This window comes from Spirosoma aerolatum, assembly GCF_002056795.1.
Taxonomy (GTDB): Bacteria; Bacteroidota; Bacteroidia; order Cytophagales; family Spirosomataceae; genus Spirosoma; species Spirosoma aerolatum.
In genome coordinates this window covers 3,292,545-3,350,215 of record NZ_CP020104.1, presented here as the reverse complement: position 1 = coordinate 3,350,215, position 57,671 = coordinate 3,292,545, and the positions used below count along the sequence as shown (strand labels likewise).

The window sequence follows — 57,671 nt, the reverse complement described above, 5'->3', positions numbered from 1 at the left end:
ATCAACGCTTCCTGCCCCTTGGGTATCGTTATACCATCAACGGTCATCGATTCGCCAAATCGGCGGGCAACGGCCATTGTGACGGGATAAACACGCATTATCTCTTTCATAAACTGGAGGGTGTTGGGCAACAAACGAAAATCATCACGGGTGGGATAGCCTCGCTCACTGGTCACGGTACGAAGTTCGTTACGTAGGGTTTCAGCCAGAGCGGGCCGTTTGCCGAGTTCGTACAATGCTCCTGTTAATACATAATCCAGCGCATTGTAGGCTCCATACAGATGATTCACTTCATTGGCTATTTCAGGCGCCGAAAAGCCTGCTTCCCGCATGCGATTCAGCCAGTTTAGCCCTCTACTATCGCCCCTTTGTGGTTGGCTCATTAACGAATCAATCTGTGTGTAAAGCTGCCTTTTTTTACGAATTCGCTGCCACTGAGCCTTCAAAAAGCGGGGCAACCGCACGAGTTGCCGCTTCCCCATGCCAAAATCATCGAGTCGGCTTCGCGTGTCCATGTAATGAAACTTGAAATCGATCAACGTACGACCCAGTTGGCGAGCACCGGCCTGGTCGGGGTCAAGCCCACAGCCTACCTTCAGAAACAACGAGCTGTTGAGATTAACTAGTAACGCATATAAATCCTCAAAGGACAGATTTTCCTGCCAATGGGCTATATGCTGCCCAATCTGCTGATGCATGCACTCGGCATACGAATCGACATTTGCTTTGGTAAACACCGGCATAACGGCCCGCAACCGTTTCTCCCAAGCATCACCATCCATAAACAGAAGACCCGGTGCTATCGGAATCATCCAGGAAGCGTATCTATAGATACTGGATCGACGTTGCGTATGCATCCGATCCATCAGCAGGGCTTCAACCAGCCGGGGGTCGCAGGTGACCAGATTACCCTGATACAGAAAATTTTTCCCGTACGCTTGGGTCAGTATTACCCAAGCCTTATCCCGATGCTGTTCAAGCAGGTGTTGGGCTTCTGCCACTGTTGGGCCAGGGGGAATACCAAACCGATTCGTTTTCATACCTGATTATATACAGTGAGTTGAGCTGGTACCGGACCCGCAAACCGGGGAATCAGGTAAGGCAAAATGGAGGGGTTGTCTGAAAGAACCTGTATATCGAACCGTTGCAACAGTGCATTCAGGGTAATTACAAAATGTAGTTCGGCCAGGTGTCGGCCGATGCATTGCCGGGGACCGATCAGAAACGGCATATACGCCCGAGGTTCACGCAAAGGCCGATTCCAGCGGTTAGGGTCGAAAGTGGCCGATGAGTCCCAGAAATCGGGATGAAAATGCAGGGCCTGAATCATAATCATTACCTCCCGATTCTTAGGCAAAGAATCTTGGTTTATCGAAAGTTGTTCTCCAGTTCGTCGCAGAATCGCAGCCGCTACGGGATAATATCGGAATACCTCTTTCATAAAATTGGTGGTGTCGGGTAGGTGGTCGAAATCAGCACGCGTAGGGTAAAGTCGCTTCCCGAGCACCTGTTTAAGTTCGTTCCGAATCCGTTCAGCCCAGTCAGGCCGTCGGCTTACTTCCACCAATCCGCAGGTAATCACGTAATCAATCGCACTGAAAGCCCCATAAATATGATTTAGCTCATCACTAATCTGCGACAGCGAAAACCCAGCCTTACCCAGCAGATTGAACCAGTCCTGACCCTGACTGCCCGTTTGCTGCCGTTTCTGCATAATCTGACTGACCACTTGATTCAGGGTTTGAATCAGTCTCTTCAGCTGGTATCGTTCGCGAAGAAAAGTCGGTATAATGCGTAGCTGATCGAGCGAAAAGCCAAATTCATCCAACCGAGCCTGAGAAGTCATAGTCTGTTGTTTGTAGGTCATCAGCATATTGCCGAAACGCTGCGTCAACGAATCGGCAAGGTCGAGTCCATAGCCGACCCGAAGCACGACCTGCAACCCCAATTGTGTAATCAATACGAACAAATCGGGTATCGGCATCCCTGGTTTCCAGTCCGCCAAACAGTTAACGACGGTTTCATGCATACGACTGGCATAGGAATCGACGGCCGATTTCGTAAACACGGGCATCACCGCCTGAACATGTTTATGCCATTCCTCACCTTCCATGAATAACACGCCTGGTGCTCCCGGAACCAGCCGCGACATCAATTTATAACCTTCCGAGCGATACTGGGTATGTGTCCGTTGCATCAGCATGGTCTGAATCACGGCAGGATCGCAGGTAGCCAGTCCGCCCTGATAGCTGAAATTGTTTCCATATTTCAGAACTAAGTCCACCCAGCCCTGTTGCGGATTCGAATGAATCAGTCGTTTTGCCTCGCGGGCACCAGGCCCTTTAGCAATACTCGTCATACTTTTTCTCTACGTTACGGCTTACGAATGAACCCACCAACTCCGCTACATCATAAACGGCCCGATGCGCTTCGGCAACCGCTCGCTCCCGATAAACCGGGTTGGTAATAATCTGCTGAATAGCCGGAACAATCTCCCCAACATGCCGGGCAAGAATACCGACCTGATGCGCCACCAGCCAGGCTTCATTCCCACGTTGCACCGGTCTCATCCCTTTACTCTTCAGAGCGATCAGTGGCGTTTGCGTAATTAATGCTTCCGTAATGGTCATGGCTCCCGGCTTTCCAATTGCAAAGTCGGCTAGGTGTAAGTATTGAATAGGCGTATCGGGCAAGTAGCCAAGCACCTGCTTTGGATACGGCGTTTTCAGGTTTTGAATGGCGTTAAAAACAACCTTATTCCGACCGCACAGAAAAATCAAATTAATGCGAAGGTTAGCCTGGGCTACGGCTTCGGCAATGGTCTGAAGATGAATGCAGCCCTGCCCACCAAATGAGATCACCCCGGTAGGCAAATCCGGGTCCAGGCCCAATCGAATGCGTTCGACTCGCTGACCCATACTAGGTATTTCATAGCAGAGGGGATCAGCGACCATGCCTGCTACCCGGTAGTTCCGGGCATCTGGTACGCCGGCTTTCCGGGCCTGCTGGTATAACCGATCAGTGCCGTTCAGGTAATACTGATCAACGCGGGGAGTAAACCAGTACCGAGGCTTCACTTCCTCAAAATCAACCGGAATGGTTATGCAAACAGCCGATGGATTGATCAGTCGGACACTTGCATACAGAGCCGGGTTGTACATGGGTGTTACCGATATAACGACATCGGGAGGTATTTCCTGCCAGAATGAACTCAGCTGCCGGATACCCTCCTGCCCCAACAGATCATGAAAAAGCAGCGACAGGTTAATCTGCCCTCCCAGATCAAATACTTTATCCCGCTTCAACTGCCCGTTAAATCGATCAATGCCGTATCGGGCAATTTTTCCAAACCGTTTATGCCGATCAAACAGATCTACAATATTAATTAGACGAACCGACCAGTCAGGATAGCGACTATCCAGGGCCCGCTTCAGCCCTACAGCGGCCGATCGATGCCCCGAAGCTGCATCAAAATAGACAATGGCAACTTGTTTCATAACCAAATCATTCATACCGGATAACGCCCGTTGCCAGGCTTAGTCGGCCATGGCATAGAGTGTATAAATATTCATCAACCGATGCAGCTGCCAGTCTTCCTGATCGACAATGGTTCGAAAACCTCGCTGCTGAAACAGGGCTGTCAGGGTAGTGACCCGATTATCGAGATCATGCACTTCGATGATAAACTGCCTGATTTTGGGCCAGTCGGCATCGTTGATACCTCGCACTACATCCAGTTCACTCCCTTCTACATCAATTTTCATCACATCGATCCGATCAATATTCTGCTCACGAATAATGTCTGAAATGGTTTTGAGTATACAGTCAATCTGTTGTTTACGCAGACGTTGTATTACGCTTAGTGAGAGAATCGGGATACTAAGCAAGCCAAGTACGGGCAAGCGCAGGTACGGGCGAGCCAGCGAACGGGTAAGCCAGTTAGCCAGGGTAGTCGGTAGTTGCCCAACTCGGGCCATATCGCCAATCAGCGCCTGCATCCAGGCATACGCACTGGCCTTCTTCTGCGAACTATCGGCGATTGCCCCCGGATACATACTGGCCGTCATGCTAAGCGACGGCTGAAATGTAAACCGGGCGGTTCCGGCCCGATCCGACAGCCCAATGTTGAATAACCGGGCGTTCACCGTTGAAAAAAGAAGCCGTGCATTCTGTTGCAGTACAGCGTATAAAGCAGGTATTGGCTCGAATGCAAACAGCTTTAAATTCGGGTAAGTCTGCGTCAGAAAAATGGAATACAAACCAATGTTTGCCCCGACATCGAATACACAGTCGCCATCGGCCAGGCGGATACCGTGCTGTTGGTACGACTGCATGGCAAAAATCTCATGATACAGCACATCGGCTTCGGTCTTATTCAGGGCGGCCACGCGTAAGCCGTTGGGTAATTGAACTTGTTTCATTGTCAACAACTTATTGGTTAAGTGCGGATTCGGCAGCAGGCTCAGGCTGTCTTTCGCTAATCAGCCAATCGCCATTTTTCGGATTTCGCTGAAGATCAGGCAGATGTTCCTCACCAATATCGGTAAACTGCTGGCTTATAAACGGTATCAGGTCTAAAAATCCAGGCAATCCGTTTCCCGATTGATGAACCGAAATCTTCAAAAACAACCGAAACTTACGCGCCTGAAAAACAAGGGTATCGAACCAGAAAAGTCCCAGATAATAAAAGCTGCGCTCCGGCTCAAACTGTACAAGATATTGGGTAGCCCTCGTGGGGTTATTGAACACGTCCGAATAAATAGCCTGCCCCTGTCCAATTAGGTAGTGCGTAAACAGGCAAAGCTGAAAATACTCGCTAACAACGAGTTGAGGTTCAGCCATATCCAAGAAAAACGGTTCAAGTTTCGTGAGCAAGGCCAAACTAAGACGGCTGAATAGCTGCTGAAGCTCCAGTAGTTCCTGCCAGTTGTACCGAGTTCGTAATTGCGCTACCGTTTGGGGCATCGTGGCCCAATTTAACCCGCTTTCGTTGGCCAATGGTATAAAATCGTTCCAGAACTCTGCCAGATTGAATTTCAGATCAGTCTGTATGTGTGTCCAGATCGCATCGGCCTGCGCCTGTTGGGCACGAGCCTGTAATGCCTGAATACGCGGAGCCCGACGTTTCCAGTGGATGGCATCCGGGTGAAACAACTCAGGTACCGGATACCGTAGTTTCCATAGCCGATCCTCCCGTTTCGTCGGCGGCTGATGCGTTCCGACAACTATACGGGTCCACCAGCGGCCTGTTCGCCGACGCTCGGCCAGCGTAGTGGGCTGAAACCGATAAAACGTTATTCGTACCGCCTGGGGTGGCGCTCCTACCGGAAAAGGGCACACCCGAAACAGCGGCCGAACCAACGGTTCATCTTCCAGTAGCCGCTGGACCAGTAGCTGCACCCCACTCACGGTCGAGAAATCATAGGGGTTGCCACACCCAAGAGTCGACCAGCCAAAGTTTGCATCGTTTGAGCCAAATGATTCGTAGAAAATCCCATGATCGAGTCTGGGGTGATAGGGTGCCACATACCGGGGTGGGCTCGTTTCGGTAGTGGTCATGTACCGATAGGTATATGGAAGCCAGGTATGCCCATCTTGAGTGCCTTCAATGACCGGCACCCAACGAATCGCAGGACTACTCGTGGGCGGAAAAACGCCGTAGGCAAGAACCAGCCGAAACCGATTCAGCACTCGATAAAAGCGCAGTAACGCCTGAACAACCGGCACCCGAATCCGAATGAATACCGGCCAATGCATCCAGGTATGCGAACACCAACTGTTAAAGGGCAAATTCAGTAATCCGCCCACAGCTAGAATTACCAATAGGCCATGCGCGAGCCAATGACTGGCGACTCTCGCCCATGTAGTATCCCAAACCCACGACTGGGTATCCAGCAGGGCTATACAGAGCACAACCGTCAGTAGATTAAAAAAACCAAAATTGCTTACCAGTTGAATCCCCACCATGAGGCAGGCCGTAAACACAGCTACGACCAAGCGGGTATTACCGGGAATGAAAACACCAAATGGCAATATGATTTCGGTAAAAAACACCAGCAGAACAACCCCCTGAAATACCCATTTAGGCAGTCGGTACATGTACCATCCCAGGTAAGCGGGCAAGGGTATATTGATCAAAAAGCTATGAAAATAGCCGCGATCCCGCAGACTCCCCCGATGAATTTATACTTACCAAATCCAAAGAGCACCCGAAAAAATAACCAGCGATACGACCAGGACACTATTGGCAGAGGCAGACTGGCAACCGCTACAGTTGGTAACGTGGGCATCGTGGGCAGAAAAAGCCCCAGAAAACCCGCTTCGAGCAACAGACAATCCCATGGATAAGTAAAACCCAGCGCCAGATCGAAAGATAGGTAAACCAGCCAGCAAATCAATAGGGCTGGGCCGGCGAAAGGGCCACCATAAACGACCAGCAAAGCCGTTGCTGCCCCTAATAGGATCAACCCCCGCATGAACCGATCACTACAGTTCAGCCATAGTAGGGTCGGGAAATACAGCCAATGTCGCCAACCGGGATAATCCAGCCGGATACGGGCTAATTTCTGCTCGATGGGTGCTATGCCCCTACGGCCCGCCAGTGGCAAAACCTGATGATATAACTGACTGATCGCGATAAAAAATACGGCGCCTAACCCACGACCAAACAAGCCCCAGACCAGCTCAGGGGCAGGCAGCTCAACAAAACGTAGTATTGTTGACACGACGTTGGACGATAACTAAGGGATTAATAATGACGCTCCAGCACGTACCAGCTAAACGCCCGCAGCCTGATTTTCACATCCGAATCCGGGAATAGATCGTCTAGTTTTTGCCAGGCCTCCTCAACCAGATTTTCGGCCTGCTGTTTGCAGGCTTCAATGGCTCCGCAGGCTTCCAGGTTGTCAATCACCTGACTAATTATAGCTGGATCAGTTGGCTTCTGACGAATGGTTTCCCATAAATCGCGACGAGCAGGCCAACCCAGTGTGCCCAATGCTTTGGCTACGGGTAACGTTATTTTACCACAGGCTATGTCTTCCCCCCGATGCTTCAGGTTATTTTCAAAACCGCGCAGATTGAGCACATCGTCTATAATCTGGAACGCCAGCCCCATCGACTCAAAAAACTGCCCCAATACCCTGGCCTGTTCGGGTGTACCATCGCCCATGATGGCTCCCAACTGTGCCAGCGAACTGACCGGAGCAGCCGACTTTAACCGATGCACGGATAAAATACGCTCCTCCAGCACCGCCCCCCGCCCATAGCCGACCACTTCAGGCATGAGTGCTTCAAACCCATCAATATCAATGGCCTGACCGGCATGGGCCGCCCGCATGGTTTCAAAATACAGGGTGTAAAGTTTAAGCTTCTTGGCGTCGGACAGCGTTGAATCGACCAATAGTTCGCCCAGAAAATAACAGGCATTTCCCACGTTGATGGCTGTGGCTTGCCCATAGAGCATATGACACGATGGCCCACCCCGCCGAATCACCGACTCATCCTGCACATCGTCGACGATGAGCGATCCCGTGTGGAGTAACTCTGGCCACGCCAGCCAATTCATGTACTGCTGCGAATTCCCACCGACCAGATCCAGACAGGCCAGCGCTGCATATGATCGCCAGGACTTTCCTCCACGATCAATCATCTCCCGTATCGGTTTCAGCAATACCCGACTATATTGCGCCGGATCGAGCCCGTCGACAAAGTGCGGATTCCCGCTACCCGCCACCAGCTTTTTCAGTTGCTCATCGGTAGGCGACAGTGGCAACAGGGCTTCAATTGACTTTCGCGTTTCTTTTGTAACGGCCTTAAAAAAGTCGGTCAGTTTTTCTTTGAGGCCAAACCCACTACGCTCAACATACCCTAGCCCAACGATCGGTTCACCAGCAAAGGTGCCGCTAATTGAAACGCGTCCTTCCCAGAAGGCTCGTTTAGAAATGATGGTATTAAACTCCTGCGCTGGAAAGGCCGCTTCGGCAAACAGACTTATATTCGCTTCAGGAATGGTCAGTTGCCAGGTTGTCGGGTAATCGGTAAATGTCCGTGAACTGGTCCAGGTTTTCAGCGGCTGAAAGCTAAAGTCGTCGTACTGGCGCGCCTTCCCCTTCGGATCGATCAATACAATCCAGCGACCACAACTAGCTCCATCAGCATTGTTATCAAACAAATCGTAAGCACTGATCTGGTACCCGTTGACCAGTTGAGCCGAAATCCAGTTCCAGGCAATTTTATGTTCAATTTTCGCTTCAGGCGTATCGTTGGTCGGTTTGCCAAACTCGTGATCATACCAGCCACTGGCACTAGCTACCTCAATTGTTTGTCCATCAATCAGGAGTGCCCCTTCTACGCGGCAATGCGGCATAAAATAATAGAACATATCCTCACCAGCCGTTCCACGTACAACGCCATCGTCGCCATGCCGAACAGGAGCGGTTTGTGGATGGAACGATAGCGTTGCCCCTGTTCCTTTGTCAGCATTCAGAAGTGTGAGCAGGTAACTCCCATCTGCCTGTTTTTGAAATTGATTCCCATCATAATCCAGAAACAGACACTCTTCATTCACCTGCGCTTCTTTACTGAGCAGACGGTCGGGCAAGGGGACATTCCCTTTCACCAGCACTTCACGAAGGGCCCGTTGCAATAATGGATCGGTCGTGTCCTCGCCTTTGTCGATGGTATTCAGGCCAATTTTCGGCGCAATAGGATCAACCAGCGAGTCCGTATAATACCGCTGCGTGCTCACATCACTGATTGCCCAGGTTAACGAATGAGCATACTGGTATTGTTGAGTTTGCTCATCACGGCCAATGGCCATGCGGAAGAACGAAGCGAACAGTGAACATTGTCGATGATCAGCCAGGGTTAAATGGCTATTCACATACCACCATTCGATGGTTGATGAGGCATGCGGACGGTCGTGAATCTGTAAATCGATGCCCCCCGGTGCAGGCCAATCAGCAGGATACAGGAGCGAAGCTAATGTAGGAGCGGCAGTAGAGGTTGTTTGATCCGAAAGAGTAGTTTTGGGCGAAGCCATACAGGGTTAAGTAGAGATCGTTGAAGGTAGTTTTAACGCTGGTAAAGAGATTTGCAATTTAATAAAATACAAATGAAAGAATGTTCAATACAAACAACTAACCAAATAATTTATCAATCATTTAACCATAAACAGTACAATCAACAGTAAGCGCTAACCACTAATATAACTTATTTCCAGCTTACCTACTGCTCAGTAAAAAACTTATCACCTTTAGTTCACTTACTGAGTATTTTTACACACTAAATAACCCACAGAACAAGCACAAATCACACAAAAACGCTGGATTCAGCCCAACGGGTAATCCCGAATGTGCCCAATCCAGCGTCGTAAAATACCTACTCTATAATTAATGAACCCGTAACACTTTCTGCTGAACGCGTTCGCCATCCTGCTTGACCTCCAGGATATATACCCCAACGGCAAGTTGAGTCAGATCTAATTTTTCGGAGAACCGATCGCCGGTTTTATGAATTTGAGTCGTCTGCTGAATACGACCTTGCCCGGCATCAAACAATGTCACATCGAGGGGAGAGTTGCTGATCCGCTCTACATCGATACTCACATAACTGGTTGTTGGATTGGGATAAACGCGAATGGACTCGGCCAGGCTTTTTTCTTCTGAATTGATGTTGGTGGCCACCCGCGCATTAGGAGCTGCCGTACCAGCCATCACGAACATGGGGGTTTCGGTTACAGTCAGTTGAAGCTTGCCCTGATTCGTATTGACCGTTTGTAACTCCATGTCATTGCTGCCCACTTTCGGTCGATAAATCTGCGCCTGTGTGGCCGATCCTAAATCGAGCGTGTAGGTCGCCGTACGGCCAATTTCGTCCGGTACAACCAACACGTAAGCCGATTTGCCGTCTTTTTCGTACCGATCAACAAAGGGGTCGCGAGCGAGTGTCTCTTTATAGGCGTATTCGCCAAACAGTTTATTGGTCTGATACAAGAAATCGGCAGCAGGCCGACGGGTCAGGTTATCGCCATTGGCCAGCCCTGAGGTTCCGAACATACCACCCGATCCATTATCGTCGTAAAGCTGATAGAAGAACAATTTCTCAATGCCCTCCCGAGCGTAGAGCAAAGCCGTCCGCAAAATCCAGTCGCCCTGGGTTTCGAGTGCCGACTTATTACCAATCGGAATTGCACGCAGTGGGCTACCCTGATTCACATCATAGCCAGCTTCGGTAATCCAGACGGGCATATCATAGGATTGCAGGTGGGCTGTTTTTCGGAAATCCTGGGCAATCTTGTTGATCGGTGCCACTTCGGGTGCCGCTCCCCGCGTCGATGTACCACTCTGCGACGAAGAAGTATTATCGGCATACATGTGGTAATTGATGATGTCCCAGCACAGGTTAACGGTACCATCTGGATTATAGCCCCGGTACTGCTTACACCAGTCGATCATGCCTTTCACATAATCGGACCCGGCCGAAGCAGACGCCAGCCCACCAATCACTACTTTTACCGACGGATCGGCATTTTTCACACCTACACCCGGCCCCATGGTGTTTTTATGCCCATCGTAGAACGCCGACAGGTTAGCAGCATATTCACGGGCCGTCTGATAAGCTTTACGGCCCTTCCACCATTTATCACGTTCGTTATCACATTCGATATACTTGATCAATCCCAAACCAATTTTGATGGTGTTTGGCGTATCGCCCGTCCAGCGCGGGGTAGTATTGACGCTTAACAAAGCCGGATTGACATTTGGATTGCTGCCGTACCGGGCCATGTATTGAAATCCAGCCTTCGCCTGTTCGATGTAGGAATTGGGGTCCGTAAAATCTTTCCCATAACGCACCGGCACGTTTTCGGCATCACGCTGGTCGCTGGGATACGTATTCACCATCCAGTCGGGCAAGGTTTTCAGGCAGGCCAGTACTTGAATTCCCTCGGCTTTGCAGCGTTCGTAGATCGCATCATAGTTCCAGCCGCCACTCAGGGTTGGGTTGTACGAATAGTCGCCCTCATTGGACTCCAGCTTATTCCAGTCCATATAATGCCGGATGCCCGAAAAGCTTTTCACCACGTTCATCTTCGCTTCGTTGATCTGCCAGGGCGTGTTACCATCCTCAAAATTCCATTCGTAGGCATTTACCCCCAGCATATCCTTCAGTTTCACGGCTTTGGCAGGTACAGGTGTCGGAGTCTGGGTTGATGGCGTGTAGGAGCCATATAACTCCATTTCTGTGGGGAACGCCCCATAGGTGTTGATGACCAGATAGCGGGCATTGCTTATCGGTACATCAAGCTTGAATTTGGCATCGCCGGAGGTAGACCGATTCGGATAAGGGCCTACCCAGGCAGCGTACTGATCGCCCGTGAAGGTAGCAATAGGAATCCGCTGCCACTGATCAGTAATAATCGACACCGTCATAGGATTATCGGTGAAGATGCCCGTGAAGTCATAGAACTTTATGCCCTGGATGGTCATTGATTCACCTTGCAAAAGCGGATAATACGCGTCGTAATTGGTGAGCACTTTACCCCAGCCCGTTTCTACGTTTACATCGGTGATACCATCGAACAAGCCATCAAGCCCGTTGCTCACGTTATTGAGCTGATACCAGCGCTTCGGATCGATGGGTATTTTCTGGCCGAGCGTGACGGTCGGCGCGGTTACGGTAACCGTCTGGGTTACATTAGCAGCCGCCTGGAACGACGTTGAAGCCGCCTGCGAGGCTGTAATAACGGCTGTACCAGCCCCAACGACCGACGCTTTCCAGACACCCGTTGCGTTCGATACCGATACCACGGATGGATTGGATGACGTATAGGTGATGGGCGTTTCGGTATTGGTACTTGTTGCAGTCAGATTAAAATCAGGATCACCAACGGCTTTGTTGGGTAACGCAGAGAAGGTAATGACCGCCGGGTTCGTTACCGTTCCCCCTTGTATCACATTGAACCAGTTGAAATTCCAGGTACCCGGATTCGTATAGATGCGCAGCACCTGACTTCCTGCCGACAATGTTGCTGTCGTACTAATAGTCATCCAGTTTTGCCAGCCACCCGTACGTGGAACATCAACGCTCCCCAGTGTAGTACCGTCTTCCGACCTGATAAAAATGATGCCATTGCCGTAGCTATTGGCCACGCGAAACTGAAAGGTATAGACACCGGCCGTAGGGACATTGACGTTATAATCCATCCAATCGCCATCGTCAATGTATCCCAGATTCTGCCCACCCCCATCGTCGGAGGTTGTTTCGGGACGTACATCGGTAGCAACATCATAACTTTCGGCTTCAATCTTTGCAGGCAGATTTCGACTTCCTGAAGCCTCGAACCAGTTCAGATTCCAGTTCCCTTTCACCACATATAACCGAAGCGTTTGGCTACCGGCCGTCAGACGAACCGTAGCACTAATGGTCTGCCAGCTTTGCAACCCACCCGTACGGGGCACATCGACCGACTTCAATACCGTACCATCGGCCTTGCGGAGTTCAAATTTAGCCCCATCACCCCAGCCATTGGCTACCCGGAACCGGAACGAATACACCCCATCATGATCAACGCTCACGGCGTAATCCATCCAGTCGCCATCATCAATATTGTTAACGTTTAGTGCCCCTGTAGCATCAGCGGTTGTTTCGGTCAGAACGCCCTGCATGGCAGTATAGTCCTCTGCTTCCAGATGCCCAGGTATTGAGTTACCGTTCCGAATAACATTGAACCAGTTGAAATTCCAGGTGCCGGGATTCGTATAAATGCGCAGTACCTGACTTCCCGCCGATAAATTAACGGTTGTACTGATAGTTACCCAATTCTGCCAGCCGTAGGTTCGCGGCACATTTACGCTTCCCAGGGTAGTACCATCTTCTGTTTTGATAAAAATAACGCCATTGCCATAGCTGTTGGCTACCCGAAACTGGAACGTATACTCCCCAGCCGAGGCTACATTGACGTTATAATCCATCCAGTCGCCATCGTCAATGTATCCCAGATTCTGCCCACCGCCTTCATCAGTCGTCGTTTCGGGCCGTACATCACTAGCCACATCAAATGATTCCGCTTCAATTTTACCCGGCAAATTCCGACTGCCGGAGGCTTCGAACCAGTTGAAATTCCAGCTTCCCCGCACAATGTATACCCGTAACGTCTGGCTACCGGCTGTCAGGTGTACCGTAGCGCCAATGGTCTGCCAACTTTGCAACCCACCTGTACGCGGCACATTTACTGACTTTAGCACCGTACCATCGGCCTTGCGGAGTTCAAACTTTGCATCATCGACCCAGCCATTGGCCACCCGAAACCGAAATGAATACACCCCCGTTTGAGGAACACTCACCGGGTAATCCATCCAGTCGCCATCGTCCATATTACCGATGTTCTGTCCACCACCATCATCAGCAGTTGTCTCGGGCTGAATACCCTGCATAGCACTGAAATTCTCCGCTTCAACATGACCTGGCAAAGCGACTTCGCTCACCTGACGATTGAAGAGAAGATAAGTGTACGCATCGAGTGTACGGCTTAAAAGAGACGCAATTCCGCCGGGTCTTGAAAGTACCGCCGTTGTTACCGTCAGAAAGGATAAACAAACGAGAAGTAGAGTTTTTTTCATGTGGGAAGGTTGCTTTTAAATTAACGCATTACGGAGGCTTTTACTAGATTGAACAAGTTGACGATCAGGAAGTAATGCCGTTTAAATGACAAACCGCTAAAATACGACATATTTTTCATATATCAACTTAAACTTAGCGTCTTTGTTAGTTTCACAAAATCAATTATTCACTACTTATTTACCGTATAGCAAATTACATAAACATGTAAGATACACCATTTCTTATTTATATTTTTTTTGTGTTATTTTGACCCTAAGCGATAATATCTTTCAATACCTGCTCATGATAGCATCTTTATATTATTTTATTCTTTTACTGGTTACTGGCTATCTGGTATTCAATGTATTCTACCTTTTCCTGAGTGCAGTGGCTGGACGAATTGGCCGGGCCGATGATTCGCCTATTGAGCAGACGACTCTCCGTCGTATCGCTGTATTAATTCCTGCCTACAAAGAAGATAGTGTAATCATAGGTTCTGTGTTGGCCAATCTGAAGCAATCGTATCCATCCGACTGGTACGACCTGATCGTAATTGCCGATTCGTTCCAACCCCAAACTCTGGAACAGCTCTCTACCTATCCGATCAAAATTATCCCTGTTGAGTTTGAACAATCGACGGTTCAGAAATCAATTCGCTACGCCCTGAATGCATTGCCGGAAGGTTATTACGACATCATCGTCATTTCAGATGCTGATAATCATATGGCTACCGATTTTTTACAGCGCATCAATCAGGCGTTTGAAAAAGGATGGAAAGCAATTCAGGGACATCGCGTGGCAAAAAATACCAATACGAGCGTTGCCATTTTCGATGCCATGAATGAAGAGGTAAATAATAATCTGTTTCGGGCAGGCCAGCGAGCTTTAGGCCTGTCGGCCACATTAATCGGGTCAGGCATGGGATTTGAGCCTACAGCCATGAAACGGGCGATGAATCAGATACAGACGGTTAGTGGGTACGATAAAGAGCTCGAAATGCTACTGCTGATAGATGGCATCAAAATTGGCTATCTGCACAAAGCGTTTATCTTCGATGAGAAAGTTCAGAATATAGCGGTTTTCGAACGCCAGCGCACCCGCTGGACAGCCGCCCAGGTGTATTTTATTAAAGAATACTTTGCCATTGGTATGAACCAGCTAACCCGTGGAAACATACATGCCTTCAACGCCTTACTGAAATCCCTCCTCCTTCCCCGAACTTTGTTATTGGTGGCGGTTTCTCTGCTTTTCTTCGTTAACCTGATTATTTATAATCCCCCCTTATTGGCTTTCTCGGCCGGGTTGATTGGTGTCTTGTCGTTTAGTCTGGCCATATCTATTCCCTTGTATTTATGGCGCAAAATCTCTTTTAACGACTTTATGGTGTTGCCGCAACTCATCCTGAGTATGATGCGTACGTTGCTAAACTTTAAGCAGGCGGGCAAAAAATTCCTGCATACACCCCACACTGAAACCTCTGAATCGCAACAGGAAACGGCTTAATTGGAATCGAAAATAATTTCATATAATTGCCATAAAGCCAGAGGCCTTTCAAATGAAAGGCCTCTGGCTTTATGGCAATTATTGTATGTATTCCGTATTTAGCTCGTCAACCGGGCCAATTCTTCACGAATTAGGGGCGTTGCCTTATCCAAACCAAGCTTAAACTGATTCCAGGCTAGCTTTATTTCTTCTGGATTGCGATCAGTTTTGGCCTGAGCTTCTATACTCCGGAGTTTACCTTCCAAAGCCGTCAAACCAACCATTCCGACCCAGGGCAGCATTTTATGCGCTGTTTTAGCTACCTCTGCCCAGTTTTGCTGATCGATTTCGCGTTCTATTTCCTGAAAATCCGGGAATACTTCATCCAGAAATAGCTCGAAAAGGCTGGCTATCTGCTCATTATCACCATCATATAACTCGTTCAAACGATCATAGTCGATAGTATGCAAACTAGCCGAATTAAAATTTTCCATGGTTAAGAACCTTAACTAAATAAAAAGAAACTTGTCGCCTACCGATCAATTACCGGGAATACGCTGGCTATATTTTGCAATTTTATTAAATAAATCCTTAGGATTAAACGGTTTGGTTACATAATCATCCATTCCGACATGCACCGCCCGGTCTCGATTGCTAAATGTTGCTGAAGCTGTCAAGGCCACAATTGGGATACGGGAGTTCAATTTTCGGATTTCGGCAGCAGCCGTATAGCCATCCATTACAGGCATCTGCAAGTCCATTAGCACCAGATCATAGTTATTGGCTCGACACTTATCCACGCCTACCTGGCCATTCTCGGCGGTATCCACTTCGATACCCCATTTATGCAAAAACTTCAAAGCAACCTTAACATTAACCGGATAATCCTCAACCAGCAGGATATGTAGTCCTTTCAAGGTTTTATCATCCACCGCATCGGGAACAGCTAGTGTGACCGCTGCTGATTGGCTAATCGGTAAGTTCAATATAAAGGAGAACGTGGCTCCTTTACCTTCCTGGCTCTCAACCCGAATTGCGCTTCCATACAATTCCAGCAACTTTTTGGTAATGACCAGGCCCAATCCTGTTCCTCCAAACTTACGGGTAGTGGCTGAGTTAGCCTGGGTAAACATGTTGAAAATGGCTTCCTGCTTATCGGGAGCGATACCGATGCCCGTATCCTGAACCGATACGAAGATTGATGCCATTTCTTCGGTACGGTTCTCCAGCGCCAGTTCGATGGTGATGGTTCCATGATGCGTAAATTTGATTGCATTGGAAACCAAATTAGTTAGAACCTGACCGATTCGGAGTGAATCGCCAATCAGTGCATTCGGAATATCATCATCGATCATTAAGCGAATCCGATTACCCTTCTCCTGTGCTTTTGCCTGCTGAGCCCGTTTGATATTTGAAACCAGTTGCTTGAAATCGAACGTGGTTTCTTCGAGTTCAACTTTTCCGGCTTCGATCTTGCTAAAATCCAAGATATCATTGATCAAAGCCTGCAGATGTTCGATCGAAAACTGAAGCGTTTTCAGGTTCTCGACCATGGTTGGTGGCACTTCTTCCTGAAGCATCAGATACGTCATACCGACAATTCCATTGAGCGGAGTTCGGATTTCGTGGCTCATCATGGAAAGGAAGTCCGATTTGGCCTGGGTTGCTTTTTCAGCTTCATCCTTAGCCTGTCTCAACTCAGCCTCAATGGTTTTTCGATACTCGATCTGCCGTTGTAGAAAATTAACTAACCCAACGAGGTTGTCGTTATCAAAGTCAGCAATCGACTCCCCTTCAGGAACTTCGATCAGCACAATGGCTTCCATTAATTTTTCGACCGACTCCCGACGCTGGCTCACTTCTTCTTTCAACCGCTGATTAACTTTCGAATATTCCCGATCGTTTAATAACGCCGAATGTTCCAGAAGTTCATTATCGCGGGCAAAGTTCTGATAGGACTCATTGACCGACTGAATAAACTGCTGCAGGTTTTCATTTTGAAGGCACTCTTTGGTCAAATGCCGATTTATCTGACGTACTAATGTTTTATGTAGCGATGCCTCATTCATTACTTACTGCTCCGAAAAAATGGTTATGGTCATGGTTTGGTTATGCAGTTCGCCCGGCGAGTTAGGACCTGCCGGAGCAATTTCCCCATATGCATAGAAGCCAGTAATACAGGGTTCACTACCAAAAATTCCGCGAGCAACTTCTACTTCCTCTTCTGTACGCTGCCCCAACACCAGCTTTCGCCCTACACAGCTAATCAGTAAAGCGAGTTCGGGGGTGGAGCCCAGTTGCGTTAATGAATTTTGGGCAGCCGTTGCTGAAGCTTCCACCAGACGGTCCAGATTTGGCCGCATGAACCGAACCGTTGACCCTTCAGGAATATCGCCGGCAAAGATCATACTTTTTGCCGATTCATCGATAGACAGGATCGTTCGGACGAGCGGCCTCGACTCTGGCGTAATCTTGATCGACAAGGGAAAGAGTAGGGCTGTACCGGGTAATCCATCAGCATACTTACCTAAATAGTCTTTATATAAATCCAGCGCACTCCGATCATCGATCTGGTATAACTCATTGTATGTCGATTTCGTGACTTCGCGTTCCGGACCGAAAACATCCCATCCTCCCATGGTTCCATGGCCAATTTTTAACTCTTGGCCATACAGGCCGATGCCTACTACTTTACCCGGTTCGGGATTCTGGTTGGCTCCAACCAAGGTCCGCTCAAATCGGTCGGCATCGCCTGCCAGGCCACCAATTACAGGCACCAGTCTATTCAGACATCGATTAGCCGCTCCAGTAAGCTCACTGCCATTAACGACGCCACCGTCAGAAATAAGAATAATTCCGGCCAGTTCCTCGCCATCGAGGGCTTGTGCGACCTGTTCTCCAACCCGTCCACTTTCTTTATGATTGCTGATACCAAACTGTACGGTTCGCACCATCGACTTTTCAAACCACACAGATGTTACCACCAACGTATCATCATAAACCTTATCAGCTAAAATTTCGCCGGATGTAGAATTAATAACAATCTGGGCATTTGGATAAATTTCCCGTAAATAACCATAAGCATCAATTGTTTCCAACAGTTTCCGTCCTCCGAAAGCTAGTACTAATTGTGCCTCTTCGGCTAAAAAATCAGGAGTTTCAGAAACTGTTTCCCAGTTATTCGCTGAAAATCTGGATTGCCTTATTTTCATATAGATGAATCGGTAAAAAACACAATAATAGGCTATTTTGCTTACCTACAAAACTACTAAAAAAATTTACTTAATTTATTTAATAAACAATAATGTTAATACTTATTTACCCATATAGCCGTATAATAAACATTTGAAATCCTGTAACCAGTATCGTTAAAAAATACGCTTATATATAGACCTAATTTTTATCCGTTGCTGCTTTAAATTATAGCATATATCGGATCAGATTTAATCAGTTTATTTCTTCCGTTTTATACCATGAGCTCTTAATCTTCTTGGTCTACAGTGTAACCAGTAAATTTCAACATATCTGACTTTTTTAAATAAACTCCAAAACTAATTCAACTAAACTAATCTCGATGTATGGGCAAAGGCGACAGAAAAACTCGGAAAGGTAAAATTTCTATGGGTTCGTACGGCAAGACCCGTCCGCAAAAACCCAAGCAATCAGGAGATATAAAAACGACAACCCAGTCTCCCTCTAACAAGTAATTAATGTATAAAAAAAGCCCTCACTATCGGTAAGGGCCTTTTTTAACATCGCTGGATTGATAGTCCCTATGCTTTTCGGGTATTAGGCTTCGCTGAAGCTGGTTTAGGCGCTTCTGCCGCAGGGGGTACTATAACCTCGCGTTGGGCCATTGGTTCAGCAGGTCGACTGCGGTTTTCATGGAAAATAACGAAGCCAATCAATCCAATTAAGAGTAAATTGCAGATCAGGTCAATCATATCGCCTGTTTTGGCCAGAGGTGGATCGAACCGGAACTCAATCGTATGCTTACCAGCCGGAACCCGCATCGCCCTCAGCGTATAATTAGCGCGTAAATGCGGAGCCGGTTTGCCATCTATAAAAGCCTGCCAGTCTTCTTCGCCCCGGTAATAAACTTCCGAAAACACAACCAGTCCATCCCGAATGGCATTGGCTTCGTAGATGAGCTTGTCGGGCCGATAGTTCGTCAGTTGAATCGTACTGCCTGTATGGTCCATCGTTGCGGGTAAATTGCCCAACTGAGTGGAAAATCGCTTATCAATAACGGCGGAATCGCGTGGGTTCAGGGTTTTCATAGCAGCCATCTCCTCATCGGCGTTAGCTACCTGCTGTACGTTACCAACAAACCAGGCTGCGCCGAGCACTTCAGGATTGGGGATCACAATAGGGCCACCCTGCTGCTGAGGATTTGCCGGATCAGGCTGGCCTTGCTGAATAACATATTTTGCATTCAGCATATTGAGCAAATGCAGTGTATTGGCCTGGAAAGCATAATTGATCAGCTCATTGTACCGGCGCAACCGGGTCGTGTTATATCCGCCGACTGATCGATGGAAGTAGGAGGCCCGGTTACTTTCCATAAAAGAACCTGTCTGGTCAAATACACGGTATCCCAACGATTTATCCTGAAGAATCTGTTCATCAGCAGAAGTCGGTTCAAAAATGGTTGTCACCTGCGATTTGGGAACAAAATCAGCATTATTCAAAAACCGTTTATCAACGGCAAACAGGTCAAAAATTACGACCGCCAGCAGTAACGGATAAAATAACGCCGGTTTGATTTTATTCGTGATAAATAACCAGACAACGCCAGCCGTCAGTACAATCAGGATTACTGATCGGAATGCATCAGAACGCATCATACTCTGCCGGTCACTAATAAGAGGTGCTAGAAAGTCTTTTGCGGCATCACCAAAATACCGCGATAAGATCATAACATCATTGGAGGTCTGGAACGTAAAGAAAGCTCCTCCCATAAGGGCCATCACCAGGGCGAGGCCCCCAGTAACACCGAGGCTAACCAGTAGTGGCTGACGCAATTGAGCAAAGGTTAGTTTTTCATTAACAATGGTCTGAAGCCCCAACGCGGCTCCAGCAGCTAAAAACAACTGAGCCAGGCAAAAGGCCATTGTCATAGCCCTGAACTTGTTAAGGTACGGTAAATAATCGAATAGAAACTCATTGAAAAACAGCAGGTTTTTCCCCCAGGCCAACATAATCATCAGAAGGGTAGCACTCAGCAACCACCACCGTATGGAAGTCCGAATCACGAACATGCCCAGTACAAAGAGAAAAATTAAAGCCGCACCGGCATAGGCAGGTCCGCCTACCATCGGCTGATCTCCCCAATAAGTTGGTGCCCCCAACTCGGCCAGTTGTTTTGCTGAACCCGGATCTACCCCTCTATTAACCATTGCTTTGTAGAATTCAGAGTCGGTGGTAAGCCCTCCTCCCGAAGCTCCTCCAAATGCACTTGGAATGAGTAGGGTTAACGTTTCTGCTTTACCATAACTATAGGTAAAGGCATACTCTTTATCCAAACCCCCTTTCGATTCACTGGTGGGTGTTTTTCCGTCAGGGTTTGTTGTTTTTGCGGTTAGTTCCGACTTACCGCGAATGGTTTCTTTCGTATATTGATTCAGCACAAGTAGTCGTTTGCCAAAACTTCCTGCTGCTATTGCTCCAACTACAGCCAACGTAGCTAGCCCCAAGGCCAGTTGGCGCCCCTTCCCATTCCTGACCAAAGCAATCCCCTCAATAAGGATGTACAGCCCAACTGTCATGAAGAGATAATACGTAATCTGGATGTGATTCGCCCCTAATTCCATCGACAGAAAGAGGCCTGTCAGGGCAGCACCCAACCAGTAACGGCCACGCAGCGTCAGAATAATGCCGGCCAGCATGCCTGCCCCATACCCCAGGGCAAAAAGCTTGGATACGTGACCTGCTTCAAGGCTGACAATACTAAATGTACCTAATCCATAGGCAGCTGCTCCCAAAGCTGCTAGCCAAGCATTACAGCCTAACACAATTAATAAAATATACATACTGAGCATCACTACGAAAATGATACTCGCCGTATTTGGTAATATATTAATCACTCCCATTACAGCTTTATATACCAGAATATAGGGGTAATGAAAATCAATCATATATCCCGGCATACCGCTGAAAACAGCATCAGTCCAAAGTGGTTTTTCACCAGTCTGTTTAGCGATTTCCCGTATTTCACGAGCAGCAGCCGACGCTTCCTGCACATCATGCATCGAGAGGGTTTTACCCGATAAGACAGGGGAGAAATAAAATAAGGTAAGGACAAATAGCCCTAAAACGGCAATCAGATGAGGCCGCAGGCGTTGAAATCGGGTTGGTTGGCTCATAAAAACAACTGATACGTACGTCAAAGATACGGCTTTGTGCTAAAACGGATAAGCTACAACTGCATTGTTATAGAGAATCAAAGCTGGCCACAGAAACGAACATTAAAAATAGGTTAAAATAGCCGCCGTTTAATCAATTTTGTACTTTATTAAGTTAGCCAATAGTCTATGGATAATACCGCCTAAGTGGATTATGCTTTTTTAAAGGGTAAATTGATAAATTCTTTATTATCAGCCGATTAATAAACTAAATAAATCAGCAAATGAAAATATATAAAGTATAACTTTTCCGCTAAAACAGACTCATACTGACGACAGCATGGTAGTTTTTTTTTCAATAAAAAGTAACCGGTTATTTCTCCATTAGTCTAAAAATTTGAAATCTAACCCATAAGTAATTTTAACTTCATTACAAATGAACGCCAGGTATCATTTGCTGATTGTGGATGAAAACCCATACGTGGTTAACATTCTGGTCGAAACGCTTAGCAAAGATTTTAAGATTACGATAGCCAATTCTGGGCAGGAAGCTGCCCGATTGCTAATTCAAGGAAATCGCTTTGATTGTGTGCTAACGGAGCTGGATCTGACTTTTTTCAATGGTCTTGAATTAACCAAACTTATTCGAATGAGTCGACTGGCTTCGCAAACACCAGTGGTCATTCTCTCTAACATATCCGATAGCGCAACCCGGATTCAGTGCCTTGAACAGGGTGTTGATGCATTTCTTTCCAAACCATTTAACCCGTTGGAAGTCAAGGCCAAACTACATGCTTTACTCCGGCGGATTGAATTACCAATCGAAGAAATTCATCGGCAGCTTATGCCCCTGACTACTGACACTGGAACCAAATCGTTCTGGCATCAGAAGTCGCGACTTTTGTCGATGCTCTTTGGTAATTATCCATTGTCCCAAAGCGCATAAGTTTATTTCTTCGGTCTTTCTATCCCTAGAAGGTTTCCATCCCTCTTTACGATTCGTATATACCCAGCGGGATAGAATTTTTTCAAGAATAAACATAGATTAACAACGCCAGAAGTTAAGGTGTCATAAAATTTTCCAGCCTTTTCAAACGGTACATTAGGCTACCCAACCCGATAATGTCAGCCTGTCAGCTACCATACAACCCACATTCAACGTCCGTTTTAGAAACTAAAATGTTAAACTCTTGTGTCTTATTGGTCATGCAGGACGATCTGATCGCCAACCGCATTGCTACCATAGCAGGCACAACCTGTTCTGTTATCCGGTTCCGGGATGAGAAAGATGCAGAACAGTGGCTGACAGATAGCCAAAAAGTAGACTTAATCATTGCCGATACCACTACTGGGCAAGCGATGTCTGTTATTGTTCGGAATAAAGCAGACTATCGACTGGTCCCTTTTCTCGTCACCTGCCGTCTTGGTAAAACTCAGATTTTACATACTGCTCTTATTACCGGAGCCACAGATATTTTGATTATTAATGAAGAAAATGGTCGGCTTGAATCAAAAATAAATTACTACCTCTCGCTAAACAACCAGATACGAACCTTCCTTGATCAGGGGACCAACATCAATTCCTTTACCCATCCAAAAACTCCCTGGTGGAAACGGATTATCGATATCAGCGTTTCACTGGTTATCCTGATTTTATTGTCCCCTCTGATGCTACTCGTAGCGCTGCTGATATTTCTGGACTCCAAGGGTCCGGTCATCTATAAATCGAAGCGGGCAGGTGCCAATTTTCATGTATTCGACATGTATAAATTTCGCACAATGCGCGTCGAAGCCGATCAATTATTAAATCAACTTGCCGATCATAATATCTATGCCCCCTCAACAGGTCAGAATACTTCAACAAATGATGTGGAACACCTTTGCAGTGCTTGTCGAGCACAGGGGATATCCTGTCAACGTCTGCTTTTTGATCAAGACAAACCCATCTGCGAAAAAGCGTACTTACAGGAAGCGAGGACCTCAGCTAAATTTATGAAGTTTCGAAACGATCCTCGCGTAACTCGGCTGGGAACGTTCCTCCGCAATAGCAGTATCGACGAATTACCGCAATTGTTCAATATTCTGCTGGGCGATATGTCGCTGGTTGGTAATCGACCATTGCCGCTCTATGAAGCTGAAAAACTTACTTCCGATGAATACGCCAAACGTTTTGCAGGCCCAGCGGGTCTGACGGGCCTATGGCAGGTACAAAAACGAGCTAAAGGAAAAGGCCCTATGTCGGACCGAGAGCGAACCTTGCTCGACATTGAATATTCACACACGTTTTCACTAAAAACGGACCTCCTGATTATCTGGAGAACCTTTTTCAGCTTATGGCAAAACGAGAACGTGTAGAAGAGGGAGAAGAGCAGCCTTGTGTGTCGATTATTACGATCAACTACAACCAGGCTGAAATAACGCGGCAATTTCTGGAGTCGGCCAATACGCTGAACTATCCAAACTTTGAAATCATAGTTGTCGATAATGCCTCGATACAGCCGTTTGAAACTACGATCGACCAAACCCAGTTTCCTTATCTTCAAATTGTTCGGAGTGAAGAAAACCTTGGTTTTACCGGTGGTAATAATTTAGGTATCCAGGTAGCTAAAGGCGACTATTATTTCATTGTCAATAATGATACGGAGTTATCACCGGCCATACTTGACGAACTACTGAAGCCTTTTATGGCCAACGATAAGGTAGGCGTTACCTGCCCTAAAATTCGTTTTTTCGATGCGCCACAGTTGCTTCAATATGCTGGTTATAACCCGATTAATATGTTTACCGGGCAAGCAACTGCCATAGGATTCAAGCAAGCAGACAATGGGCAGTTCGATCAGCCCCGCCCTACCTACTTTGCCCATGGCTGTGCCATGATGGTCAGCCGAAACGTGGTGGAACAGGTAGGACGATTTGCGGAGCGTTTTTTTCTGTATTACGAAGAACTGGATTGGTCGCAACGCATTCGGAATGCGGGCTTTCTCATTTATTATCAACCATCAGCTTCGATTCTGCACAAGGAATCGGTATCGGTTGGGCAAAATAGTCCTCTACGAACGTATTATCTGACCCGAAACCGTATCCTGTTTATGCGACGTCATTGTTCTGCTTTTCAACGCCTGGTCTTCTTTCTGTTTTTCAGTGCGTTTGTTTTCCCAAAACATGTTGGCACTTACCTGCTTTCAGGTCGGCTACGACATGCCAAAGCGTTTATTGATGGTGCCATCTGGAACTTGACTTCACCCAGTATCTCGCCAGTGTAGTCTGACAAGTAAGCCAACACGATTAAAGCTATCCCAGACAAACCAACCTATTTTTTGAATCAGACGTAATAATTTTATGAATCTGTCGGCAACAACGAACCACCCCTTCCAACTGATCAATCAATGGCGCAATAAGCCTTGGTTTTTCACAGTAGTGGGCGTGTTGGTTGCCGTGGTTGCAGGCTGGCTGGTTGGCGCTTGGGGTATTATGGGGGCATTGGTAACGATAGGGGTACCTATTGTTCTTATCGTAGGCATTAGCGTTCTGCTGGAACCCAGAATTGGTCTATTTTTATATATTCAACTCAGTTTTATACTGGGTTTCAGCCGTTTTCTGGAAACCGAATTAGCTGTTGGTACCGCCTTGGATGCGCTGCTGGTACTTACGCTACTAAGCACCTTTCTGAACGGCAAACGGATGGACTGGAAACGGCTTCGTCGCCCTGTATTCTGGCTACTGACGACCTGGCTTTCCTTTACTATTCTTGAATATTTCAATCCAGGACACCCATACCCGGCGGCCTGGTTTTACGGTGCCCGGTCGCTTTCGCTAAACTGGTTTCTGATTGCCATCGTTGTGCTGGTAGCGCCGATCACCAAAAAAGACATTCGCCTGTTTGTGGGATCCTGGCTTTGCTGGTCGTTTTTGGCGGCCTTATGGGCCTTTAAACAGCAATACATTGGTCTGGAGGCTGCCGAACTTCGCTGGCTGGCTGCGGGAGCTGCCAAGCAACATATTTTGTGGGGTCAGTTGCGTAGTTTTTCGTTCTACTCTGATGCTGGCCAGTTCGGTTCTGAGATGGCTGGGGTTACACTCGTTTGCATTATTTTCTTTTTTGAAACAAGCTCATGGACTAAGCGCTTCCTTTTACTATTTCTATCCATTATCTTCTTCTGGGGCTTTGCCGTTTCCGGTACACGAGGAGCCCTATTTGTTATTATAGCTGGATACCCCGCCTATTTTGTTCTAAAGCGAAATCTGGTATACATCTTACGAGGGCTCATGGTTGCCCTGCCCGTATTAGCCTTCCTCTTATTTACCCATATTGGTGATTCGGTCTATCAAATCTGGCGGATTCGTACGGCTCTCCGGCCGACTCAGGATGCTTCTTTTCTGGTTCGGCTGGAGAACCAGCAAAAGTTGCAACAGTATTTAAAAGACCTGCCTTTTGGAGCAGGTATCGGCACTACGTCGGGAAATGGACAGCGTTTTACGCCCAATTATTTCGCAGCCCAGATTCCAACCGATAGCTGGTACGTTCAGGTCTGGATTGAAACCGGCATTGTTGGCCTGAGCGTATATCTGGCGTTTCTGGCCTTGATCGCCTTCATCGGAACCATTAAAGTGTGGCAACTTAAAGACCCATGGCTGACCTCAGTCATGATTGCTCTGCTCGCTGAATTTATCGGCATCTGCGTCGTGAGCTATACGAACCCAATTCTGGGGCAGTTTCCGACCAGTACAATCGTTTTCATCAGTTCAATCTTATTTACTACCTGCGATCGCTGGGACTCACTTCCTGAAATCAGGTCAACGGTTCATTCTACCCATAAGCGCTATTTATATGAGAATCGGAATAGAAGCACAACGACTCCTTCGCCCGCATAAACACGGGATGGATATCGTAGCGCTGGAAACTATTCGAGCGTTGACGAACTTTAAGGAACACGAGTTTATCATTTTCGTCAAACCCGACGCTGACCGAAAAGGCTTGCCCAACTCGCAAAATGTTCAGTTTGTTGAATTGTCTGGTGGTCCATACCCTGTTTGGGAACAATACACACTACCTAAGGCAATCAACCAATATGGCATTGATCTATTACATTGTACAGCCAATACGGCCCCTCTTAATTGCTCAGTCCCTTTACTGGTGACTCTCCACGATATTATTTTTCTAGAGACACAACCGTTGATGGCCGGGAGTTGGTACCAGCGGTTCGGTAATCAATACCGACGCTGGAATGTCCCCCGGATCGTTCGTTCCTGCGAACGGATTATTACCGTGTCTAATTTTGAACGCCAGCGTATTATTGATCATCTGCACCTTGACCCCTCCCGGGTGGTAGCGATCTGGAACGCGGTAAGCGAACAGTTTCGGGTAATCAACGATCAGGAGCAAATCGACAATGTTCGGCAGAAATATAAATTGCCTAAGGAGTTTATCTTTTTCCTGGGCAATACCGATCCTAAAAAGAACGTACGTGGTGTTCTGAAGTCATTGCTATTGCTTAAAAATCAGGGACAGTTAACGTTACCGGTTGTTATTTCGAACTTACCTGCTTCGGCCCTGAACGACATTTTGACTGAAATTGGTGGGCAATCACTGGTCGACGACATCATTTTGTGTGGCTATATACCCAACTATATCCTGCCGTTCATTTATAATGCCGCCACTATTTTCCTTTGTCCGTCGTTGCGGGAAAGCTTTGGCCTCCCCATTCTGGAAGCTATGGCCTCTGGTACTCCTGTGCTCACATCAACTACCTCATCAATGCCAGAGGTGGCTGGCAATGCGGCTCTGTTAGTCGATCCTACATCGGTGGAGGAAATGGCCGACGGTATTAATCAACTTATACTGAAACCATCTTTACGGGCCGACTTACGCAGAAAGGGATTACAGCGCGCAACGTTATTTTCGTGGGAAGCAACAGCGGGCAAGTTACTCGATGTGTATGCCCAGTCGGTAAGCACACCAAGCTTAGTATCCTGAATGCAGTATGAAGTATTAACGAACCTTCCTTACCATAAGTACTCATGAACGTTTTCTCTAACCCAGGCTGGCTCAAACCTTACGAATATCCATACGAAAGCCTCGATCAGGTTCCTCAGTCGGTATTCGATGACATAAATGCTCGTTTAGACAAACGCATCAGTCATAATCCATTGGTTTCAATCGTCATTGCAGCTTACAATGAGGAAATCAACCTGATTCGGGCTATCGGCACTTTATCGGCGATCGAGACAAAGATTCCATTCGATATTATTGTTGTTAATAACAATTCGTCGGACCGAACGCAGGAAACGATGGACAAGTTGCATATTAAACGGCTTTTTCAACCAATTCAGGGATGTGGCCCGGCACGTCAGCTAGGTCAGGAGCATTCGACCAGCCAATATATCCTACTAGCTGATGCTGACTGTTTGTATCCTATAAACTGGCTTGATGAAATGATGAAAAAGTTGACTCAGCCGGGCGTAGTGTGTGTATATGGTCGCTATTCGTTTATAGCACCACCTGACATTCCACGGTGGCAGTTCTTTGTTCACGAGACCTTAAAAGATGTGATGGCTGAAATCCGGCATCTGAAGCGCCCGTATCTGAATGCCTATGGTATTAGTATGGGGTATGTGCGCGAAGCGGGGTTAAAAGCAGGATATATTACCCATAACACGCGTGGTGATGATGGCCGGTTATGTTTCGACATGATGCAATACGGCCGGGTAGTTCAGATGAAAACTAACTCCGCACGGGTGTGGACTGGCCCTCGAACCATTCTTCAGGAAGGCTCGCTCGTACATGGTCTAAAAACCCGAATTGGCAAGGAGTTAAAACGCGCTTTTACGTATTTGTTTCCACATCCACCTCACGACACAAAAACCTCGCACAATTAAGTAAAAACACGTATAAATTACCTACAAAATTACTTATATTTCCCTATAATTTATCACCCCTTAATCCACCCATTAACTGCAACATCTTCCTCGTCCACCGCGTACCTAGAAAAACCACCATTCCATAAATAGGAAGTTTCGTTTGCAATACATGCAACAATTTGACAGCATAGTCTGCCTCGGTCAGACAACCTGGGAAGGCGATTTCCAGAAGGCAGTTGTGCAACTTATGACCGAATTATCGGCCCGGCACCGAATACTTTACGTCGACTATCAATACACATTGAAGGACTGGGCAATGGGCCTCACCGGGCGACACGGCATGCCAGTCCGGGAGATTATTCGATTAAAAGATCCGCTTATTAAAAAGACGTTTGCCAATGGCCATGAGGTCCATGTCTGGACTCCTCCCCTCATGCTACCGGTCAACTGGATGCTGCCTAAAGCGCATGACCTGCTCGTACAGCAAAATGTGAATCGGTTAGTAACCGGACTTCGGCGGGTTATGCGACAATTAGGCATGAACCGTCCGTTGGTTATCAATGGGTTGAATCCCGTTTTTGGCCTTCCAATGCTAAAGAAGCTGGATGAGTGCGCTACGATATATTATTGTTTCGATGAAATCACGATCATCAACTGGATGCGTCGCCACGGTAGCCGCTACGAACCCGATTACCTTCGGCAAGTCGACGCGGTAGTAACCACCTCCGAAACCCTTCGCCAATCGAAGTCGGTCTTGCAACCGAATGCGTTTTGTGTGAAAAATGGGGTCAATTTCGAGTTATTTAATCAGGCATACGAGTTAGCGCAGCAACATCCGCCCCAAAAGCCGATTGTGGGCTATCTGGGTACGGCCGACAATCGAATAAACGTCGATATTGTTGAGTATTGCGTTAAAACCATGCCCGACATTACCTTCCAGTTTATTGGGGAGGTTCATGAGCCTCGCTTAACCAGTAGACTAGCGGCATACCCAAACGTACTTTTCACGCCATCGCGTCAACCGGCAGAGCTTCCTTCGTTGTTAGCGCAGATGCGGGCAACTATGATTCCATTTGTATGCAATGACCACACATACACCATTTATCCCCTCAAAATCAATGAGTATTTAGCCGCCGGTTTACCCGTCGTGTCTACTCCTTTCTCATTGCTAAATGACTTCGACGACGTTATCGAATTGGCCAACAGCCCGGACGAGTTTGCCAACGCCTTGCGTAAAGCCCTGGCGGATACGGATCCTGAACGAGTAGCTAGTCGAGTCGCCATGGCAAAGGCCAATTCGTGGGCGCACAGGGCCGAGGAATTTGAGACCGTTATAAAACAGGTTCCAGCCGCCTGGCAGCCAGAACCTGTTTTATAACGACACAATCTACTGGAGATCGCTTTACTACCGAATTAGCAGCCTTTTATAAAAGACCTTTTCGCATTTCTTTCACGGCATGGTCGGCAGCTCGTGCCGTGATGGCCATAAACGTTAGCGAAGGGTTTTGGGTCGACGTGGATGTCATGCAGGCTCCATCAGTTACGAACACGTTTTTGCAGGCATGCAACTGGTTCCACTTATTGAGCAGTGACGTTTTCGGGTCTTTACCCATCCGAACGCCACCCATTTCGTGAATATCGAGGCCGGGCGCTTTGTCGGGAACATCGTGGGTCTGTATGTTGGTAAAGCCCGATACGGTTAGCATTTCAGTCATTTGCTCGTGGAAATCCCGAATCATTTTCTCATCGTTGTCGTCATACGCCACCGAGATACGAAGCAGCGGAATACCCCATTGATCCGTTTGATTCGGATCGAGAGCCACAAAATTGCTTTCCTTTGGAATGGTTTCGCCCATCATATGTGACCCCACGCGCCAGTTACCGTATTTGGGCTGCATTAGATTCGATTTTAGCCCCTCACCCATACCCGACGTATCGATATTCGTCATGCGGGATGATCCGAAACCAGCAGCATAGCCCCGCAGAAAGTCGGTTTCCTGCTTAAATACATTACGGAAGCGCGGTATATAGCTGCTGTTTGGTCGAATACCTTCGGTCTTCGTATCCTGAAATCCTTCATGCTCAGCCGATATAGTCGTACGGAAGTTATGAAAGGCTACGTATTTTCCTAACAGGCCATTGTCGTTACCGAGGCCATTGGGGAAACGATGCGAGGTCGAGTTCAGCAGAATTAAGTTTGAGTTCAGGCAGGCCGCATTGACAAAGATGATACGAGCGTAATAGTCCGTCATCTGTTTGGTATGCGCATCAATCACCCGCACCCCTGTAGCCTTATTCTTCTTCTCATCGAAAATAATCGAATGGACAACCGAGTCGGGTCGCAAGGTCATTTTTCCCGTTTTGGCGGCCCAGGGCAAGGTGGAGGAATTACTGCTGAAATAACCTCCGTATGGGCATCCTCGCTGGCAAAGGGAGCGGTTTTGACACTGGGCTCTCCCCTGCTGATAATGAATCGGTTGCGGCTTGGTCAGGTGTGCACAACGACCAATGATGATGGGCCGCGTACCGTTGTAATGTTTGGCCATCTGATCGGTGAAGTGCTTCTCAACGCACGATTGTTCGTGCGGGGGCAGAAACTCACCATCTGGTAATTGTGCCAAACCATCTTTATTGCCCGAAATCCCGGCAAATTTTTCCACATAGCTGTACCAGGGGGCAATATCGGCATAGCGAATGGGCCAGTCGACGGCAAATCCATCGCGAGCTGGTCCGTCAAAATCATAATCAGACCAACGTTGGGTTCCCCGCGCCCACATGAGCGATTTACCGCCAACCTGATAGCCGCGAATCCAGTCGAAGGGTTTCTCCTGAACGTAGGGATGTTCGGCATCTTTCACAAAAAAATGGGTAGCATCTTCCCGAAACGCGTAGCACCGACTGGCAATCGGATTAGCCTCTTTCATCTCGCGGGTTAGTTGTCCCAGATGCTGAAATTCCCACGGCTGCATCATGGTAGTGGGGTAGTCCGTAATGTGTTTTACATCCCGGCCACGCTCCAGCACCAATGTCCGTAAACCTTTGCCTGTCAATTCTTTGGCGGCCCAGCCGCCACTAATACCTGAACCCACAACGATGGCATCGAAGGTTCGCTCATTAACCGAATCTATATTGAAATAAGACATGATACCGAATGAAAAGAAATGATTAACTATAACACACTATCGGCTAGCGTTTTCGACCGTTTTCTGGACAGGCACGCAACCATGATAAAAACCAGGTGCCATGTTGAATTTCTCGACATTGACCAGGTAATATTCCGAATTCAGATACCCCTGTATGGTCAGCCGCTTGGCCATATCGACAAAGGCTTTCCCCGCCGGGTCAGTAGCAGCGGCCAGTTGGGTCAACACGGCTACTCGTTGGGTTGGATCACAGTCAATAAACGGCTTGGTATACGCTTGCTGGGCTGTTGTATCGACCAGAGCGAGTCCTTGCTGAAGCGTTGTTTGCGCGGCTGGGGCGTAGCAATCCCGGATCATGCGTAAGGCAAACTGATGGACTTTCAGCGATTTAGCCCCCGGTGTTGTGGTTTCGGGAATAAATGTCTCAACAATTTCTCCCAATAGCGTTTCGTCATCGACCGATACGATGGCTACAGAACCCAATGAATCAGGGGTCCAGCCAGATGCCCAGGCCGGAAGGCTCACCATCCCTCCTACCGTTACGGCTAAATTTTTTAAGACAGAACGTCGTTGCATAGGTAATAAATTGATTAATTCAATGGTATCAGGAAACCCGCTGACCAATCCGATCCAGCAAAGCTTTGGTAGCACGAATGCCTTCGTCTTCGCTAAGCCGATTGCCGGAATACTCGATACCGATATAGCCTTTGAAGGCGGGTGTTTTTTCTTTTTTTACAATTTGAAGCAACCGATCGTAGTCTATCGTTACTTCGTTGCCTTGTTCATCAAAATCCCGCGATTTTGCGCTGACGCCCTTGGCAAAAGGCATCATTTCCTGCACGCCCAGATAGCGGTCGTATAACTCAGTATCGGTCAGTTTAAAATTATCGAAATCGGGTAACGTACCCGCATAAGGATTATTGATCTGCCTGATTACCTGTGAGAGCCATTTCCCATCGGATGAGTAACCACCGTGATTTTCGACAATGACACCAATCCCAGCCTTGCGTCCATACTCAGCCAGCCGACCTAAACCGTCGACACTGCTTTTGGCAATTTCATCGGCAGTACCTTTACCACGCAGATTGACCCGAATGGAATGACAGCCCAGAAACTTAGCCGCATCGACCCACTGATAGTGGGATTCAACCGCCTGCTTCCGTTTGGTCTCATCCAGATCGGCCAACGGCCCGGCAGTATCGACCATAATCAGTACATTTCGAACGCCCAGATCTTCAGCCCGTTTCTTCAATTCACTCAGGTAAGCCTGATCATTAGCCTTGTCTTTAAAGAACTGATCTACATATTCAACGGCATTAATCCCAAAATCTGTCTTTGCTTTTGCCGGAAATTCCATATTGGTTAACTTACCAGCCTGTAAGGTTCGGTGCAGAGACCATTCGGCCAGCGAAATTTCGAAGAACATCTTTTTGGCTGAAGCGGCCATGAGGCCTTCGGCTGACCATCCGTTTAGCAGACTAACTCCGGCAGAAGTCACCCCAGCCTGTTTAAGAAAATCACGACGGGTTGTGCGCATTGGGTTGAGTAATTAGAATGAACAATGTACAGTGCTGGTTTGACAATTCCTGTCAGGCATCGCCGGGTATAAATTGAATGGAGGACACGCGCATCAGAATCTGGTTATCCCTGGCATTGGCATTTTTAAAAACAAAGTAGAGTTTATGAATCCCTTCGACACCAGCAATACGGGCTTTGACAGGTGCAGGTCGCGGCACTTGCCCAGCGTGCGAACCCACCGGTCGCGTTGGATCCCGAATCTCTATAAAGGCCGTTTCACCAATTAATTTACCCGAAGGCGAGTCTAACCGAATCTCAATTGTACCGCCAGCCGCATCGACTTTAGGGGATGCCTGCACGGCAAAATCTACCTGGCTAACCCCCGATAGATCCATATCGTGATACCCCAGATAAGCGCCCGAACCAACCACATAGAAAGCTTTTCCCTGGGCTGTGATCAACTCCGTTTGCTTCGATTCGTCGGCGGTTTCGGGGGCCACCGTTGGGTTTCGCAGAAAAATCAGGCTTTCTGAACTACTGGCTGGTATCAGCGAGGAGCCTCTGTCGGTATAAGCAGCCCGCAATACAAACGATCCTTTGGTGCTTTCGCCAGATGGAATATCCATCGTATAGCTGCCTCTGGTGGGCAGCATTTTCACGGTAGCTTTTTCGTCCGACAGGCTTAGAATATAGGTTACAATCTGAGTGGCTTCGGTCATGGAAAGGCCTGGATGAGGACTCATGCTCGATTCGCCCCAAACTCCCTTTCCTCCGGCTATAACTTTCTTCGCCAGTCGCTCCGGCGCACTGTTGTCGCCTTTATATTTTGCGGCAATCTCTTTGTAAGCAGGCCCAACCGAACGGGTTTCTACGGAATGGCAGGCCTGGCAATCGCTACCCGCCATTAACTGTTTTGCCGTTGAAGCCAGCATAGCCGCAGCGTCGGCATACCGATGACCAGCCACCAGTTCGACTTTATCGAACCCGTCGGGGACATACTGAATAGTAACTGCAACCTGGCTAGGCGAAATACGACCATCCATCAGACTACCGTCTTCTTTGTCACTCACATCGACTGCATACTCGATTGTCTGGCCCGGAAAAAAGAATGTCTTATTACCACGTGTAATGGAAAACGCTACTACAGGCGACTCATTTCCGGCCTTCAACTCCAGTGACTGGCTATTCGTAGCACCCTTTGGGTCTTTTACTGTTAGGGTTGCCGTATATAAGCCCGGTTGTTCGAGTGTAAACGCCGGATTGGCCTCGGATGATGTTCTGGATACTCCATTCGATGAGTTGACTTCCCATTGATATAGCAAGGCATCGCCATCGTAATCCATTGACCCTTTGGATGATAGTTTCACCTGAAACGGGGCGGCTCCACTCGTTTTGTCGGCGGAGACATGAACAACGGGTTTACGATTGCCACCATTGTATTCGATCTTTACTAATCGGGCATTGTCGTTTCCACGAAACCAGTTGCTCCCATATTCAAGCAGGTAGAGGTCGCCACTGGCCCCAAATTTCATGTCGATAGGGCTATCGAAACGTTCATTGGGCAGGAACCGCTCCATCGATACATACTTGCTCTGCTGATCCATGGTAACGGCCATTATCCAGCCCCGGATGAAATCGGTGATAAACCATTTCCCTTCGTAATAGTCGGGAAAAAGGCGCTCAGCGTTTTTAAAATCGGCTTTATGAAAAATTGGCCCACCTACAGCACTGCGCCCTCCACTACCCATAATGGGGAACTCCCTGGAGGCTCCATATGAATACCAGATAAATGCCCCCTGCGCTGGCGGTAGTTCGTTCAGCCCGGTGTTATTGGGTGAATTATTAACGGGTTTAGCCGGATTAAACCGTTCGCCCGATTGGCCGGTAGCAAAGTCCCGATCCCAATAGGCAGCATTATCGCCCACAAAGTAAGGCCAGCCGAAATTTCCTGCTTTACGTGCCTGATTGAAATCGTCATAGCCATTCGGACCAACGCCCACCGAATCGCGCATGTCGGGGCCCACTTCCCCCCAATACAAATACCCGGTTCGGCTATCAATCGACAAGCGCCAGGGATTACGCAAGCCCATGATGTAAATTTCGGGGCGGGTTTTCGCTCGGTCCGACGGGTAGGTTCCTTTCGGAAATAAATTCCCGGCTGGAATGGTATACGAGCCATTTGCCGTAGGTTGAATGCGAATAATTTTGCCCCGCAGATCGTTGGTATTCGCCGATGATTTCTGTGCGTCCCAGGCTGCCCGGCCAGGTCGCTCATCAATGGGCGTATATCCCGTTACCCTTGGGCTGGTATTATCGCCAGTAGCCAGATAAAGATTGCCCGAACGATCGAAAACCATACCTCCGCCTGTATGACAGCATTGCTCGCGCTGGGTAGGAATTTCGAGCAGTACTTTTCGTGACGACATGACCAGTTCATCTCCCCGGAGTTCGTACCGGGCCAGAATGTTTTTGGGGTCATCGCCAGCAGGCGAATAATATAGATAAAGCCAGTGGTTCGTCTCGTACTGCGGGTCCAGAACAACGCCCAGAAGGCCGTCCTCTGCTTCGGATACAACGCCTTCCTTACTGGTGTATTTTGTGCTGACGGGTATTGTAGCGATCAGGTTAATTTTTCCGGTAGCGGGATTGTAGATATGGATTTGCCCCTTCCGCTCGATGAACAATACCCGACCATCGTTGAGCATGGTCATGGCCATTGGTTCGTCCAGTTTATCCGCAATCACTACTCTGGTAAATCGATTTTCTTCGGGAGGCAAACCAGTATCCACTGGGCCAATCAACAGCCCATGCTCAACTGACGAGAAGGCCAAGAGGATAATCAGGACAATGATAGACAGCAGTAGCGAAGGAAGCTTACGCATGAGACTCTGGGTAAAAGGTAACAATTACTTTAAATAGTAAAATTTACCATTCCTCAAATTTACCCATTTTCGCGAACAGATACTACGTATTTAAGCGACCATAACCCATTAGCCACGCCTAAAAAATCGGCTATCGAGCGTATAAAATAGAGGTCCTTTAATCGTGCCTGGGTAGGCCACCGCTGCCGTATACCCCTCTGCCACCCAAAAGCTGTTTACCAGCCAGTCACCTGAACTCCCAATTACCAGACTATCGACAGAATGGATACCGTCCAGCGAGGGGACCCGCACAAAATCTTCATCAACGCCTTTTGCCGTTGCCTTGACCAGCGCTTCTTTCCTCGTCCAGATTGTATAAAATGCGTTAACGCGGTTAAGGCTTTTATCGACAAACTGCTGCTCAGACTTACTAAAACTCTGAGAAACAATACCCTGAAAGTCAAAGCCCTGAATGGATTTCTCCAGATCGACACCAACCCATACGGTACTAATAGCCACCAGAACCCAATTGCCAGAGTGGGATATATTAAACTGCCAACCGGGCGAATTAGTAAATACTGGCTTTCGGTTCATGCCTTCGGTCAATTCTATACTGGCAAGCGGCTGACCAATGTAATTTCCAAGCAACCGTCGAAGTATACATCGACCATACGCAAAACGAAGCTGATCCTCCTGCCGACGGAAACGTTTCGCCCGCTCGATCTCAGCAAACGAGAGTTCACTCAATAATTCGTCTAGCTCTATCTGACGTGGCCATTCAAATCGAAAAACAGCCAATGGATCCGTATAAGGGCAGACCGTCCAGTCTTCCCATTTTGTGGATGACAGCGTTGTACACCTGATGACAGAATCAGTACTGCTTCGATTCAACACGAATCTATTAGTTTATAAAATCCAACAATTTATACACAATAAAACGATACAATCCTATAAATGGTGACCAAAAAAATAGAATACTGTCTTAATAGGCAGGTATGATAGGTGCGGCTCGCAAAGTTATCAGGAATAGCCATCGGCTATCCATTACGTTACGCCTTGCAATCGGTCTGATTGCCTGTTTCCTCTATGCCCGCCCCCAACTGGTTACGGCACAGCAATGCGCTAATCCCGCCGGCGAACTGGTAATTGACCAAACATTTGGCGTAGCAGGTAATCCCGTTTCGATTGCCAATCAGACTACTTATGAATTTGAGCCGATCGACTGTCCTGGCGATGGACAATACGCAGTTTTGTCCTCGCTCGATGGTACCTGCTTCAATTCAACCTGGTATGCCGTCGATCGGGATCATACCTCCGCAAGCATACGGGGGAACATGCTGGTGGTTAATGGCGGAAATAAACCGGGCGTTTTCTACCAACAGGCCGTTTCAGGGTTATGCAAAGGAACGTCGTACGAAGTTTCGTTCTGGGTCATGAATCTGCTTCGTACCGAAACCTGCCTGAATGCACTGATCCCGAACTTATCCATTAGCATCGAAACCTCAGAAGGGCTCGTCATTCAGAGCCTCACCATTGGTCAGATTCCACAGACGGATACGCCCACCTGGCGCCGTTGCTCAGTACTATTTACGGCTCCAACATCGACCGAAGATATTGTTATCAAATTAATTAACAATCAGGGGGATTATGGTTGCGGAAATGATATGGCCCTCGACGATTTCCAGGTGCGACAATGTGGTGAGTGTCCCGATCAACCCGAAACCGTTTATATCCCTGATGCCTTTAGCCCAAATAATGACGGCATGAACGATCGGCTGGCTTTTTTCACTCAGCTCAGAACTTCAAATGCATTTAGTATCCGAGTCTTCAATAGGTGGGGAAATTTAATTTTCAGCAGTCAAAATCCAGCCGAAACCTGGGATGGCACCTTCAACGGATCGCCCTGCCCTGCCGATACCTACACCTGGATCGTTACCTATCAATCCGTTACTCTACCTAAACGAGAAATTAGCCAAACCGGCCGCGTTTTTCTGTTTCGCTGAGCGACCGCACACATACCAGTAACTCAAAGAAAGCCCATCAGGTGTTACATGAAGAAGAAAAGAAAGTCTTAACATAGAAATCCGTTACGTTATGAACGTCAGATCAGCAATTATTATCCAATGAGACCTGGCTGTAACAATTCATCAACCAGTACGACTTGCTAACCCATACGATAATAAATGAGTAATACACAAAAGGCAATGAACGGGGGAAAGTGGATTACCGTTTCGACGGGCATCGCTACCCTTTTTCAGTTCATACAAGTGGCCGTTCTGGCTCGCGTATTAGCGCCTTCCGATTTTGGTATTGTCAGTGTAAGCAACCTGATTCTTGCCTTTTTTCAGGTTTTCGCGAACCTGGGCTTTGCTAACTCCATTATTTACAAGCAGGAAAGCGACCGCAATGTGTTATCGACCCTCTACTACCTGAATTTGCTGGTGGGGTTCGTGATTTTCATTGTTATTCATCTTAGTAGCCCATCGATTATCGCTTTTTATCACGAACCCAAACTGGCGCAGGTACTCAATCTATCCTCGTATTATTTCGTGATTGTGTATTTCGGGCAGATCTATATGTTTTTGCTTGAAAAAGAGCTTCGGTTCAAATCGGTTGCCATCATCGACATTACGGGTTCGGTATTAGGAACAGCGGTTACGGTTACGCTGGCCTATAATGGTTACCATGAATTATCGCTCATCATCGGATCGCTCGTATCACAAACAACACGATCCATTTTGCAGATTGCGTTCGGCCTAAAGTTCTTTATTCCCAAATTGTACTTTAATATTTACACGATTAAAGAACACCTCCGCTTCGGGGTTTACAACATGGGCGATGGATTCCTGGGCTACGTTCAATCGAATACCGACAATATTTTTCTGGGCGGAATGCTGGGCGTTAAAATGCTGGGGTATTATACGGTAGCTTACCAGCTCTGTGTATTTCCGATCATGAAACTCAATCCGATCATTCTACAGGTAGCCTATCCGATTCTGGCGCGCATGAAAGAAAATACGTCTGAGCTTCGGAAATCGTATCTGAAAATTCTGGACTTTATCAGTTATTGCAATTTACCCCTTCTGGCAGGTCTCTTCATTACGGCCGATACGGTTGTTCCATTGATATATGGCCCAGGTTGGGAGAAAAGCATCGAACTTATCCGAATTTTCGTATTTGTAGGCGTTTTTATCTGCCTGAGCCACCCACTCTATACCGTAGCCTTTACGAGAGGGAAGCCCAGTCTGCTATTTTACCTTAACCTGGGAACATTGATTGTCAAGATTCCCTTAGTGTACCTATTTGGTACATACTGGGGGGTTATGGGCATTGCCATCGCCTTCCTGCTGACTACCTTCCTGAATATGCTTGTGAATTTTGGCATGGTCAACTACCTGATTGGCGACTTTTTCGGGGACTTCCTGAAAAACATTGCAAAGCCCATCACATTCTGTCTGATTATGGTGGCAATTATCAGTATCTATAAAATGCTTATTGGGTATTCGGGGCCAATCAATGCATTCGCCGAAATTGCTATTGGGGGTGCCATTTATGCCGTTCTCACACTGGCTTATAAGCTTTCCTTCGACCAGATAAAAGCTTACCGACAGGGGCTTCTGTAAAGCACTTTTATCGGAGTTACTGAACTGCTTTTTCGCCTTTCACTAAAAAGGGCACATTGGCAGTAGCTACGTGTTGGTGAGTGTCGTAAACGAACACAAATAGCCTGTATGCACCTGGTTTGGAAGGCAGTACGAATTGAATGGCGTTTATAGCCGTTGAGGTAATCAGACCATCAATAGTCTGGATTGGCGTATCAATATAATCAGCGGTTAGTCGGGCAGCCGGTTTTATTTCCCAATGATACGTCAGTGAGTCGTTATCAGCGTCGGTAGCCAGTACCTGAACCTGATGAACGCGTTCTGCTGCTGACCATTGGACACCCATTTTAATAGCTCCATCGATGCGTATCTGCCGAATAACAGGTGACTGATTATCAGGCACACGTTTCGTCCAGAGTTCCTGCATGAGCCCAACCAGGGAAGTTTCCCGACCTTGTTCATCGAACATACTAAACCAAGTATGGGTATCCTCCTGCTTACTGCCCCAGTAAAACATATACGACCCTAAGCAATTGGGAGGCCGGGAACCAATGTATTGCGGATAGGTATGCCTGACAAATTCGTACTTCTGCTGACTGGTTGGTTCGATAGCGGTTTCCCAGGGCGTATGCGGCTCTTCCCAATAACCTTTAGCCCCAAACTCTGAGATTAAGTACGGCTTAGTCCACCCGCCTTCTTTCAGGTACTGGGTAACTGATGAAATGGTACCATACACATTAAACGAAAGGATGTCGATCTCAGGGCATCGCTCACGAACGAGCCAGATAGCCCGGCCACTATCGGGGGCAATAGCGGTTGTAACCGGATGATCGGGATCAAGTTCATGAATCATGGCCGCAATGCGGTTGACCTCATCGAAAACCCCAAAATTATTGGCGTCCTGCGCCCACTCGTTCCCCACGCACCACATCAACAAAGCCGGGTGATTACGATATTTTAGTACCGTTTTTCGGATCTGTTCGAATTGCTGATCAACTGCCTGTCGATCATGATAATCGAAACCATCAGCTTCTTTAGCTACCCAAATTCCAAACAGTACGGTAAGGTCCAGCCGTTGCGCCTGCGCTAAAATCTGATCGGCGTCGAGGTCGTCCCAGATTCGGATCGAGTTTCCTCCACAGGCTTTCAGACGTTCAAAATGGCTCTTACCACCCGCCCCCTGAATAAAGTAAGGTTTCCCATTTCGCAATAACTCATACGATTGCCCAGTCCAGTGAATAGCCGTTGGCTTAACTGTCGAGGAAGTTTCATTGTTAGGAGCCGTTGACCCATGGCAACCCGTCAGTAGATGGCCCGCCAGTAGACTGAATACTAGTAAACCCGTACGCATCAATACAGTATCAAAATTTATCCTTCCTCTATTTTGACTCAGGATAACTTTCAAAGTCATAAAAGATACGAATTACGTCATACGAATACAAAATCACGATCTGTTATTCACTTGGTTACCAGACCGTTGAAAAACCAAATTCGTGCGGCACCATTCGAATCTAACCCATATGAACTGGCTTACTCATCTTCACCGTTCGCCGAACGCTGCCTATAACTTTGCCTATAAGCCAAGCGACAGGCAGCCTATTCGGATTTTGATCATTGCCGGTCTCTTTTTTATTGTAGCCTTTTTAGGCGTGTATCTACAACCGGGAAATCGGGGCTATGGCTGGCTGTTTGGCATGTTAACCGTATCAGTATTCTTCAAGCTCTTCCGACTACTCCACGAATGGTACCATTACTGGCAGGTGAAACCGTTGGTTGTGCCCCCCTCTACCCGGACCTGGCGAGTCGATGTATTGACAACCTACTGCCCCGGCGAACCGCACGACATGGTTATCAATTCTCTGCGAGCCATTCAGGCGATCTCTTATCCGCATACAACATACCTCTGCGACGAAGCCAATGACCCTTACTTACGACAGATTTGTGCAGAATTGGGCGTACGGCATGTTACACGCACCGACAAAAAAGACGCCAAAGCTGGCAATATCAACCATGCGCTTCAGCAGGCCACTGGCGAAATATGCCTGGTGATTGACCCTGACCACGTACCAGCCCCTGATTTCTTAGATCACGTTTTGCTCCACTTCGACGATCCGACTATTGGCTTTGTTCAGTGTGTACAGGGGTATTATAACCATAAGGAAAGTCTGGTTGCCTACGGGGCAGCCGAGCAGACGTATACGTTCTATGGCCCCATGATGACCTGTATGGGGAATTATGGAACAGCCCAAGCCATTGGAGCTAACTGCACGTTCCGAAGAGATGCGCTCGATTCCATCGGTGGTCACGCCCCCGGTCTCTCCGAAGATATGCATACAGCAATGCTGCTACACGCCAACGGGTGGAAATCAGCCTATGTTCCCATGCCTCTCTCCTATGGTCTGGTACCGGATACATTATCGGCTTATTTTAAGCAGCAACTTAAATGGTCGAGGGGTACGTTTGAGTTGCTGGTTACTACCTACCCAAGAATCGTCAGTCAGTTGTCATGGCGTCAGCGGCTTCACTACCTGACGATGCCGTTGTATTATCTCCTGGGAATAGTCCAATTCCTTGATTTACTGATACCGATCATTTCGCTGGTGACAATGCGGCTTCCAGTTCACGTGGATCTTCTGTTATTTGCCACGGCCTATCTTCCCCTACTGCTCACCGCATTTTTAATCCGGCAGTATTCGCAACGATGGTTGATCGAAAAGCATGAAGCGGGCTTTCATATTTTTGGAGGTATTTTAAGCAGTGGAACCTGGTGGGTATACGTTTTGGGGCTGATCTACACCATTTTCCGTGTCGAAGTTCCTTACCTACCAACCCCCAAGCGCGACCAGCCCCGGAACAATCTTGTGCTGTGCCTCCCTAATCTGGTAATGATTCTATTGACGCTGGGTGCTATTGGTTACAGCATTTATCATTACGGCCGGTTTGCAGTCAGTAATATCTACTCCCAGCTCATGATAGGCTTCGGACTACTCAACGTGGTTATTCTGTCGCTGAATGTGCTGATCGGTCAGGAAGTCTGGCTGGCCCGTATGAAAACATGGATAGCCCCCCGAATTTCGTTTCAGCGACCTGTTTTCTGGCCGTTACGAATTGCCTTCTGGCATGTTCGGTATGGTCTTTATCGCTGGCTTCGCTTTTCAGCCATTCCCTTATTTGTCGTCCTACTGATTGCCACAACCGGCTTGGTAGCGTATACCAGTCGTAAAAAAACAGCCCGGCTTCCGTTCGATCTCCGATATGCTACTACCCAATCGTTTTATTATGGACTGGACCCAGCCAGGGACAATGTTCATAAATCAATTCCTGTGCCTGACAAAGTTATTGTTCCCCAACACTTAGCATGGTCCACTACTGGCAAGCATGCATTGAACCAGCCGAACTTGTCGATAGCGTCCCGTCAAATACCTTTGCTCTATCTGGAGCCAACCTACACTGGGCTTTCAGAAAACTCAGAAAAGGTTTTGCAATCATTTCTGCGTAACATCTGCCAAGGTACATACAATGACCAGCTGCTGTCGTTTACCAATAACCTGAAACGTAATAATCAACCCCTACTCATCTGTTTTGCCCCAGAATTTGATGATACTACGTACCAGTGGGGCACCCGACAAGAAACAACCCTTAAACTGTATGAGAAGGCCTGGCAATATCTGGTAACGTTTTGTCGTCAGCAGCAATTGACCAACAGCGTATGGGTGTGGTGCCCCACTCAGCCATCAACCATTGTCGATTACTACCCTGGGGGGGCTTCAATTGACTGGATAGGGCTTAACATTACCAATAAGCCGCTTTCGAACGACGACAGTCAGATCCATTCCTTTGCGGCCCTGTATCAGTTGATGCACAATACAATCCGGTTACATATAGACTACAACATCCGCCAAAAGCCCATTTTGGTAACGCATTGTGGTACCCATACATCGGGAGCAAAGGAGCGCGACTGGTTGCGTAACGCCCTGACTATGGCCACCGAACGGTATCCTGAAGTACGTGGCTTAGTTCTTACCCCACAACAGGCTGATGAGTTAAAAAGAAGTCATTAAGGGATCGTTAGCGGCAAATAAAACACGGATTTTCAGGATCCATATGATCAGTGTAAATCATACGAATCCTGAAAATCCGTGTTCTACTGTCTAGCCGTTTTATGCCTGATCGAGTGCCCGTTGCAGGGCTTCAGCAAAGGCTTTATCATTGGGAGGCAGGAGCATCAGTTGATGATCGCCCGGCACACTATGCACGCGTACCCCTTTTTTAGCATATTTTTTCCAGCCCAGAAACTTACTATCATCGACAAAGTAAAGACGAACCTGAGCCTTAAAAAGGTCGATAACACCGTCGTAGGGTTTCATGGTATAATGCGAAAACGCATACTCATGCTTTTCGATGATTTTATTCAGGTGTTCCAATCCCACTTCTGGTTCTGGCTCCTGACGCAAACCCATTGCTTTTAGCAACGCATCGATTTTCCACTCAACATATCCCTGCTGGTATTTGAGCGTCTGAATAGGTTTCTGGATCAATGACCTGGTGAACCAGATTAATTTCGGGAACTGGCGGAGCACTTTCCGCATCAGCCAGTCGCCCATCGAGCGATTCATATCTGACTCCTGTGCATTGGTGTCGAACATGGCCAGCATTTTCACCTCTTTCCCCATTGCTTTCAATTGCCGGGCCATCTCCAGCGCCACATAGCCACCAAACGAATAGCCAGCAATTGCATACGGACCATTGGGGTTTTGTTCCAGCACTTCGCTCAGATAGAAAGCGGCAATGTCTTCCATCTTATCGAGCGGCTCATCTTTTCCATCCAACCCTTTTGCCTGGAGGCCGTAAATAGGCTGCTCAGGGTCCAGATAGCTGATCAAGCTACTGAAATTTAACAGATTTAGACCAATTCCATGAATAATGTAAAGGGGATCTTTATTACCTTCTGGCCGGATGGGTACCAGCGACGTCCAGGTTGTTGGCTTTTCATTCGTCTGTAAAAGCTGTGCCAGTTTTCGAACTGTCGGATAGGTCAGTAAAATGGATAAGGGTAGTCGCTGTCCGGTTTCCTTTTCCAGTTGGGTCATTACCTGAACGGCAATCATCGAGTGCCCACCCAGTTCAAAAAAGTCGGTATCAATATCAATCTGATCCAGCATCAACGCTTCCTTCCAGATTCCCACAATCAGTTTTTCCGTTTCGGTCGAAGGAGCAATATGTGTTCTATATTCCACGGCCAGCATGGAAGCAGGCTTAGGCAGCGCATTTTTGTCAATTTTGCCATTTGGTGTAATAGGCAACTGGGCCAGGCTCACAAAATCTGTCGGGACCATATAGGAAGGCAGATTTTCCTGCAATTGCCTTCGCCACATCAGAATCTGGTTCCTGAAGGCGTCTTCGCTCAACGGCGGATTAGTCACCAGATAAGCAATCAATCGTTGGTCACCAGGGCGATCTTCACGAGCAACGACCACAGCTTCACTCACCCCTTCCTGAGTGACTAGAGCATGCTCTATTTCGCCCAACTCAATCCGGTAGCCGCGAATCTTCACCTGCTGGTCGATACGCCCCAGGCAATGGATTTCGCCATCGGGCATAAACTTACCTAAGTCGCCCGTTCGGTACATGGTACTTTTTTTCGACGTACTGAATGGGTTCGGAACGAATTTTTCCCGCGTCAGCTCAGGACGGTTCAGATAGCCTCGGGCAACCCCATCGCCAGCAATGTAAATTTCGCCAACACTCCCTTCGGGCAACCGATTCAGGTGTTCGTCCAGAATATAGACCTGGGTGTTCTGAATGGGCCGTCCAATCGTAATAATCTCGTCGCTGGCCAGAATCTGCTTTCCGGTCGAATAGATAGTCGTTTCGGTTGGGCCATACATATTCCAGAGCGATCCACAACGAGCGGTGAGTTTCTGAGCCAGGTCTTTCGACAAAGGCTCTCCACAGCACAGAATCTTCAACGGCAATCGTTCCTCCCAACCAGCCGCGAGCATCATTTTATAGGTGATTGGGGTAGCCTGGATGAGGCTAACCCCAAAGGTAGAAACAGTCTCTAGTAGTGCCCGGCCATCTTTTGTCGTTTCGGAATCGGCCAGTACCAACGTTGCCCCTACCAGAATGGGCAGGTATAACTCAAGCCCGGCAATGTCGAACGAAACCGTTGTGACAGCCAGCAGTTTATCGTCTTTTGCAATACCTGGCCAGCTTATCATGCTGTACAGCAGATTGACCAGGTTATGATGCTCAATAAGAACGCCTTTGGGTTTTCCGGTCGAACCTGAGGTATAGAGAATATACGCCAGATCGTTTCCGTTTACCTCAATTGCCGGAGCCTCTTTGGGATACTGGTCAAGTTCATTCAGAAGGGTATCCAGCAACACAACCTTCGTCTGGTTCGCTGGCTGGCCCAAAGTCGGGTACGTTGTATGACCGGCCGAATGGTATTTTTTCGATGTAATCAGCAAGGTGGCTGATGAGTCGGCCAGCATAAACGCAATACGGTCATGCGGATACTCCGGATCAATGGGCACATAAGCGGCACCAGCTTTCAGAACAGCCAGTAAAGTAATGACCAGATCGGGCGTACGATCCAGAACAACCCCTACTACGGGCGTACTCCCATTGACTCTTGTTCCTAAACCCTGCTTTCGAATAGCCTGCGCTAGCTGGTTAGCCCGTTCATGAAGCTCCCGATACGTAAACGTTTGTTGTTCCGTTTGCCGGGTAAAGACCAGCGCCAGTTTATCCGCAAACTCATTAGCCGTTTGCGCCAGTAACGAATGTAACGAAGCCGTATTTGGGTAATTTGCCGCCGTATCGTTCCAGGTGGCCAGCTTTCTGCTCTGATCATCCTCATCGGCCAGCAGAATATCTTCAATCTGAATGGATGGATTCTCAACAATAGCTTTCAGAAGCCGTTCAAACTCGGCCATCATCCGGTCGATAGTCGCTTCTTTGAACAACTGAGTATTGTATGACCATTCAAAAACGAGAGCCGATTTGCCGGTTGCGGCATCACTTATGTTCAGAAAGAGGTCAACGGCACCAAACTCCCTCGGATTGCTGATAAACTGATAATCAAGCCCGTGAAAATCTACCCCATTATCGAGCCCCATGTCGACGTTGAAGATGACTGGAACCAGCGGAACCCGAGAAGGATCGCGAACAATGGGTAGCTTTTTCAGCAGACTGCCAAACGTCAGTCGTTGGTGTTCGTATGCATCGAGTATGCCTTCCTTTCGTTGCTGTAAAAACTCCAGAAAGCTCAGTTCAGACCTGGGAAAGCTGCGTAGTGGCAGCAAATTGACACAATGCCCCACCAACCCCAGGTAGCCGGTTGCTGACTGCCCGGATGTGGGTAAGCCTACCACAATATCATCCTGGCCCGTTACCCGGTGCAGAAACACCTCGAAAGCAGCCATTAATGTGGTAACAAAACTAGCCCCTGCCCTGGCGCCCATTTTTTTCACAGCCCCAGCCAAGGCATCGCTCAATAGATGATCGCGTCGGTCAATGGAATACGTTCGTAGCGCTGGTCGGGCGAAGTCGGTAGGCAACTCCAGAACGGGGATTGTACCGCTATACTGGTTGAGCCAGAATTTTTCGATCTGCCGATACGCTTCGCTTTGCTCAAACTGGTGCTGCTCAAGGGCGTACTGGCTATAGGTCGGGGCCTCAGGTAAATTGGGGTTGCGGTGCCGGGCGTAGGCGGAATAGAGCGCACTTAGATCCTGAAGTAAAATACCTAACGACCAGCCATCACACACAATATGATGCCCTGTCAGGGTAAAATGATGATCGGTATCCGACAATTTGATCAGGCACACCTTAATCAATGGGCCGTTCAGCAGATCGAATACATAGCGTGCATCCTGCTGGACATAGTCTGCAATAATCTGTTCCTGCTCAACCTTCGATTTAGCGGCACAGTCCAGGTAAGTCAGGGGAATAGATACCTCATCGAAAATGCACATCTGCCGCCCATCAGCACTAAACGCCGAGTGTAGCGCTTCATGACGGCGCACCAGTGCTTGCCAGGCTTTGTCGAAAGCAAGTTGATCCAGTACCCCATGAAACCGCAACGAAATCGACTCATTGAAAGCTCGGCTGGCATCGTCGCCACCGAGTTTACAGGCCGCCCAGATTTCGATTTGTGGCTCCGTTGCCGGAGCCAGACTCACGATTTGAGGTCCCTCAAATGGGTTAAAATCAACTTCAATCAGGTTTACATTCGCAATGCTTTCCGCCATCCGTCATTGATTTAATTCAACCTGGAGGTATTTCCCAGGCTGATCTGGATTAGGAATAAACCAGGCAGGGTTACCCTGCCGATCCCGGCCTAATCTGGCCCCAGGTGCTGGTGGTGTATGTCTGTTATGAGTTATCCCAACTATTTCTGAATTGAATGTGCTTACTCGATCGGCTTTAAAAATGCCAACCTCGATCAATTCCTGTATACTATCGGTAAAACTTCGAATAATAGCATCGATTTCCTGCTCGGTATGCGCTTCTGTTAGGAAACAGGGAAATCCATCCCAGATGTGAATGCCTTTATCACGCATCAATGTAAACAACAATTCACCGTATGCTACCTCTTCTTTAAACTTAATTTTCCATAATGAACCAAAGTTAACAACAAAAAGGGGAAGTTTCCAGTTTTCCAGCACAGCATTCAGCCCATCGGCTAGTCGGGTTGTTTTATGAGTCAACTGCTGTTGTAAAGCGGGGCCTTCCGTTTTCATGTAGGCTAGAGAGGCTTTAGCAGCTGCCAGAGCCAGCGGATGACGAACAAACGTTCCGGCAAAATAGGTTACCCCAACCTCCGGCACCGACGCATCGCCGTATTGCCAGAATCCGCCATCCAGCGCATCCATAAAGGCACGCTTACCAGCAATAACCCCAATTGGTAAGCCAGCCCCCACTACTTTACCGTACGTAGCCAGATCGGCTTTAATGCCGAAAAGGGCCTGAGTTCCACCCGGATGGGTTCGGAAACCTGTAATCACTTCATCGAAAATCAGAGCCGTACCCGATTTCTCTGTTATGCTCCGTACTTGTTTTAAAAATTCAATCGGTACAAACTCGGGGCGCCGGCTTTGAACCGGCTCAACCAGCACAGCCGCTAACTCATGGGCACGCTCGCGAATGATTTTCAGACTATCGTCGGTACCATACTCCAAAATGAGCATATTCTGAACCGCTTCGGGCATGATTCCCGGCGCGGCCGGGAACGACTTCATCTTTTTGGTTCCTCTCACCAGAACTTCATCCACAATACCATGGTAAGATCCCGAAAAAGCAACGATAAGCGACCGCCCTGTTACCGTTCGGGCGATGCGCATGGCTCCCAGTACCGCTTCGGAACCCGTATTGCAAAGAGCCGACCGATCCGTTTTGGTCAGTTCACAAATGAGCCGGGTTACCTCGCCTGCCAGTTCATGCTGAGGGCCTACTTCAAAACCAGCTTCAATCTGATCGTGCAACACCTGTTTAAGCCAGTCAGGCTGGTAACCGAACATATTCGAGCCAAACCCGTTCAACGCATCGATGTACTCATTCCCATCAATATCCCATACTCTGCTACCTGCTGATCGGTTAACTACTATTGGATAAACGATTTCCTTAGTGAGTGGCCGAAAACCTGTTACCACGCGTGGGTCGGCCATATGTGCCCGATTTTGCTGGGCATACGCTTTACTTTTGGCTGTTTTGAGGGTATACTGTTCCGTAAACTGCGACAGAAACTGCCGCTGTTTGGGAGTAAGTTCCGAAGCCTGCCGTTCAATCCGGGCCGTTGCGCCGAATGGTTTCTTCAGTTCAGCTTTTTCCTCTGGTGTCAGGTCAGGGGCTTCCGTAATTGAGCTTCCATTCTTTGCCACGTTTCCATTAACCGACATTGGCTGGGGCGTTGACGCAGCACCAGGTTGGGAGGCTGGCGTATTTCCTGCTTGTAGTAGTTCAATCTGTTTGGCAAGCAGTTGCAGTTGCTGGGCTATAAGATCCAGTGCAGGATTCGCCAGAGGAGTTCCATAGTGACCATTCAGCGCAACTGGCGGTACTGGAGCAGCAGTTGGAGTTGGTGCAACAGGTTGCGGTTCGGGGGGCAATTGCTGGTCAATAAAGTCGGCCAACAGTTCAGGAGACGTATACGTACTGGTTAACTGACGGAAGGTAATGGGCAAGCCAAATTCTTTTTTCAGGGTTAGAGCCACTTGGGTCAGCAACAGAGAATCCAATCCGATTTCCAGAAAACTGGTGTCGGACGCAACCCCATCCATTTCAATACCAGATGCCTCTTCCAGCAGTTGGTTGATTTGGCTGATCAATGTAGATTTTCTCATAGTTTTTGGTGTGGTTATTGGCAATACGACGGTCGACCGATCGGGCAAATCTGCAACAGGCCGCTGATCAACAGGCACATTACCAACTAAACCGACATGTTTATTTGTATGTAAAGAGGGGTTTTCCGGCCAGATTTCCACCGGATCGAGCCAGCAATGCCTTTTATCAAATGCGTAGCTGGGCGCGCTAATCTTTATCCGTTTCTGATGCTTATAAAAGGCCTTCCAGTCTGGTTCCAAACCATTCTGGTATAATTGCCCTAGGGTAGTCAGCAATGACTGGCAGGCCGCTGGCCCATCGGGCAGATTGGCTAATCCGGCTAGTACTGGAATTGTCTTTTTTCCAACCTGCTGCCGGGCCAGTGTCGCTGTCACGTGTCCTGGGCCAACTTCCAGCAGTAATGGGCTATCTAAAGCAATCATCGTATCCAGCGCATCAGCAAATTGTACGGTCGCACGCAGGTGATTCGCCCAATATATAGGATCGGTAGCCTGGGTATCTGTAAGCCAGGTTCCACTTACCGTCGATACAATCGGTTTTTTAGGCCGATTCAGTGAAATTTCACTCACGACGTTGCCAAATTCACCCACAATGGGTTCCATCATACTGGAATGAAATGCATGACTCGTTGCCAGTGGCTGATTAGGAATTTCCTGTTCGTCCAATAACCGGGCAAAATCAGCGATATCTTCATCTGGCCCTGCTACTACACATAATGTATGGCTATTTATAGCGGCCATAGAAATCGTTTCGGGCATCATCCCGGCAATTAGTTCGGCAGGTTTACGCACCGACAACATACTACCACGCGGGCGTTCGCTCACCATACGGCCACGCATGGCAATGAGCCTGAGTGCATCCGCCAACGAAAAAATACCGGCCAAATGAGCAGCCACAAATTCACCGATACTATGCCCACAAAACACGGTCGGTACAATCCCCCAACTCATCCATAATTGGGCCAGCGCATACTCGGTCACAAACAGGGCAGGTTGCGTATAACGCGTATTTCGTAGCCGCTGTTCAGCCTCCATATCCATCGATTCGGGATACATCACCCGACGAATATCAAGGTCAAGGTAGGGAACCAGCAAGTTCGCGCAGGTATCGATAGCCTCCCGGAATACAGCTTCTGATTGATACAGCCAACGTCCCATATTGAGGTATTGAGACCCTTGCCCAGGAAACAGGAAAACCACTTCATCAGGCCGTTGGACAGCTTTTGACAGGGATGATTTTGCCTGCTCGGTCTGCAATTTCTGCTGTAGTTCGGTCGCTGTTGCCGCAACTATAAAGCGTCGATGACCAAAGCTGGCCTGAGTCGTCTGCAAGGTAAAGGCCAGGTCGGCTAATGCTGTATCCTCTACTTGTTCAACCGCCTGTGTCAATTTTCGGGTATATGCCTCCAGACTGCCGGACGATTTAGCTGACCAGCTTAGCAACTGTACCGGCCGACCTTCTGCAGATTGGGGCCTTTCAACGCCAGATTCTTCCAATATGACATGCACATTGGTGCCTCCAACGCCGAATGAGCTCACCCCGGCCCGACGAGGCCAATCGCCCACGGGTCTCCAGTCGACCAATTGGGTATTCACAAAAAATGGCGTACTGGCAAAGTCGATAGCGGGATTGGGTCGGGTAAAATTGATCGATGCCGGGAGTTGTTCATGATACAGCGCGAGTGTCGTTTTGATCAGCCCGGCCACACCAGCCGCCTGAGTCAAATGCCCCATATTGCTTTTGATGGAGCCAATCGCACAAAACTGCCGATCAGCTTGCTCACCAAAGGCCTGGATTAACCCTTCGATTTCGATTGGGTCACCCAATGGCGTAGCTGTTCCATGCGCTTCTACATAACTAATGGTTGCCGGGTCGATAGCGGCATCGGCTATAGCCATAGCGATCGCTCCGGCCTGCCCTTCTGAGCTGGGAGCCGTAAAGCTTCCTTTACCCCCCCCGTCATTATTCACGCCAACCCCTTTAATGACCGCGTAAATTGTATCGCCATCGCGAAGAGCCGCTTCCCGGCTTTTCAGTAATACAACGCCTGCGCCATCGCTAAACACGGTGCCCTGTGCATCAGCATCGAACGATCGACAATGCCCATCCTGGCTTAACATAGCACCTTCCTGATATAGATGGCCACTATTGATCGGCGATGTAATACTAGCTCCCCCCGCCAAAGCTACTTCGCACTGACCATTTCGGATGCTCTGTACAGCCTGCGTAATCGCCAGCAACGAAGTTGAACAGGCTGAATACACGCTCACAGCCGGGCCTTTCAGATTGAGCTGGTAAGCGGTTCGGGAAGCTATATAATCTTTCTCGTTCAGGGTCATCACCTGAAATGCACCCACCTGATCAATCAGATCTGTATGCCCTTGTATATTCTTCTGGTAGTATGTATTATTCCCACAGCCCGCAAATACCCCAACCCGACCATCGTAATGATGAGGGAGATAGCCCGTTTGTTCCAGTGTTTCCCAGGCAATCTCCAGAAAGATTCGTTGTTGAGGGTCCATGAGCTGCGCAACCTTGGGCGATAAGCCAAAGAAGTTCGCATCGAACTGATCGGCCCCGTCAATCACGCCCCTTGCCTTTACGTAAAGAGGGTCAGCTTTCAGACTTGCCGGAATTGATGGGTCCAGTTCGTCGTCCGTAAAAAATCGTGTCGTTTCTTTACCCGCTTTGAGGATCTCCCAAAGTTCACCAATCGTACTCGCCCCTGGAAAGCGACCCGCCATGCCAATGATAGCAATGTCCGAATCATGCGTTGACGGAGCCGCATTTTGTTGCTGATTTTTAGGCAAACCAATCGTTAATGGTGACTCTTCTTTGGGTTGCAGATAGCTGGCAATACCGGCAACGGTTGGAAATTGGTAGAGTTTGGTGATAGGTAGCGTATACTGCCGCTCTTTCAGAAGCGCTACCGTTTTTTGAGCCAGTAGGGAATTGCCGCCCAGTTCAAAAAAATTATCATCAGAACCTATCTGATCAATTTCCAGCAGCTCTTCCCAAACCTGGGCAATGGTCCGCTCAAGAACAGTCCTGGGTTTACGATATGCCACCGTCAACTCGGGCCGTTTCCGTTCCGGGGCTGGCAATTTCTTTTTATCGACCTTGCCACTCGTTGTTTTCGGCAACTCATCCAGCCACACGAAAGCGGAGGGCATCATGTAGTCAGGTAGTTTTTGTGCCAGCTGCGACCGAACTTGCGACGTAATCAACTGACCGTTAGCCGAAACCAGATAGGCAACCAGTTGCTTTTGCCCCCCCTGCGCTTCACGTGCTACGACCACAGCCTGCCTGATACCCGGTATCTGATTGACCACTACTTCAACTTCACCTAATTCGACCCGATGCCCACGGATTTTCACCTGATCGTCGCGACGACCCAGAAAATCAATGGTTCCATCCGGTAGTAATCGCCCCAGGTCCCCTGTGCGATAAACCCGTATCGATCCCTGACCAGGCACATCCAACTGAATGAACTTATCACGGGTCAGCCTAGGCTGGTTCAGGTAACCTTCGGCAACACAGTCTCCGCCAAAGCACAATTCGCCAGCTTCACCCGTGGGCAGAATAGTCAGGCTATCATCCACAACAAACAGACGTACATTGTCGATCGGATAGCCAATACCAGGCAATGCAGGCCACGTGGCAGGGTCGCCGGCGAGCGTCAGTTGGGTAACCACATGGCATTCGGTAGGGCCATATTGGTTGAACAAAACACAGGTCGGGAGCGCCGAAAAAAACTGAGCGATCTGCGGGGTAATTTTCAACTGCTCGCCTGCTGTCATTACCTCCTGGAGTTGCTTCGGAAACACCTGCGTACGGACGGCGGCCTCAGCCAGATATTGTAGGGCCACAAATGGCAGAAACAATCGGTTGATTGCCTGTTCATCAATAAACTGGAGTAGTGCATTGAGGTCCAACCGGAGCGACTCATCGACCAGCATGAGTGTACCCCCCGTTGTCAAAGTGGCAAAAATCTCCTGAAAAGAAACATCGAAGCTGAGCGGGGCCAGTTGCAGCGTCTTCGTCCCAGGCCCTGCCTGCGAGTGGTTGGCCTGCCACGCGAGCAGGTTCACCAGTGCTGCATGCCCCATGCAGACACCCTTCGGCTTACCCGTTGAACCGGACGTATAGAGTACATAGGCAATTCCCCCCTGCTGAACCGTTGTTGATACATCCAGACGTATGTAGTCCGCAATGACCTGGAGACCTAAACTTGCAAATCGGGAGTAGTCGGCACCCACCGCCAGACAGGTTTGAAGTTGGGCATCACTGATAATTTGTTGCAGACGCGCATCAGGGTAGGCAGGGTCGAGTGGCAGATAGGCTTTCCCGGCTTTCAAAATACCCAGAACACCAATCACCATATCCAGATTACGAGTCGTACTGATTCCAATAACCGAATCCGAAGGAGCAGCCTGTACAATAGCCCGACATACGTCGTCGGCACGTTCATTTAGCTGCTGATACGTCAGATTTTCATTCCCGAAAATTACGGCTATACGCTCCTGATCCGCCTGAGCGACCTGCTCAACGAGTTGATGAACAAATTGAGGAGTAAGGAAACTCCTGCTTAAAGTACTATTCTTATGGGCACTCATAGCTACTCAGGCAATTTCCGATTCTATGTGTTCTGTAGATAATGTGGGTATCAACTACAGACTTAAACCTAAACAGATTGTGCGCTTTGCTTAGCAATGGGCCTTAAAACCAGGCCATTGCTAACGTCTTCCATGAGGGTTATTTCCTACACGGAGTATTGTTTCTTGCTGATGCCTACAGCGCATTTCGCTGAGAATAGATCGAGTTTTCCTGAGCGGGCGGTAATGGCTGAATAGCATCAGCCCGACCGGGTACGTCGACATAATCACCCTCAACCCGGTTCAAGACCGTCAGAATTGGTTGATTGGTTACTCGTACGTACATACTCAGCAGTTGTTTCTCGGCCCTTGCCCATGGGCTGTTCGCATCAATTATAAGTAGGGATAAAGCGCTGCTTTTGAGCAGATAAACTGGAATTTGGTTATTTATTAGGGCGGGCAATTCAAGGATAATACGATCAAACTGAGAAGGCTCAAAGCCCTGCGTATAATCAAGCAGGTAATCAATACCTGTAACATTCATAAAGTCCGGGCGAACCGTATAAGGGAAATTGGTAATCCCCCGCTGCTGCGAACGTTGCTCTTTACCGGTTACCCGGGGGTAACAATACGCAATCCGTTGATCGGCATTTTCGTAAAGCTGATTGAGACCGTTAGCCACCCAGGTTTTCCCCTGCTTCGACCGAATACTAAACAACGTAATGATCGGTGGATAAGGCTTGGTGGTATTCTGTGAAACCTCAATGTTGATGGCATTGAACAGTTGCTCAAACATACTCCGAGATGCCATTGTTGCTTTTGTGAAAACCTGGGGCTTTCGAACCGTGGGAAAGAGAGCCGATACCGGCATACCGATCATTTCTTCGGCCTGTTCTGGCGACTTGATTCGCTTATCCAGCCAGAAGCGGAGAGCCGTCAGCAACAGCGCAATAAACAACCCAACTCCGAAGCCAATAGCTACCAGTTGCCAACGCTTGGACGGTTGAGGAAGTAGCGGAAAATCGGGAGCGTCTAAAATCTCCAGGGTTCCGCCAATCGCCACGTCCTGCCGACGGGTTTTCGACTGATCTACATTCTGCAATAGGTCGAAGTACTCTTTTTCAGCTACGGTTAAATCCCGATTCAACTGGCGAAGCTGCGAACCCAATGGACCATACTCATTAGTTTTGGCATCGTATTCGTTCATCCGCTTCTTATACAACTCCAGCCGGGCCGACGATTCTTCGTATTCCAGCGATTTGACCAGTCGATCGTTAGCTATGGTTTGAGCCGGAATCGCATCGGTTGAATTAGTAGCGGCATCGTATTTCTGAGCGCTGACTTTCAGCTCGTCCGATGCTTTGTTGACCATTGCCTGCAACTGATCAATGGTTGCTTTCGACTGCCCGTATGCTTTGGCGTTGGCGAGTTTATTTTCTGCGTCGGCCAGTTTCTTTTGTTTTTCACTCAAATCGTTGTTCGCTGAGCGAATGCTTCCCTGCTGCCCCATCCGCTGATTGAGGGCATCCAGTGATGCTTTGGCCGCATTTCTTCGCATCAGTTCCTGATTGTACTCCGTTTGCAGTGCTTCGCGCGAGGCCGCTACGTTTTTGGCCTCTTCGTCGTAATCCAATACCTGATGGTTTTCGCTGAAATTACGCAGAGCGGTTTCAGCCTGAGCAAGTTTTTCTTTTGCCTTCTCCAGTTTCGATTCGTAGTACCCAATTACCGAGTTTGTTTCGGATGTTTTGAGCGTTGCATAGCGTTGGTTCAGAAATTCAATCGCGTAGCGTAAGGTACGTTGGGCTACCCCTGGATCGTCCGTTTCGTACTCCATCTGGAGCACATCATTTGTGTTTTTACGGGGGGTTGCTTTGATATTTTCACCTAAGTGCTGAATCGAATAATACGAATCCGATTTCATCAATAGACTTTTGATCGGATTATCGTACTGTGATTTGGCCAGGCTATCAACAGTTCGTCGTAATAGTGCGGAATCAGCAGCGATAAAAAACAAGTTTTCCCAACCCGGCGTAATAGCCTTGTGTAATTGCTGAAAACCAGCATCGCGTAATACCAGCGTGTCGGGATGTTGTAGCCTCAAATGGTCGGTGAGCAAACTCACGGCCACTTGAATTAAGGTTTCGCGCGAGTTAAGAGTGGTAAGGATATTATCTACGGCGCTGGCCGACCGATCCTGAAAGGCACTCTGCCGATCGGAGAGCAATGAGTAGCGAGAAACTAGCCCAGTGTAGAGCGTAGCTTGTGATTTATAAACTTTAGGCTGATTTCGAGTAACAATAAAAGCTGTTCCTGCCGCCACAACCGGAATAAGAATGAACCAGAGCAAATGCTGTTTCAGCAGGCGTAAAAATACTTCAATTGTCATACCCTTTCCCTTAATTACGTTTCAAACGCTGAATTGGCATTCCCATTAATGCTTCGAAATAGCGTACATTCTTAATGAAATTGCCTTTTGCCTGTTCCGATGCTGTTTTAGCCTGTACATACCGGCTGGTAGTAGCGGCCATAACATCGGCTGTGATTCTTCCTTTCTGAATATCGGCCTCCCCTACCCGTAAGGCTGTCAGCGAAGCCTGCTCATCAATCAGAAGAATCTTCAACAGTTGCTGCGAGGTAATCATATCCTGATACACCCCGATCAAATCGCGCTTTAATTGCAATTCAATAGTTTCTTTTTGAACCACAGCGGCTCTATAATTAGAATAAGCCTGCCGAACCTGATGTTTGCGCCCAAAAAGTTCATAAAGTGGAAGCCGTACATCTACCCCTACGCGATAGCCGTTGGTAATTTGTCCAATTGTTCCCTGACCTGGCAGTTTAGAATCCCCCGATGAAACCAACAATTGGTTACCCCCTGAATAGTTAGCAAAGCCTGACACGTTTTGCAGAATCTGTAACTTCGCCACTTCGTGTGCTTCGCTCAATGAATTGGCTACTTCATTCTGATACTTGATCAAGGGCGAATGCAATACGGCAATTTTTACCAGATCTTCGAATGGCAACAATTGCCCGGCAACATCCTGATTAATATCCAGGTACAACGTATCATCGGCAAGCCCCGATGAAGCGCCGAACGATACCAATCCCCGAACATTACGGTTTTGACCGAAACTTGTTGTTACTGAAAGTAGCCCAATGAGAAAAAATAGACTAACTCGACAACTTATAATTAAACTAAAGTTTACTAAACGGCATGCCATTTTGAAAAAATTTACACAAGTCTATCTCCTCAGCAATTCTACTAACAAGTCTACAATTGTCTTATTCCGGCAATTTATTATATATTATTAAG

At 48.1% G+C, this 57,671-nt stretch carries 34 protein-coding genes (1 of these 34 only partly in view); 12 read left to right on the top strand and 22 right to left on the bottom strand.

Features of this window, described 5'->3' with window-relative positions; genetic code table 11:
* From B5M13_RS13500 to B5M13_RS13465, 8 genes are all read right to left on the bottom strand, one after another.
* Positions 1-1,040, bottom strand: partial view of a cytochrome P450 gene (locus tag B5M13_RS13500; RefSeq protein WP_080056170.1) — the 5' portion only. Its footprint begins 319 nt before the window's first position; only the first 1,040 of its 1,359 coding nucleotides appear in the window; it begins with the start codon at positions 1,038-1,040; its stop codon lies off the left edge, out of view.
* Positions 1,037-2,359, bottom strand: a complete 1,323-nt coding sequence (locus tag B5M13_RS13495; RefSeq protein ID WP_080056169.1) for a cytochrome P450 — start codon at positions 2,357-2,359, stop codon at positions 1,037-1,039. The genes B5M13_RS13500 and B5M13_RS13495 overlap by 4 nt, the downstream gene beginning before the upstream one ends.
* Positions 2,343-3,497 (bottom strand): glycosyltransferase, encoded by a 1,155-nt coding sequence (locus B5M13_RS13490; RefSeq protein WP_170061127.1) that lies wholly within the window; start codon positions 3,495-3,497, stop codon positions 2,343-2,345. The genes B5M13_RS13495 and B5M13_RS13490 overlap by 17 nt, the downstream gene beginning before the upstream one ends.
* A gap of 39 nt (positions 3,498-3,536) precedes the next feature.
* Positions 3,537-4,421: an FkbM family methyltransferase gene (locus B5M13_RS13485; protein ID WP_080056167.1), complete on the bottom strand. Its 885-nt coding sequence runs from the start codon at positions 4,419-4,421 to the stop codon at positions 3,537-3,539.
* 10 nt (positions 4,422-4,431) lie between these two features.
* Positions 4,432-6,099 (bottom strand): lipase maturation factor family protein, encoded by a 1,668-nt coding sequence (locus tag B5M13_RS13480; RefSeq protein ID WP_080056166.1) that lies wholly within the window; start codon positions 6,097-6,099, stop codon positions 4,432-4,434.
* Positions 6,100-6,134: 35 nt separating this feature from the next.
* Positions 6,135-6,725: a lipase maturation factor family protein gene (locus B5M13_RS34420; protein ID WP_080056165.1), complete on the bottom strand. Its 591-nt coding sequence runs from the start codon at positions 6,723-6,725 to the stop codon at positions 6,135-6,137.
* 23 nt (positions 6,726-6,748) lie between these two features.
* Positions 6,749-9,043 (bottom strand): polyprenyl synthetase family protein, encoded by a 2,295-nt coding sequence (locus B5M13_RS13470; RefSeq protein ID WP_080056164.1) that lies wholly within the window; start codon positions 9,041-9,043, stop codon positions 6,749-6,751.
* A 349-nt stretch (positions 9,044-9,392) separates the two neighbouring features.
* Positions 9,393-13,622: a carbohydrate-binding protein gene (locus tag B5M13_RS13465; RefSeq protein WP_080056163.1), complete on the bottom strand. Its 4,230-nt coding sequence runs from the start codon at positions 13,620-13,622 to the stop codon at positions 9,393-9,395.
* 283 nt (positions 13,623-13,905) lie between these two features.
* Between B5M13_RS13465 and B5M13_RS13460 the strand changes: the two genes are divergently transcribed.
* On the top strand, positions 13,906-15,105 hold the full coding sequence (locus tag B5M13_RS13460; RefSeq protein ID WP_080056162.1) for a glycosyltransferase: 1,200 nt from the start codon (positions 13,906-13,908) through the stop codon (positions 15,103-15,105).
* Positions 15,106-15,203: 98 nt separating this feature from the next.
* Here B5M13_RS13460 and B5M13_RS13455 read toward each other — a convergent pair whose 3' ends face one another.
* The 3 genes from B5M13_RS13455 to B5M13_RS13445 are packed head-to-tail and all read right to left on the bottom strand — an operon-like array spanning position 15,204 to position 18,296.
* Positions 15,204-15,578 (bottom strand): Hpt domain-containing protein, encoded by a 375-nt coding sequence (locus tag B5M13_RS13455; protein ID WP_080056161.1) that lies wholly within the window; start codon positions 15,576-15,578, stop codon positions 15,204-15,206.
* 45 nt (positions 15,579-15,623) lie between these two features.
* Entirely contained in the window at positions 15,624-17,153 is a 1,530-nt protein-coding gene (locus tag B5M13_RS13450) for a response regulator (protein WP_080056160.1), read from the bottom strand.
* Between the two features lie 3 nt (positions 17,154-17,156).
* Positions 17,157-18,296, bottom strand: a complete 1,140-nt coding sequence (locus B5M13_RS13445) for an FIST signal transduction protein (protein WP_080056159.1) — start codon at positions 18,294-18,296, stop codon at positions 17,157-17,159.
* Positions 18,297-18,662: 366 nt separating this feature from the next.
* On the opposite strand from B5M13_RS13445, the gene B5M13_RS34640 reads away from it, so the two are divergent.
* Positions 18,663-18,791, top strand: a complete 129-nt coding sequence (locus B5M13_RS34640) for a 30S ribosomal protein THX (protein WP_080056158.1) — start codon at positions 18,663-18,665, stop codon at positions 18,789-18,791.
* Between the two features lie 66 nt (positions 18,792-18,857).
* Here B5M13_RS34640 and B5M13_RS13435 read toward each other — a convergent pair whose 3' ends face one another.
* Positions 18,858-21,449 (bottom strand): glycosyltransferase family protein, encoded by a 2,592-nt coding sequence (locus tag B5M13_RS13435; RefSeq protein WP_080056157.1) that lies wholly within the window; start codon positions 21,447-21,449, stop codon positions 18,858-18,860.
* A 415-nt stretch (positions 21,450-21,864) separates the two neighbouring features.
* Between B5M13_RS13435 and B5M13_RS13430 the strand changes: the two genes are divergently transcribed.
* From B5M13_RS13430 to B5M13_RS13400, 7 genes are all read left to right on the top strand, one after another.
* Positions 21,865-22,374: a response regulator transcription factor gene (locus B5M13_RS13430; RefSeq protein WP_080056156.1), complete on the top strand. Its 510-nt coding sequence runs from the start codon at positions 21,865-21,867 to the stop codon at positions 22,372-22,374.
* Positions 22,375-22,607: 233 nt separating this feature from the next.
* Complete coding sequence (locus B5M13_RS34545; RefSeq protein WP_317047007.1) at positions 22,608-23,783, top strand: sugar transferase; 1,176 nt, start codon at positions 22,608-22,610, stop codon at positions 23,781-23,783.
* Complete coding sequence (locus B5M13_RS13420) at positions 23,762-24,691, top strand: glycosyltransferase family 2 protein (RefSeq protein WP_080056154.1); 930 nt, start codon at positions 23,762-23,764, stop codon at positions 24,689-24,691. Before B5M13_RS34545 ends, B5M13_RS13420 begins: the two co-directional genes overlap by 22 nt.
* A gap of 76 nt (positions 24,692-24,767) precedes the next feature.
* Positions 24,768-26,300, top strand: a complete 1,533-nt coding sequence (locus B5M13_RS13415; RefSeq protein WP_080056153.1) for an O-antigen ligase family protein — start codon at positions 24,768-24,770, stop codon at positions 26,298-26,300.
* A complete protein-coding gene (locus tag B5M13_RS13410) occupies positions 26,257-27,402 on the top strand; it encodes a glycosyltransferase family 4 protein (protein WP_080056152.1) in 1,146 nt (381 codons plus the stop codon). Before B5M13_RS13415 ends, B5M13_RS13410 begins: the two co-directional genes overlap by 44 nt.
* Before the next feature lie 44 nt (positions 27,403-27,446).
* The gene (locus tag B5M13_RS13405) at positions 27,447-28,304 is read left to right on the top strand and encodes a glycosyltransferase family 2 protein (RefSeq protein ID WP_080056151.1); all 858 of its coding nucleotides are present in this window, start codon (positions 27,447-27,449) and stop codon (positions 28,302-28,304) included.
* Between the two features lie 151 nt (positions 28,305-28,455).
* The gene (locus tag B5M13_RS13400; protein ID WP_080056150.1) at positions 28,456-29,664 is read left to right on the top strand and encodes a glycosyltransferase; all 1,209 of its coding nucleotides are present in this window, start codon (positions 28,456-28,458) and stop codon (positions 29,662-29,664) included.
* Between the two features lie 46 nt (positions 29,665-29,710).
* Here B5M13_RS13400 and B5M13_RS13395 read toward each other — a convergent pair whose 3' ends face one another.
* The 5 genes from B5M13_RS13395 to B5M13_RS13375 form a co-directional block, all read right to left on the bottom strand.
* Positions 29,711-31,429: a GMC oxidoreductase gene (locus B5M13_RS13395; RefSeq protein WP_080056149.1), complete on the bottom strand. Its 1,719-nt coding sequence runs from the start codon at positions 31,427-31,429 to the stop codon at positions 29,711-29,713.
* 36 nt (positions 31,430-31,465) lie between these two features.
* A complete protein-coding gene (locus tag B5M13_RS13390) occupies positions 31,466-32,005 on the bottom strand; it encodes a gluconate 2-dehydrogenase subunit 3 family protein (RefSeq protein ID WP_080056148.1) in 540 nt (179 codons plus the stop codon).
* Positions 32,006-32,033: 28 nt separating this feature from the next.
* A complete protein-coding gene (locus tag B5M13_RS13385) occupies positions 32,034-32,966 on the bottom strand; it encodes a sugar phosphate isomerase/epimerase family protein (protein ID WP_080056147.1) in 933 nt (310 codons plus the stop codon).
* Between the two features lie 52 nt (positions 32,967-33,018).
* Entirely contained in the window at positions 33,019-35,829 is a 2,811-nt protein-coding gene (locus B5M13_RS13380; RefSeq protein WP_080056146.1) for a PQQ-dependent sugar dehydrogenase, read from the bottom strand.
* 108 nt (positions 35,830-35,937) lie between these two features.
* On the bottom strand, positions 35,938-36,606 hold the full coding sequence (locus B5M13_RS13375) for a 4'-phosphopantetheinyl transferase family protein (protein WP_080056145.1): 669 nt from the start codon (positions 36,604-36,606) through the stop codon (positions 35,938-35,940).
* A gap of 197 nt (positions 36,607-36,803) precedes the next feature.
* On the opposite strand from B5M13_RS13375, the gene B5M13_RS13370 reads away from it, so the two are divergent.
* Both B5M13_RS13370 and B5M13_RS13365 read left to right on the top strand, forming a co-directional pair.
* Entirely contained in the window at positions 36,804-37,811 is a 1,008-nt protein-coding gene (locus B5M13_RS13370) for a gliding motility-associated C-terminal domain-containing protein (protein WP_080056144.1), read from the top strand.
* Positions 37,812-37,991: 180 nt separating this feature from the next.
* Entirely contained in the window at positions 37,992-39,431 is a 1,440-nt protein-coding gene (locus B5M13_RS13365; protein WP_080056143.1) for an MOP flippase family protein, read from the top strand.
* A gap of 16 nt (positions 39,432-39,447) precedes the next feature.
* Here the strand turns inward: B5M13_RS13365 and B5M13_RS13360 are convergent, their stop codons facing one another.
* A complete protein-coding gene (locus B5M13_RS13360) occupies positions 39,448-40,761 on the bottom strand; it encodes a glycoside hydrolase family 2 TIM barrel-domain containing protein (RefSeq protein ID WP_080056142.1) in 1,314 nt (437 codons plus the stop codon).
* A 169-nt stretch (positions 40,762-40,930) separates the two neighbouring features.
* On the opposite strand from B5M13_RS13360, the gene B5M13_RS13355 reads away from it, so the two are divergent.
* A complete protein-coding gene (locus B5M13_RS13355) occupies positions 40,931-43,471 on the top strand; it encodes a glycosyltransferase family 2 protein (protein WP_080056141.1) in 2,541 nt (846 codons plus the stop codon).
* A gap of 99 nt (positions 43,472-43,570) precedes the next feature.
* Here B5M13_RS13355 and B5M13_RS13350 read toward each other — a convergent pair whose 3' ends face one another.
* From B5M13_RS13350 to B5M13_RS13335, 4 genes are all read right to left on the bottom strand, one after another.
* The gene (locus B5M13_RS13350) at positions 43,571-47,668 is read right to left on the bottom strand and encodes a non-ribosomal peptide synthetase (RefSeq protein WP_080056140.1); all 4,098 of its coding nucleotides are present in this window, start codon (positions 47,666-47,668) and stop codon (positions 43,571-43,573) included.
* 3 nt (positions 47,669-47,671) lie between these two features.
* Positions 47,672-54,376 carry a type I polyketide synthase gene (locus tag B5M13_RS13345; RefSeq protein ID WP_080056139.1) on the bottom strand — a complete coding sequence of 2,235 codons (6,705 nt, stop codon included), beginning with the start codon at positions 54,374-54,376 and terminating at the stop codon, positions 47,672-47,674.
* Between the two features lie 175 nt (positions 54,377-54,551).
* A complete protein-coding gene (locus B5M13_RS13340; RefSeq protein ID WP_080056138.1) occupies positions 54,552-56,744 on the bottom strand; it encodes a GumC family protein in 2,193 nt (730 codons plus the stop codon).
* A 10-nt stretch (positions 56,745-56,754) separates the two neighbouring features.
* Positions 56,755-57,462 carry a TolC family protein gene (locus tag B5M13_RS13335; protein WP_245859992.1) on the bottom strand — a complete coding sequence of 236 codons (708 nt, stop codon included), beginning with the start codon at positions 57,460-57,462 and terminating at the stop codon, positions 56,755-56,757.
* Positions 57,463-57,671 lie beyond the last annotated feature (209 nt).

Excerpts from the sequence above, each read along its gene's own strand:
- B5M13_RS13480 (WP_080056166.1), bottom strand. The coding sequence starts at position 6,099 with ATGTACCGACTGCCTAAATGGGTATTTCAGGGGGTTGTTCTGCTGGTG.
- B5M13_RS13455 (WP_080056161.1), bottom strand. The coding sequence starts at position 15,578 with ATGGAAAATTTTAATTCGGCTAGTTTGCATACTATCGACTATGATCGT.
- B5M13_RS13360 (WP_080056142.1), bottom strand. The coding sequence starts at position 40,761 with ATGCGTACGGGTTTACTAGTATTCAGTCTACTGGCGGGCCATCTACTG.
- B5M13_RS13350 (WP_080056140.1), bottom strand. The coding sequence starts at position 47,668 with ATGGCGGAAAGCATTGCGAATGTAAACCTGATTGAAGTTGATTTTAAC.
- B5M13_RS13400 (WP_080056150.1), top strand. The coding sequence starts at position 28,456 with ATGCAACAATTTGACAGCATAGTCTGCCTCGGTCAGACAACCTGGGAA.
- B5M13_RS13430 (WP_080056156.1), top strand. The coding sequence starts at position 21,865 with ATGAACGCCAGGTATCATTTGCTGATTGTGGATGAAAACCCATACGTG.
- B5M13_RS13385 (WP_080056147.1), bottom strand. The coding sequence starts at position 32,966 with ATGCGCACAACCCGTCGTGATTTTCTTAAACAGGCTGGGGTGACTTCT.
- B5M13_RS13395 (WP_080056149.1), bottom strand. The coding sequence starts at position 31,429 with ATGTCTTATTTCAATATAGATTCGGTTAATGAGCGAACCTTCGATGCC.
- B5M13_RS13495 (WP_080056169.1), bottom strand. The coding sequence starts at position 2,359 with ATGACGAGTATTGCTAAAGGGCCTGGTGCCCGCGAGGCAAAACGACTG.
- B5M13_RS13420 (WP_080056154.1), top strand. The coding sequence starts at position 23,762 with ATGGCAAAACGAGAACGTGTAGAAGAGGGAGAAGAGCAGCCTTGTGTG.
- B5M13_RS13345 (WP_080056139.1), bottom strand. The coding sequence starts at position 54,376 with ATGAGTGCCCATAAGAATAGTACTTTAAGCAGGAGTTTCCTTACTCCT.
- B5M13_RS13450 (WP_080056160.1), bottom strand. The coding sequence starts at position 17,153 with ATGAATGAGGCATCGCTACATAAAACATTAGTACGTCAGATAAATCGG.
- B5M13_RS13445 (WP_080056159.1), bottom strand. The coding sequence starts at position 18,296 with ATGAAAATAAGGCAATCCAGATTTTCAGCGAATAACTGGGAAACAGTT.
- B5M13_RS13405 (WP_080056151.1), top strand. The coding sequence starts at position 27,447 with ATGAACGTTTTCTCTAACCCAGGCTGGCTCAAACCTTACGAATATCCA.
- B5M13_RS13390 (WP_080056148.1), bottom strand. The coding sequence starts at position 32,005 with ATGCAACGACGTTCTGTCTTAAAAAATTTAGCCGTAACGGTAGGAGGG.
- B5M13_RS13465 (WP_080056163.1), bottom strand. The coding sequence starts at position 13,622 with ATGAAAAAAACTCTACTTCTCGTTTGTTTATCCTTTCTGACGGTAACA.
- B5M13_RS13470 (WP_080056164.1), bottom strand. The coding sequence starts at position 9,043 with ATGGCTTCGCCCAAAACTACTCTTTCGGATCAAACAACCTCTACTGCC.
- B5M13_RS13460 (WP_080056162.1), top strand. The coding sequence starts at position 13,906 with ATGATAGCATCTTTATATTATTTTATTCTTTTACTGGTTACTGGCTAT.
- B5M13_RS13415 (WP_080056153.1), top strand. The coding sequence starts at position 24,768 with ATGAATCTGTCGGCAACAACGAACCACCCCTTCCAACTGATCAATCAA.
- B5M13_RS13340 (WP_080056138.1), bottom strand. The coding sequence starts at position 56,744 with ATGACAATTGAAGTATTTTTACGCCTGCTGAAACAGCATTTGCTCTGG.
- B5M13_RS13370 (WP_080056144.1), top strand. The coding sequence starts at position 36,804 with ATGATAGGTGCGGCTCGCAAAGTTATCAGGAATAGCCATCGGCTATCC.
- B5M13_RS13365 (WP_080056143.1), top strand. The coding sequence starts at position 37,992 with ATGAGTAATACACAAAAGGCAATGAACGGGGGAAAGTGGATTACCGTT.
- B5M13_RS34545 (WP_317047007.1), top strand. The coding sequence starts at position 22,608 with ATGTTAAACTCTTGTGTCTTATTGGTCATGCAGGACGATCTGATCGCC.
- B5M13_RS13410 (WP_080056152.1), top strand. The coding sequence starts at position 26,257 with ATGAGAATCGGAATAGAAGCACAACGACTCCTTCGCCCGCATAAACAC.
- B5M13_RS13435 (WP_080056157.1), bottom strand. The coding sequence starts at position 21,449 with ATGAGCCAACCAACCCGATTTCAACGCCTGCGGCCTCATCTGATTGCC.
- B5M13_RS13380 (WP_080056146.1), bottom strand. The coding sequence starts at position 35,829 with ATGCGTAAGCTTCCTTCGCTACTGCTGTCTATCATTGTCCTGATTATC.
- B5M13_RS13490 (WP_170061127.1), bottom strand. The coding sequence starts at position 3,497 with ATGAAACAAGTTGCCATTGTCTATTTTGATGCAGCTTCGGGGCATCGA.
- B5M13_RS34640 (WP_080056158.1), top strand. The coding sequence starts at position 18,663 with ATGGGCAAAGGCGACAGAAAAACTCGGAAAGGTAAAATTTCTATGGGT.
- B5M13_RS13485 (WP_080056167.1), bottom strand. The coding sequence starts at position 4,421 with ATGAAACAAGTTCAATTACCCAACGGCTTACGCGTGGCCGCCCTGAAT.
- B5M13_RS13355 (WP_080056141.1), top strand. The coding sequence starts at position 40,931 with ATGAACTGGCTTACTCATCTTCACCGTTCGCCGAACGCTGCCTATAAC.